Origin of the sequence: Jeotgalibacillus proteolyticus (assembly GCF_002926065.1) — a bacterium.
GTDB classification, from domain to species: Bacteria; Bacillota; Bacilli; order Bacillales; family Jeotgalibacillaceae; genus Jeotgalibacillus; species Jeotgalibacillus proteolyticus.
In genome coordinates, this window is sequence record NZ_PREZ01000003.1 from 60,172 (window position 1) to 117,842 (window position 57,671).

At 42.5% G+C, this 57,671-nt stretch carries 60 protein-coding genes and 1 riboswitch (2 of these 61 only partly in view); of the genes, 19 read left to right on the forward strand and 41 right to left on the reverse strand.

The genetic code is table 11. From position 1 onward, the window contains the following. Nucleotides 1–1,075: the 3' portion of an MFS transporter gene (locus C4B60_RS07235; RefSeq protein WP_104057338.1), read on the forward strand. 65 nt of this gene lie to the left of the window's left edge; only the last 1,075 of its 1,140 coding nucleotides appear in the window; its start codon lies beyond the left edge, outside the window; its stop codon occupies nt 1,073–1,075. A gap of 142 nt (nt 1,076–1,217) precedes the next feature. On the opposite strand, the gene C4B60_RS07240 is transcribed toward C4B60_RS07235, so the two are convergent. The 3 genes from C4B60_RS07240 to C4B60_RS07250 all read right to left on the reverse strand — a co-directional run bounded on the left by C4B60_RS07240 (nt 1,218) and on the right by C4B60_RS07250 (nt 3,410). After that, the gene (locus C4B60_RS07240) at nt 1,218–1,820 is read right to left on the reverse strand and encodes a pyroglutamyl-peptidase I (RefSeq protein ID WP_104057339.1); all 603 of its coding nucleotides are present in this window, start codon (nt 1,818–1,820) and stop codon (nt 1,218–1,220) included. Nucleotides 1,821–1,937: 117 nt separating this feature from the next. After that, entirely contained in the window at nt 1,938–2,234 is a 297-nt protein-coding gene (locus tag C4B60_RS07245) for a hypothetical protein (RefSeq protein WP_167578597.1), read from the reverse strand. Between the two features lie 420 nt (nt 2,235–2,654). After that, nucleotides 2,655–3,410 (reverse strand): SDR family NAD(P)-dependent oxidoreductase, encoded by a 756-nt coding sequence (locus C4B60_RS07250; RefSeq protein ID WP_104057341.1) that lies wholly within the window; start codon nt 3,408–3,410, stop codon nt 2,655–2,657. Nucleotides 3,411–3,979: 569 nt separating this feature from the next. On the opposite strand from C4B60_RS07250, the gene C4B60_RS07255 reads away from it, so the two are divergent. Further along, nucleotides 3,980–4,543 carry a sugar O-acetyltransferase gene (locus C4B60_RS07255; RefSeq protein ID WP_104057342.1) on the forward strand — a complete coding sequence of 188 codons (564 nt, stop codon included), beginning with the start codon at nt 3,980–3,982 and terminating at the stop codon, nt 4,541–4,543. A gap of 33 nt (nt 4,544–4,576) precedes the next feature. On the opposite strand, the gene yidC is transcribed toward C4B60_RS07255, so the two are convergent. The 3 genes from yidC to C4B60_RS07270 all read right to left on the reverse strand — a co-directional run bounded on the left by yidC (nt 4,577) and on the right by C4B60_RS07270 (nt 6,696). Beyond that, nucleotides 4,577–5,347: a membrane protein insertase YidC gene (gene yidC, locus C4B60_RS07260; RefSeq protein ID WP_245153904.1), complete on the reverse strand. Its 771-nt coding sequence runs from the start codon at nt 5,345–5,347 to the stop codon at nt 4,577–4,579. Nucleotides 5,348–5,372: 25 nt separating this feature from the next. Continuing rightward, complete coding sequence (locus C4B60_RS07265) at nt 5,373–5,672, reverse strand: hypothetical protein (RefSeq protein WP_104057344.1); 300 nt, start codon at nt 5,670–5,672, stop codon at nt 5,373–5,375. Between the two features lie 106 nt (nt 5,673–5,778). Further along, the gene (locus C4B60_RS07270; protein WP_104057345.1) at nt 5,779–6,696 is read right to left on the reverse strand and encodes a diacylglycerol/lipid kinase family protein; all 918 of its coding nucleotides are present in this window, start codon (nt 6,694–6,696) and stop codon (nt 5,779–5,781) included. 245 nt (nt 6,697–6,941) lie between these two features. On the opposite strand from C4B60_RS07270, the gene C4B60_RS07275 reads away from it, so the two are divergent. After that, a complete protein-coding gene (locus tag C4B60_RS07275) occupies nt 6,942–7,754 on the forward strand; it encodes a DUF368 domain-containing protein (protein ID WP_104057346.1) in 813 nt (270 codons plus the stop codon). Between the two features lie 87 nt (nt 7,755–7,841). Then, nucleotides 7,842–8,177, forward strand: coding sequence for a DUF4870 domain-containing protein (locus C4B60_RS07280; protein ID WP_104057347.1), 336 nt, complete (start codon nt 7,842–7,844; stop codon nt 8,175–8,177). Here C4B60_RS07280 and C4B60_RS07285 read toward each other — a convergent pair whose 3' ends face one another. The 4 genes from C4B60_RS07285 to C4B60_RS07300 all read right to left on the reverse strand — a co-directional run bounded on the left by C4B60_RS07285 (nt 8,178) and on the right by C4B60_RS07300 (nt 11,849). Next, a complete protein-coding gene (locus tag C4B60_RS07285; protein WP_104057348.1) occupies nt 8,178–8,804 on the reverse strand; it encodes a flavodoxin family protein in 627 nt (208 codons plus the stop codon). It lies immediately after the preceding gene. 146 nt (nt 8,805–8,950) lie between these two features. After that, nucleotides 8,951–10,477, reverse strand: a complete 1,527-nt coding sequence (locus C4B60_RS07290; protein ID WP_104057349.1) for a flotillin lipid rafts scaffold protein FloT — start codon at nt 10,475–10,477, stop codon at nt 8,951–8,953. Between the two features lie 18 nt (nt 10,478–10,495). Then, nucleotides 10,496–11,050: an NfeD family membrane protein gene (locus C4B60_RS07295; protein WP_104057350.1), complete on the reverse strand. Its 555-nt coding sequence runs from the start codon at nt 11,048–11,050 to the stop codon at nt 10,496–10,498. Nucleotides 11,051–11,225: 175 nt separating this feature from the next. Further along, nucleotides 11,226–11,849 carry an FMN-dependent NADH-azoreductase gene (locus tag C4B60_RS07300; RefSeq protein WP_167578598.1) on the reverse strand — a complete coding sequence of 208 codons (624 nt, stop codon included), beginning with the start codon at nt 11,847–11,849 and terminating at the stop codon, nt 11,226–11,228. Between the two features lie 285 nt (nt 11,850–12,134). Between C4B60_RS07300 and pulA the strand changes: the two genes are divergently transcribed. The 4 genes from pulA (at nt 12,135) to C4B60_RS07320 (ending at nt 15,567) form a co-directional block, all read left to right on the forward strand. Beyond that, complete coding sequence (gene pulA / locus C4B60_RS07305; protein ID WP_167578599.1) at nt 12,135–14,678, forward strand: type I pullulanase; 2,544 nt, start codon at nt 12,135–12,137, stop codon at nt 14,676–14,678. A gap of 52 nt (nt 14,679–14,730) precedes the next feature. Continuing rightward, the gene (locus C4B60_RS07310) at nt 14,731–14,919 is read left to right on the forward strand and encodes a YqaE/Pmp3 family membrane protein (RefSeq protein WP_104057883.1); all 189 of its coding nucleotides are present in this window, start codon (nt 14,731–14,733) and stop codon (nt 14,917–14,919) included. Nucleotides 14,920–15,085: 166 nt separating this feature from the next. After that, on the forward strand, nt 15,086–15,277 hold the full coding sequence (locus C4B60_RS07315; protein WP_104057353.1) for a hypothetical protein: 192 nt from the start codon (nt 15,086–15,088) through the stop codon (nt 15,275–15,277). 53 nt (nt 15,278–15,330) lie between these two features. After that, a complete protein-coding gene (locus C4B60_RS07320) occupies nt 15,331–15,567 on the forward strand; it encodes a DUF2164 domain-containing protein (RefSeq protein ID WP_104057354.1) in 237 nt (78 codons plus the stop codon). Between the two features lie 454 nt (nt 15,568–16,021). Here the strand turns inward: C4B60_RS07320 and C4B60_RS07330 are convergent, their stop codons facing one another. After that, nucleotides 16,022–16,774: a hypothetical protein gene (locus C4B60_RS07330; RefSeq protein WP_104057356.1), complete on the reverse strand. Its 753-nt coding sequence runs from the start codon at nt 16,772–16,774 to the stop codon at nt 16,022–16,024. A gap of 111 nt (nt 16,775–16,885) precedes the next feature. Further along, entirely contained in the window at nt 16,886–17,344 is a 459-nt protein-coding gene (locus tag C4B60_RS07335; protein ID WP_104057357.1) for a hypothetical protein, read from the reverse strand. A gap of 349 nt (nt 17,345–17,693) precedes the next feature. Here C4B60_RS07335 and C4B60_RS07340 point away from each other — a divergent pair, with 349 nt between their 5' ends. Continuing rightward, on the forward strand, nt 17,694–17,885 hold the full coding sequence (locus tag C4B60_RS07340) for a DUF2187 family protein (RefSeq protein ID WP_104057358.1): 192 nt from the start codon (nt 17,694–17,696) through the stop codon (nt 17,883–17,885). Between the two features lie 735 nt (nt 17,886–18,620). Here C4B60_RS07340 and C4B60_RS21380 read toward each other — a convergent pair. Together C4B60_RS21380 and C4B60_RS07345 are read right to left on the reverse strand one after the other, a co-directional pair. Beyond that, nucleotides 18,621–18,779, reverse strand: a complete 159-nt coding sequence (locus C4B60_RS21380) for a hypothetical protein (protein WP_167578600.1) — start codon at nt 18,777–18,779, stop codon at nt 18,621–18,623. A 1-nt stretch (nt 18,780) separates the two neighbouring features. Continuing rightward, nucleotides 18,781–19,251 (reverse strand): GNAT family N-acetyltransferase, encoded by a 471-nt coding sequence (locus C4B60_RS07345; protein WP_104057359.1) that lies wholly within the window; start codon nt 19,249–19,251, stop codon nt 18,781–18,783. A gap of 93 nt (nt 19,252–19,344) precedes the next feature. Here C4B60_RS07345 and C4B60_RS21385 point away from each other — a divergent pair, with 93 nt between their 5' ends. Then, on the forward strand, nt 19,345–19,494 hold the full coding sequence (locus tag C4B60_RS21385) for a hypothetical protein (RefSeq protein WP_167578601.1): 150 nt from the start codon (nt 19,345–19,347) through the stop codon (nt 19,492–19,494). A gap of 21 nt (nt 19,495–19,515) precedes the next feature. Here the strand turns inward: C4B60_RS21385 and C4B60_RS07350 are convergent, their stop codons facing one another. Continuing rightward, entirely contained in the window at nt 19,516–19,941 is a 426-nt protein-coding gene (locus C4B60_RS07350) for a pyridoxamine 5'-phosphate oxidase family protein (protein ID WP_104057360.1), read from the reverse strand. A 116-nt stretch (nt 19,942–20,057) separates the two neighbouring features. Further along, nucleotides 20,058–21,023, reverse strand: coding sequence for an ABC transporter substrate-binding protein (locus C4B60_RS07355; protein WP_104057361.1), 966 nt, complete (start codon nt 21,021–21,023; stop codon nt 20,058–20,060). 157 nt (nt 21,024–21,180) lie between these two features. Here C4B60_RS07355 and C4B60_RS07360 point away from each other — a divergent pair, with 157 nt between their 5' ends. The 3 genes from C4B60_RS07360 to C4B60_RS07370 are packed head-to-tail and all read left to right on the forward strand — an operon-like array spanning nt 21,181 to nt 23,956. Further along, entirely contained in the window at nt 21,181–22,182 is a 1,002-nt protein-coding gene (locus C4B60_RS07360) for a FecCD family ABC transporter permease (RefSeq protein ID WP_104057362.1), read from the forward strand. Continuing rightward, nucleotides 22,179–23,240 (forward strand): FecCD family ABC transporter permease, encoded by a 1,062-nt coding sequence (locus tag C4B60_RS07365; RefSeq protein WP_104057363.1) that lies wholly within the window; start codon nt 22,179–22,181, stop codon nt 23,238–23,240. Before C4B60_RS07360 ends, C4B60_RS07365 begins: the two co-directional genes overlap by 4 nt. After that, nucleotides 23,237–23,956 (forward strand): hypothetical protein, encoded by a 720-nt coding sequence (locus C4B60_RS07370; RefSeq protein ID WP_104057364.1) that lies wholly within the window; start codon nt 23,237–23,239, stop codon nt 23,954–23,956. The genes C4B60_RS07365 and C4B60_RS07370 overlap by 4 nt, the downstream gene beginning before the upstream one ends. A gap of 46 nt (nt 23,957–24,002) precedes the next feature. Here the strand turns inward: C4B60_RS07370 and C4B60_RS07375 are convergent, their stop codons facing one another. The 13 genes from C4B60_RS07375 to rsgA all read right to left on the reverse strand — a co-directional run bounded on the left by C4B60_RS07375 (nt 24,003) and on the right by rsgA (nt 37,670). Then, nucleotides 24,003–24,458: a DUF4064 domain-containing protein gene (locus C4B60_RS07375; protein ID WP_167578602.1), complete on the reverse strand. Its 456-nt coding sequence runs from the start codon at nt 24,456–24,458 to the stop codon at nt 24,003–24,005. Nucleotides 24,459–24,551: 93 nt separating this feature from the next. After that, nucleotides 24,552–25,346: an HAD family hydrolase gene (locus tag C4B60_RS07380; protein ID WP_104057366.1), complete on the reverse strand. Its 795-nt coding sequence runs from the start codon at nt 25,344–25,346 to the stop codon at nt 24,552–24,554. Nucleotides 25,347–25,454: 108 nt separating this feature from the next. Continuing rightward, complete coding sequence (locus tag C4B60_RS07385; protein ID WP_104057367.1) at nt 25,455–26,204, reverse strand: amino acid ABC transporter ATP-binding protein; 750 nt, start codon at nt 26,202–26,204, stop codon at nt 25,455–25,457. Between the two features lie 12 nt (nt 26,205–26,216). Further along, nucleotides 26,217–26,918: an amino acid ABC transporter permease gene (locus tag C4B60_RS07390; RefSeq protein ID WP_104057368.1), complete on the reverse strand. Its 702-nt coding sequence runs from the start codon at nt 26,916–26,918 to the stop codon at nt 26,217–26,219. Further along, nucleotides 26,905–27,720 (reverse strand): amino acid ABC transporter substrate-binding protein, encoded by an 816-nt coding sequence (locus C4B60_RS07395; RefSeq protein ID WP_104057369.1) that lies wholly within the window; start codon nt 27,718–27,720, stop codon nt 26,905–26,907. The genes C4B60_RS07390 and C4B60_RS07395 overlap by 14 nt, the downstream gene beginning before the upstream one ends. Nucleotides 27,721–28,100: 380 nt before the next feature. Next, on the reverse strand, nt 28,101–28,964 hold the full coding sequence (locus tag C4B60_RS07400; RefSeq protein WP_245153905.1) for a PPK2 family polyphosphate kinase: 864 nt from the start codon (nt 28,962–28,964) through the stop codon (nt 28,101–28,103). Between the two features lie 250 nt (nt 28,965–29,214). Next, nucleotides 29,215–30,042, reverse strand: a complete 828-nt coding sequence (locus C4B60_RS07405) for a carbohydrate ABC transporter permease (protein WP_104057370.1) — start codon at nt 30,040–30,042, stop codon at nt 29,215–29,217. A gap of 15 nt (nt 30,043–30,057) precedes the next feature. Further along, nucleotides 30,058–30,957 (reverse strand): carbohydrate ABC transporter permease, encoded by a 900-nt coding sequence (locus tag C4B60_RS07410; RefSeq protein WP_104057371.1) that lies wholly within the window; start codon nt 30,955–30,957, stop codon nt 30,058–30,060. Between the two features lie 161 nt (nt 30,958–31,118). Further along, nucleotides 31,119–32,366, reverse strand: a complete 1,248-nt coding sequence (locus C4B60_RS07415) for an ABC transporter substrate-binding protein (protein WP_425331154.1) — start codon at nt 32,364–32,366, stop codon at nt 31,119–31,121. 24 nt (nt 32,367–32,390) lie between these two features. Continuing rightward, nucleotides 32,391–34,499, reverse strand: coding sequence for an amylo-alpha-1,6-glucosidase (locus C4B60_RS07420; protein ID WP_104057373.1), 2,109 nt, complete (start codon nt 34,497–34,499; stop codon nt 32,391–32,393). Nucleotides 34,500–34,586: 87 nt separating this feature from the next. Next, nucleotides 34,587–35,597 carry a LacI family DNA-binding transcriptional regulator gene (locus C4B60_RS07425; protein ID WP_104057374.1) on the reverse strand — a complete coding sequence of 337 codons (1,011 nt, stop codon included), beginning with the start codon at nt 35,595–35,597 and terminating at the stop codon, nt 34,587–34,589. Between the two features lie 367 nt (nt 35,598–35,964). Then, the gene (locus tag C4B60_RS07430; RefSeq protein WP_104057375.1) at nt 35,965–36,375 is read right to left on the reverse strand and encodes a hypothetical protein; all 411 of its coding nucleotides are present in this window, start codon (nt 36,373–36,375) and stop codon (nt 35,965–35,967) included. Nucleotides 36,376–36,599: 224 nt separating this feature from the next. Next, nucleotides 36,600–37,670, reverse strand: coding sequence for a ribosome small subunit-dependent GTPase A (gene rsgA, locus C4B60_RS07435; RefSeq protein WP_245153906.1), 1,071 nt, complete (start codon nt 37,668–37,670; stop codon nt 36,600–36,602). Nucleotides 37,671–37,957: 287 nt separating this feature from the next. Here rsgA and C4B60_RS07440 point away from each other — a divergent pair, with 287 nt between their 5' ends. Both C4B60_RS07440 and C4B60_RS07445 read left to right on the forward strand, forming a co-directional pair. Beyond that, entirely contained in the window at nt 37,958–38,482 is a 525-nt protein-coding gene (locus C4B60_RS07440) for a DNA topology modulation protein (protein WP_104057376.1), read from the forward strand. Nucleotides 38,483–38,575: 93 nt separating this feature from the next. Beyond that, a complete protein-coding gene (locus C4B60_RS07445) occupies nt 38,576–40,093 on the forward strand; it encodes a BCCT family transporter (RefSeq protein WP_104057377.1) in 1,518 nt (505 codons plus the stop codon). Nucleotides 40,094–40,156: 63 nt separating this feature from the next. Here C4B60_RS07445 and C4B60_RS07450 read toward each other — a convergent pair whose 3' ends face one another. The 5 genes from C4B60_RS07450 to C4B60_RS07470 form a co-directional block, all read right to left on the reverse strand. Continuing rightward, nucleotides 40,157–41,659, reverse strand: coding sequence for a phytoene desaturase family protein (locus tag C4B60_RS07450; protein WP_104057378.1), 1,503 nt, complete (start codon nt 41,657–41,659; stop codon nt 40,157–40,159). An 18-nt stretch (nt 41,660–41,677) separates the two neighbouring features. Then, complete coding sequence (locus tag C4B60_RS07455) at nt 41,678–42,235, reverse strand: methyltransferase family protein (RefSeq protein WP_104057379.1); 558 nt, start codon at nt 42,233–42,235, stop codon at nt 41,678–41,680. 188 nt (nt 42,236–42,423) lie between these two features. Further along, a complete protein-coding gene (locus tag C4B60_RS07460; RefSeq protein WP_104057380.1) occupies nt 42,424–43,869 on the reverse strand; it encodes a carbon starvation CstA family protein in 1,446 nt (481 codons plus the stop codon). Nucleotides 43,870–44,215: 346 nt separating this feature from the next. Further along, the gene (locus C4B60_RS07465) at nt 44,216–44,938 is read right to left on the reverse strand and encodes a LytR/AlgR family response regulator transcription factor (protein WP_104057381.1); all 723 of its coding nucleotides are present in this window, start codon (nt 44,936–44,938) and stop codon (nt 44,216–44,218) included. 2 nt (nt 44,939–44,940) lie between these two features. Next, on the reverse strand, nt 44,941–46,701 hold the full coding sequence (locus C4B60_RS07470; protein WP_104057382.1) for a sensor histidine kinase: 1,761 nt from the start codon (nt 46,699–46,701) through the stop codon (nt 44,941–44,943). Nucleotides 46,702–46,862: 161 nt separating this feature from the next. Between C4B60_RS07470 and C4B60_RS07475 the strand changes: the two genes are divergently transcribed. The 3 genes from C4B60_RS07475 (at nt 46,863) to mscL (ending at nt 48,547) form a co-directional block, all read left to right on the forward strand. Then, nucleotides 46,863–47,195, forward strand: a complete 333-nt coding sequence (locus C4B60_RS07475; RefSeq protein WP_104057383.1) for a CHY zinc finger protein — start codon at nt 46,863–46,865, stop codon at nt 47,193–47,195. Nucleotides 47,196–47,316: 121 nt separating this feature from the next. Next, nucleotides 47,317–48,117 (forward strand): alpha/beta fold hydrolase, encoded by an 801-nt coding sequence (locus tag C4B60_RS07480; RefSeq protein ID WP_104057384.1) that lies wholly within the window; start codon nt 47,317–47,319, stop codon nt 48,115–48,117. Nucleotides 48,118–48,160: 43 nt separating this feature from the next. After that, nucleotides 48,161–48,547 (forward strand): large conductance mechanosensitive channel protein MscL, encoded by a 387-nt coding sequence (gene mscL, locus C4B60_RS07485; RefSeq protein ID WP_104057385.1) that lies wholly within the window; start codon nt 48,161–48,163, stop codon nt 48,545–48,547. Nucleotides 48,548–48,579: 32 nt separating this feature from the next. Here mscL and C4B60_RS07490 read toward each other — a convergent pair whose 3' ends face one another. The 7 genes from C4B60_RS07490 to C4B60_RS07520 form a co-directional block, all read right to left on the reverse strand. Further along, nucleotides 48,580–49,422: an ABC transporter permease gene (locus tag C4B60_RS07490; RefSeq protein WP_425331160.1), complete on the reverse strand. Its 843-nt coding sequence runs from the start codon at nt 49,420–49,422 to the stop codon at nt 48,580–48,582. Between the two features lie 81 nt (nt 49,423–49,503). Beyond that, nucleotides 49,504–50,508, reverse strand: coding sequence for an ABC transporter permease (locus tag C4B60_RS07495; RefSeq protein WP_104057387.1), 1,005 nt, complete (start codon nt 50,506–50,508; stop codon nt 49,504–49,506). A 145-nt stretch (nt 50,509–50,653) separates the two neighbouring features. Beyond that, on the reverse strand, nt 50,654–52,282 hold the full coding sequence (locus C4B60_RS07500) for an ABC transporter substrate-binding protein (protein ID WP_104057388.1): 1,629 nt from the start codon (nt 52,280–52,282) through the stop codon (nt 50,654–50,656). Continuing rightward, complete coding sequence (locus tag C4B60_RS07505; protein ID WP_104057389.1) at nt 52,279–53,307, reverse strand: ABC transporter ATP-binding protein; 1,029 nt, start codon at nt 53,305–53,307, stop codon at nt 52,279–52,281. The genes C4B60_RS07500 and C4B60_RS07505 overlap by 4 nt, the downstream gene beginning before the upstream one ends. After that, complete coding sequence (locus C4B60_RS07510; RefSeq protein WP_104057390.1) at nt 53,276–54,301, reverse strand: ABC transporter ATP-binding protein; 1,026 nt, start codon at nt 54,299–54,301, stop codon at nt 53,276–53,278. Before C4B60_RS07510 ends, C4B60_RS07505 begins: the two co-directional genes overlap by 32 nt. Before the next feature lie 289 nt (nt 54,302–54,590). Continuing rightward, nucleotides 54,591–56,669 carry a heavy metal translocating P-type ATPase gene (locus tag C4B60_RS07515; RefSeq protein WP_104057391.1) on the reverse strand — a complete coding sequence of 693 codons (2,079 nt, stop codon included), beginning with the start codon at nt 56,667–56,669 and terminating at the stop codon, nt 54,591–54,593. A 4-nt stretch (nt 56,670–56,673) separates the two neighbouring features. Continuing rightward, nucleotides 56,674–57,042, reverse strand: a complete 369-nt coding sequence (locus C4B60_RS07520; RefSeq protein WP_104057392.1) for an ArsR/SmtB family transcription factor — start codon at nt 57,040–57,042, stop codon at nt 56,674–56,676. 235 nt (nt 57,043–57,277) lie between these two features. Beyond that, nucleotides 57,278–57,452, forward strand: a riboswitch (cobalamin riboswitch). 131 nt (nt 57,453–57,583) lie between these two features. Between C4B60_RS07520 and C4B60_RS07525 the strand changes: the two genes are divergently transcribed. Then, nucleotides 57,584–57,671: the beginning of a ribonucleoside-diphosphate reductase subunit alpha gene (locus tag C4B60_RS07525; protein WP_104057393.1), read on the forward strand. Its footprint extends 2,180 nt past the window's final position; only the first 88 of its 2,268 coding nucleotides appear in the window; its start codon is at nt 57,584–57,586; its stop codon lies beyond the right edge, outside the window.

Consider the following 57,671-nt stretch of genomic DNA (forward strand, 5'->3'; position numbering starts at 1 on the left):
GCCTTATTGGACCGGCTGGCTTGTCTTTGAAAAAGGCTTAACCGTTGGTGCAGCAAGCACGATTATCGCAGCAGGATTATTTACCCGTTCATTCTCAACACTCTTTTTATTTCCTGAGCTGACTAAGCGATTCAGCCTTGCTCTGCTTATGAAAATATTGCCTATTGTCTCGGCATGCCTGCTCCTTCTATTTATTCCGGCACAATCATTTTCAGCTCTTATGATTGTCATGATTCTTTTCAGTTTATTTTATCCAAATGTTTTGCCGCTCATGGAAAGCAGCGCTACCGTATTAATGAAAACTAACGGCATTAATTACGGACGAAGCCGGTCGTTTGGTTCAGCAGGCTATACAGTCAGCTTAATATTCATCGGCGTCACTACAGCTATTTGGACAGAATCTTCTATTATGGCGATGATGATCATTGGAACCGGTCTTTTAATAATGACCTCCTTCCTACAGGCTCCGGATGCATTGGCGACGAAATCAGCTCCTCAATTAGGCGGATACCGGGCCATTTTTAAAACGCCGGGGTTTGCAGCTGTTCTTTCAATCTGCGTTTTGATCCAGGGTTCTCATGCAGCCTATTACAGCTATGGCTTTATTTATCTGCAGGAGCTGCAGGTCTCAAGCATCTACATAGGATTTATTTTAAATATTGCCGTATTGTCTGAGATTGTTTTCTTTGCTGTGGCAGACCGTTTCTTTGGCAGGACGACCGTTTCAGCCATGTTTATATTTGCTGCTGCAGCCACTGCCATTCGGTGGATTCTGGTTGGATTGTTTCCGTCACTGTGGATGTTTGTATTGACTCAAATGCTGCATTCTCTGACATTCGGCTTAGCGCATTATGCATTTATAAAATATATCTACCGCGCAGTGGATAAACAGCTGATCCCGACTGCACAGGGTTTATATGCATCACTTGGAATGGGTCTGAGCACCGCTCTTTTGACTCAAATTGGAGGATCTTTATATGAGGTTTCTTCCGGACTTTCCTTTATAGGGATGGGCTTAGCTGTAATACCTGCTTTCTTTATCGGTTTTTGGCTAAGCGCCCGGAAACTGGCTTAAGCTGCCTTAAATAATCGTTTTTAATTACCGAGGATGAGACAGATGTGTCTCATCCTCTTTTGCCGGGTTCACTGCGTTACTAAAACATCGATATGTCCCAAACTTTTTTAATTTTCTCGACTTACATTTTCTGCTCGGCTGATCAACTTAATTCTTCTATACATAATCGAATGGCATTTGTCAGGTCCTGTTGAGACCAGCTGGGTATTTTCCCGGAGTCTATCGCAAGCTCATGTGAGGCGGGAATATGAATAAACCCTGATGGAATTGTACGCCCTTCTTCTTTAAGTCTAAATAGCATTTTATACATGACATGATTGCATAGGTACGTACCTGCTGTATTCGATATCCCCGCAGGATAACCCTCTTTTTTAAGTCTTTCTGTCATTTGTTTAATAGGAAGAGTTGAAAACAGCCCATCTGGACCTTCCTCAAGAATTTTTTCACCTGAAGGAATATTTCCACTGTTATCAGCTTCGCCGTCATTGCAATTAATCGCTATCCGTTCCGGGGTCACAGCGGTGCGACCGCCAGCGAGCCCAAGTGAAATAACAGCATCAGGCTGCACCTCTTCGTAAAACTGAATAATCTGCTTGCCAGATTTAGTAAAATCAACTTTCATGATTCTTCCGATGATCGAATAGCCGTTTATTTCTTTTCCACCTAATTCTTCCACAATCTTCATCGTTGGGTTTGATGAAAACGTTAAAAACGGCTCAAACCCGGTTAATAGTAGCTTCTTCATTTGACTTCTCCTCCATCTTAAAACAAGTGTATGTAGTTAAACGATAGCATAATATTTCGGAATACGTAAGATAAAAAAGACCAGCACGGGGGCTGGTCTAAAGTTTATTGATCATCATTATTCATTTGAGTCTTCATCTTCATTATCCAGCATAGAATCATCGTCTGAATTATTCACATCAGTGTCTGTATCGGTGTCACTGTCTTCATCGTCGCCAGAGTCCATGCCGCCTTCACCGTCATCTGTGGTGCCGCCGTCCGTGTCTTCTCCATCCTCGGTTCCGTCAGTACCACCATCACCGTCATCTGTATCTAGTCCGTCATTTTCCTCCATTGGAGCATCCGGAGTATCTGGATCTAGCGGATCCTCGTTATCATTATCGTCACCACATGCAGCCAATATTCCCATGCTCAATATACCCGCTGCACCCAGTTGCGTCCATTTTTTAAGATTCATCAAAAAATTCTCCTTTCATGCAATAGTATTTTTTGTCTTAATAATGAAACACGTTACTTCTTTATTTTGTTGTACATTACGTATTTACCCAGTGTTTTCAAGGGCAAACCATCCTTTCGAGCATTACAGCGCTATGTAATCTCTCTGTAATATTAAAATAATTTCTCTTCATATATATAAGACCGTCCTTTTTTACAAGAGAATTAATATTATCTTTATAATCCAGTTTGTTCTTTTTACAATTTAGGATTAGTTTTTCTATCAAAAAAATAATTATAAAAAAGGTTGAGACAAATGAATGTCTCAACCTTTTTTGTTCGGTTCACTCTGCTTCAGATGGACGCTTTACGCGGAACGGGGCTTGAGCCTATTTTGTGCTTAAAGGAGCTCATTAATATGATAGAGTCTTCCGTTTTCGAGGTTCTTTTCCATAAGAAGGTCTACAAGTGCCTTTCCTACGGTTTCAGGCTTTCTTAATTTCCCTTGCTCCTTGTATGCCTGAAATGCGCTCACTGCTGCAAAAGCGTCGGAGGTTGAAGACCGGATTGTATTTTGCATATCTGTATCCATAATACTTGGACTGAATGAAATGATCTTATTTTTTGTTTTCAGTTTATCCTGCTCAAGGGCTGCGGTTTCAGTGAAAAGATTGAGCGCAGCCTTTGTACTTCCATAGATGCTCCAGCCATGATTGGGCTTATCTGCTGCTCCTGAGGTGATGTTGACCACTGTTGCGGGAATTCCTTTTTCTTCTGCATGCTTAAATGCGGCGTTTGTGATAAGGACCGGGGCTATGTAATTGGTTTGCGCGGCCTTTTGTATGGTGTGAGGATCAAGGTTTCCCACGGTTTGAATCGGATCTACGATTCCTGCGTTTTGAATGATTAACAGTTCTTCAATGGGCTGGTCTTTTGTTTCTTCAAACCAGGATGGGATAAATGCTTGTGTTTCTTCGAGCTGGCTTAGGTCTATTTTTTTGTGGGAATAAGTGAGACCTTTTTGTGCCGCTTTGTTTTTTAAGAGGGTGCTGCCTGTGCGGGAGACGTCGACGAGGCTGTATTCATGATCAAGCAGGTGCTCTCCGATTGCTGCACCAAGGCCTTTGGATGCTCCAGTGATGATTGCGTATTTCATGATGGGTTCCTCCTTAGGGTTTTTTTAAAGTATAGCGTGGATGATAGGTGATCGCTAAGTATTCGCATCTTGGAGTTTTGTTGATACAGTATAGTATAACTAGTGTTAGGGGTGAATGCCTTAAAATGGGGCGTGTTGATTTCCGCTGCAGAGGCATGCTTTCCGCGGGGCGGGGCTTGAGCTAACTTGCTGCGCAAGTGGATCTCAAGCTCCCGCTGCATCCCGCAGGAGTCAGCCCCTTACGCTGCAATCAACTTGGTTGAAAGGGATAAAGTAATCTTAACTTTGTGTGCCAGGGGTGAATGCCTCATAATAGAGCGTGTTGATTTCCGCTGCAGGGGCATGCTTTCCGCGGGGCGGGGCTTGAGCTAACTTGCTGCGCAAGTGGATCTCAAGCTCCCGCTGCATCCCGCAGGAGTCAGCCCCTTACGCTTCAATCAACTCCTGGGTAAGTCATTCGGTTCTTAAAAAATATCGTGTTAGGGTATACACCTCTTGAATTAGAACTTACATCACTCAACTATTGGATAATTAAAATTACTAAATAAAAAAGCATAAGGAGAGATTATATGAGGACGGAGAAGGATAAGATGGTGGCTGGGGAGCTTTATGCAGCTTGGGATGCTGAGTTGGTTAAAGATCGTCAGAGGGTAAAAGTTTTAACGAAGGAATTAAATGATTTATCTCCTTTGGAGGAACAAAAAAGGGAGAGGCTAGTTAAGGAGATTTTTGGTTCTGTCGGGAAATCGGTGTACATTGAGCCTCCTTTTCGCTGTGATTATGGCTACAATATTCATGTAGGAGATAATTTCTATGCAAACTTTGATTGTGTTATTTTAGATGTTTGCGAGGTGAGGTTTGGAAGCAACTGTATGCTTGCGCCTGGTGTTCATATCTATACAGCCACTCACCCGCTCGATCCTGATGAGAGAAACAGCGGACTTGAATACGGAAAGCCGGTTACATTTGGCGATAATGTGTGGATTGGCGGACGGGCTGTAATTAATCCAGGGGTTACTGTTGGGAATAATGCTGTCATTGCATCCGGAGCAATTGTGACAAAGGACGTTCCTGATAATGTAGTTGTGGCAGGGAATCCGGCAAGAATGATTAAAGAAATCGAAAAAAAGTAAGCTGCGTACATGCAGCTTACTTTTTTTAATCTATTATTGCTGAACAGCTTCCATTGCTTTCTCCGGGTGCTTCCGATAAAATCGTTGCCCGATCAGCGTTTGCACAATCAGGAACGCTCCTCCAACAGTCCAGTAAAGAGGCAGTGCTGCTGGTGCTGAGAATGAAATAAACATAATCATAATTGGTGAGATAAACGTGATCACTTTCATTTGTTTTTTCTGTTCATCCGGTAAGTTGTTTAAGGTAACAAACCCCTGGATAAAATAAACCGCTCCTGCGATCAGCATCATGGAAAGATCCGGAGAACCTAAGTTAAACCATAGAAATGAGTGGGTAGCAATTTCCTGTGAGTGGGAAATGGCAAAATACAGTCCCATCAGGATTGGCATTTGAATGATAAGGGGAAGGCATCCCATATTGAGTGGGTTCACACCATGCTTCCGGTACAGCCCCATCATCTCCTGCTGCAGCTGCGTTTGCTCTTCTTTGTTTTTGGCTTTCTTCATCTTTACCTGGATTTCGTCCATTTCAGGCTTTAATTCACTCATTTTTTCCTTCATTACCTGCTGATTGCGATAGTTTTTAAGCATAGAAGGCATAAGAACCAGTCTGATCAAAAGGGTGATAATAATGATGGACAAACCGAAATTACCATCAAAGAACGTACCAATTTCAAAAATCCCAAATTCAAACGGCATCACAAACAGATGATAGAAGAAGCCTGTTTGGTTTTCTACTCCCGAGCAGCCTGTCAATAATAAAACTGCCATTATACTGAATGCAAAAAGTGTTGCTTTTTTCAAAACCTTCACCATTCCTTTTTTTTTTTTAGATCGAATTAGCTTCTAAAAAAAGGAAGGAAGGGAGTTCGTCATTATCGTCAGGACAGCTTTTTCGTCTGACGGTTTTACCAAATTTCATTCTCGAACAGATGGCTTCAGCTGCCTGAAGATTATGATGTGAAAGCCTTGTAATAACTGGAGGCGATTGAGCTCCGCTTGTCCATTTGCTGCTGAGATGGGTTACCTGAAATGGGCGGTCCCAGCTCCAAATGATCATAATTAATAAAGCGAGCGGGACAGTACCTTCATTTAGGGATTCCATAATAGCCTGTACAAATAATTCCATTTATAAGACTCCTAAAATACTATTTGTGTTAAGTATAATCCAATTTCAAATTAAATAGCAAAAAGGAGTCTTTTGTTTTCAGAATGTACACATCTTGCAAAAAATGTCATGTAATAGATTCTTGTGTTTCCGGCAGGCTCCCCTTTGGAACAAATACCGGGATATGGCTTTTCAGGATTGAAATCGTTAGGGGAACGTGGTCTCCTTCGTCACCATCTACGTTGGCAATTAAGTCAGTATAGGATACAGCTTCTATTTGAGTGGAAGTCACATACTCTACATTTTCATCTTCCTTCATCGTTCCTTTTAGTAGAGAGGTTGCAATGGTAACGAGATTTACAAGGGAGACATCCCTGATGATAAAGCAGTGAAGCTTCCCGTCGTTCACCTCAGCGTGAGGAGCCAGCTTTTCAAACCCTCCTACTGAATTGGTCAGGGCGATTAAAATGAGCAGCGCCTTGCCATTCCATTCCCCATTATCATGACGGATCGCGATGTCAAAAGGCTCTTTATCTTTAATGGTTTTAAAGCCTTCAAGAATGTAGGCAAGAGGGCCGAGTTTCGTCTTTTGCTCTACAGATACACCAAATGTCGCTTCTGCAATCCCGCCTAACGCGATGATGTTCATAAAGTATTTGCCGTTAATTTTACCAATGTCCACCTTTCTTGAATCGGCATCCAGCAAAACATTAATGGCTTCTTCAGGATCCATAGGCAGCGATAGAGCACGCGCAAAATCATTGACTGTGCCTAACGGAACAATCCCAAGTGTCGGCTGATAGGGTTTTTCTGCAAGACCGGTAATCGTCTCATTTAACGTCCCGTCTCCCCCCATGGATACCACTGCGTCGTACCTTTCTTCACAGGCCTCTTCTGCATAAAGGGTCGCATCTGCTTCCTTTTGAGTTTCTTTTATAACGGTTTCGTACCCTTTTGCATCGAGCACCTCTAAAATCCGGTCAATATGTTTTTTTGCCTCCTCTTTTCCCGAGGATGGATTGGCAATAATCATCGCTTTTTTCATATTTAAGCCTCCCTGGTCATATGATTTTTATCATCTTCTATTATCTTAAGCATTTGCTTCCCTGTATTTATAAGGTCATTGGAAGCGTAAATTCTTATCCTATGCAATTCTGCTCTTATAGTGTATTTCCCTTTTTTTGATCAGTTTAACAATGACGCCAGCAATAACTTCACGTATAATGGTTTCTGTTGGTAAAATTTATTTCTGCTATTATTTGTGATTATAACGATAAAGGAGATTTACATATGTTTGATTGGAGAAATATTTTCCGCGGCATGGCCATGGGAACAAGTGACATTATCCCCGGGGTCAGCGGAGGAACGATTGCTGTTTTATTAGGTATATACGATCAATTTATTAACGCAATCAGCGGGATTGTATCAAAGGAATGGAAAAAGCATCTTCCCTTCCTTATAATGCTTGGATCTGGAATGCTAATTGCTATTTTAACGCTCAGCCATCTGGTTGAATGGCTGCTGGAGGCTTATTTTCAGCCGACTAATTTCTTTTTTATTGGGTTAATCGCTGGTATTCTGCCCTATCTATTAAAGGAAGCAGGCAAAATGGGCAAATTTTCAGGCAAGGACATCGCTCTCTTTTTAGCAGGTGCAATTATTGTTGGAAGCATGGTGTTCTTCAAGCCTGTGGAAGATGGCGCACCGCTTGAAACCTTTTCGGCTGCCGCTTTAATTATTTTATTTTTTTCAGGTGCGTTAGCGAGTATGGCCATGCTTTTGCCTGGAATCAGCGGTTCATTTATTTTACTGATCATCGGCGTTTATCCGACCGTTTTGAATGCCGTAACGACGCTTAATATCCCTGTCATTTTAGTGGTTGGGGCCGGAGTTGCGACTGGCTTTATTCTAAGCAGTAAAGGGATCCGCTTTTTACTTCATCGTTTCCCTTTAAGCATGTATGCATTCATTATCGGGCTTGTATTCGGCTCGCTTTTTGTAATTTTCCCTGGTCTTACTCTTTCACTCGGGAATGTAATGTTAAGCATTTTTGCCCTTATTCTCGGACTAGTTATTGCTATCTCACTTGGTAAAAAAGGTTAATAAACATGTTAAAACCGGACTGTTTCTTTTGAAATAGTCCGGTTTTTTTGTAAAAATGTAACTACAGAAGGAAAAGGAGGAAGCCAAATGACTACTGTTGCACCTTCTTCAACTGAAAGACTTACTGCAAGCCTGCTTTATTTTTTGAATTTCTTTACACCAATTATTGGACCAGCCATCGTTTGGTATTTAAACAGGAAGTCAGATTACATGCGCGAGCATGGAGTCATCTATCTTAACTTCCTGATCAGCTATTTTTTGTATCAGGCTTTTGCCGGTTTTCTTTATATTATTGCAATTGGCGTCCTCATAAACATCGTGTTAGGTGTTATGATGTTTGTCTTTATGATTATAGCCGGGATCTATGCTTACCAGGGCAGGTTCTATAAAATCCCGCTCGTGATCAGGTTTTTTAGTCTTTAATCAGGCTTTATTGCCAATTGCCGGGATCGGGCTGTTTTTGAGCATCTTCGCAAAATGGGCAGTGTTGTAAGCAAGCCACTGAACATGCTGATTCGTAAACTCGCTTTCCCCTTCCTGCATAGCTTCCATGTAAGACGGACCTGGTCCCGCTTCTCCTACCCAGTAGGTGTCTACATTAGGCGGGATCGTAAAGCCAAGATGGGAGAGCGCATATAGAACGGAAGAAGCTGCGTGCTTGCCGCCATCTTCGTTTCCTGTTACAACCACTCCGCCTATTTTATTGTAATAGATGGATTGACCTTCTTCGTTTGTCTCACCGCTGCCTCCGTTAATTCTTTCAATAATGCGGGATGTGATGCTGCTCTTTTCCCCGACCCAAATAGGTGTTCCAATAATTAATATATCCGCTTTTTTTATTTTTTCAAAAATAACAGGCCATTCGTCTCCATCACCCATATCCACTTCAACGCCGGGTTTAATGTTATAGTCGGCAATTCGGATGACCTCTGATGTTACACCTATATCCTCATAATGATTTATCACCTTCCGTATAAGTGCATCCGTGTTTGAATCCTCACTGCTCGGCTTAAGTGATCCGTTTAAAAATAGTGCGTGCATACTATTCATCCTTTCTTCTATTTTCTCCTCCTTCTATTCCCTCTTTTTATTTGTTCAATCAGGAATAGGGGTTTTCGGATTTTTCGATAGAGAAAAAGGGATTGAGACACCTGTGTGTCTCAACCCCTGGTCCGGTTCTTAAATTATTGCTAAAATTAGTTCCCCGATTTATCCTGCTGATTATTCTTTTTAATTTCTTCCGTCAGTCCATCAATGCTTGGACGGATGTTGTTTTTGCCTGACAGATTTTCAAGCATTTCTTTGACATCCACTCCAGATGTGGCCTTTAAAGATTCCTGCATGGTTGCCATAAGGTTCGTTGCGTAGCCGGAAACTTTATTAGCTCCGCCGTTTGCACTGTCGCTTCCTGTATCAACAACCGTAATTTTATCGATGTTGCTAAGAGGTGCTGCCACTTCCTTCGCGTATTGTGGAAGCATGCTAAGAACCATATCCAAAATAGCTGCTTGTCCATATTGCTCATATGCTTCAGCAATTTTGCGTTTTGCTTCAGCCTCTGCAAGACCTTTAAGACGGATGATTTCAGCTTCTGTTTCCCCTTGTGCCCGCTCGGAGTCAGCTTTTGCCTGACCATCGAGGCGGACTTTTTCAGCTTCTGCTGTTGCCATTGCTTCGATGCGGTACTTGTTGGCGTCAGCTTCTGCCATTTCGCGGGACTTGCTGGCTGCAGCAGCCTGCTCAACAGAGTAGCGGTCTGCATCTGCTTTCTTTTTAACCTCAGAGTCGTATTGTCTTTCACGACGCAAAATCTCTTTTTCTTCAAGCTCAATCTGTTTTTCACGCTCGATGATTTGAATTTGCATTTCCTGCTTCGTTACTTCCTGTTTGGAGCGGGCTGTTTCCAGATCATAAGATTGGTCGGCACGTGCTCTTGCCACGTCCTGCTCACGGCGGTAATCAGCTGTTTTTAGTTGATTGTCCTTTTCAGATTCAGCGATCTCTGTTGCACGTTCAAGCTCTGCACGCTTAGCGTCCTTGTCTGCCTCTGCACGCTTAATTCTTGTTTCTTTGTCTGCCTCAGCTGTAGCAATGTCAGCGTCACGGCGAACCTGGGCAATTCTTGGCTTACCTAGTGATTCAAGGTATCCATTTTTGTCACGGACATCCTTGATTGTGAAAGAGACAATCAGAAGTCCCATTTTCGCTAAATCCTGAGAAGCAACACGTTGAACTTCCTGAGAAAACTTATCGCGGTTTTTATAGATTTCCTCAACTGTCATCGATCCGAGAATCGAACGTAAGTGACCTTCTAAAACTTCTTTTGCTTCATTTTCTCTGTCTTCTTTTTTCTTCCCTAAAAACTGCTCTGCGGCTGTCGCAATTTCACCGATTGAACCGCCAATTTTAATAATCGCTGTTCCATCTGCCATAACTGGTACACCCTGCTCGGTATAAACCTCCGGTGTTGTTACATCAAGCTTGCTTGATAAAAGACTTAGCGGCTCCGCCTGTTGGAATACAGGAAATACGAAGGTCCCTCCGCCGCGAATAATTTTAATCCGGTTTCCAGACTCGTCTGTATGTACATTTTTACTTCCCAAATAGCTTCCTGTTACAATTAATGCTTCATCCGGTCCTGCTGTACGGTACTTGGTTACGTAAACCCCAATTAAAGCAAGTAAAATAACTGCGATAACCCCAATGACAATTAACATTTCCATTCTGTTTCCCCCTATTAATTAAAATGTAGATTTCTCACTGGATAAATCCAGTGCTTTTTCATAATCCTTTACCTGTAAAACCCCGTTCGTTACATCAATAACGAGTACCCGGTTCCCTTCTGGAATAGGTGTATTATCGTAGCTTGCTGCAGGCTTTGAGATCATTCCGCTAAAGCTTTCAATCACCACTTCACCAAAGCCGTCTGCGGGAACCGTAATAATCACTTTTCCGATTCTTCCGTTAAGCGACTGCTCTGTGTATGCCAGGGATTCCTCCGCTGACTTTAAAGGAACGAGTATAAAAAAATGTAACAACAGGCTTGCAAGTAAAGCAATAGCTGCACCGATCAGGATAATGATTCCCGAAGAAATGGATGATAAGGATTCAAATAAATAGCTGCTGCCCGAAAAGATTGTGATAAAGGCAAGTACCGTTGTAGGGTTTAGAAAATCTGCTGCTTCTAAAGCACCTTCAATTGCCTCACCAAAAAATAAATAAAAGAGCGTAATGAGACCTGAAACAATCAGCACTCCCAAATAAATGCTTTCCAAGCTGTACCCAAAAAGCTCCATTTTCCTCCTCCTCTCATTCATGGTACATCCTGTTTATTCTTTTACGTACTTAACTCGGTAAATGTTTCAAAATCTTTTCAAAAATATTTCACGTTTTTAAAAAAGTAATTATGCAAAAAAATAAAAGCATGGCTGCTTTCACCATGCTTCTCAAAAAACAGATGAGTAAACCGTTTTATTCCAAACGGGCTAATTTATGTGCAAGCTGGGACGCTTCTTCCTTTGATTCCTGAAGGATCTTATCTGCCATGTCAGGGTACTGGCTCATGCCTTCGCATATAACTGAATCATATTCTTTTATCCCCAAAAAGCGCATAATCTCTCTTAGATAATCCTCAGAAAAATTTAGGCCGGTTCCTTTATACACGCCGCCTACCGCTTGAATATGAACAGCCCGTTTCCCCTCAACCAGCCCCTCCTGACCGCCGGCAGTGTAGCGGAAGGTTCTTCCCGGAATACAAAGAGAGTCGATATACGTTTTAAGTCTTGGAGGAAATAATAAGTTCCAAAAAGGAGTGACAAACACATAAACATCAGCAGCTAAAAATTGTTCAAGTACATCATCCATTACTTTTACTTTATGCGTTTCAGATTCTGTTAAAGGCTCCCCGGATCTTTTTTTGCCCCAGGACGCAAGCACCTCTTCATCAATTTCCTGAAGCTCTGTTTCGTATAAATGCACATATTCAAGCTGAGCATTGCTTTCAAGATCCTTCAGTTGTGTGACAAATACATCTGCAAGCTCTTCACTCACAGATTTTTTATTTCTTGGATTAGCATTAATATATAAGATTTTCACCTGTTGTTCCTCCCTTTTCCTGTCTATTCTCTTTCTTCTATGATAACGCTTTGGCGAAATTTTTAAAGCATTCAAATTATTTTTATTTTTTACTTATGATTTCGCTTCTTAACCGATAAAATAAGTAACATACAACAAACGAATAAATCCCTTCCTTAAGGGTAAGAAATGAAGAAGAGCTTTTATCAGAGTATTTACATTACACCCTTGGCATGGCGTCGACGTAAAATAAGACATAGAAGATAACCGCAAATTATATGGGAAAAGGTGAGGATGTATATGGTCATGATTCACGGGAAACAGCACGAGAAATCATCAAACAACCCCCCTGTTACAGGTCATAAAAAGGTTTCGATAACGCTTCATTATCATCGGTACGACGGGGATTACAGGGGATGGAACCTGTGGGTATGGCTAGAGGGCCAAAATGGACGAATGGTTCAATTTAAAGACGGTTCTCCATTTGGGCAGACAGCTACTTTTGAAATGGAGGACGCCCGGGGAATCAGCCGGGTAGGATTTATCATTCGAAAGAGCACCCAGGAAAACGACTGGGCGAGCAAGCGTTTTGATGATCGCTTTATTACTGAATTTGATGAAAATGGCCATTCTGAGGTCTGGCTAATGCAGGGGCTTGAAAAAATCTACCATGATGTAAATGAAGTAAATGCAGCCCCGAGAATTTTAAGCGCCAAGCTAAACTGCCGGCGTGAAATTGCCGTGACAACAAACCTTTCCTTTGATTGGGAGCATGATTCCATCTCATTGGATTTAGAAGGAGCCTCAATTGAAGAGATTATTGTTTCAAAAGATCACAGCTCCTCTGATCTGGCGCACCAGTTAACTATTATCACAAATGAGGACTTATCTCTGACTAAAGCCTACAAGGTGACCATCTCCCATTTTGGCAGCTGTCCTGTCTCTCTTGGAGATATTGTGCGAACAAAAGAATTTGACCATGCGTTTGGCTATGACGGGGAGCTTGGTGCCCTCTATTCAAAGGAAAAGACCTTATTCCGCTTATGGTCTCCTGTGGCTCACGAGGCTGATTTACTGATCTATTCAATCAATAGTGATTCTCCTGCCCGTTATCGTATGGAACGAGGAGAGAAAGGCACATGGCAGGTTGAAATTAATCAGGATTTAAATGGGGTTTCATATATGTTCCGGGTCAGAGTCGGCAATGATTGGATAGAAGCAGCAGACCCTTACGCAAAGGCTGTAACGATTAACGGGGAAAAAAGTGTTGTTGTTGACCTTTCCCAAACGAATCTGCCGAATTGGGATAAACCTTCTCCTTCCTTTAACCATCCCGAGGATGCAATTATTTACGAGCTGCACATCCGGGATGCTACTATTCATGAAAGCAGCGGAGCAATGCATAAAGGAAAGTATCTTGGTCTTGCTGAATCCGGGACTAAAAATGCGGACGGTGTAAAAACCGGGCTGGATCACTTTGCTGATTTAGGCGTCACCCATATTCAGCTATTACCCATTTTTGATTTTTGGACTGTGGATGAAACAAAGCCGGAAACTCAGTATAACTGGGGGTATGATCCAAAGCATTTTAATGCGCCGGAAGGCTCCTATTCACTTGATCCTTTTTCGCCGCAATTAAGAATCAGTGAGCTTAAGACATTGATTCAAGCTATTCACAGCCGCGGCATGCGAGTGATTATGGATGTGGTTTTCAACCATGTATATGATGTTCCCCGTTCAAGCTTTCAGCAGCTTGTGCCGGGGTATTACTACCGCTACGCTGACAATGGCGTCTTGTCAAACGGCACCGGAGTAGGAAATGATACTGCTTCAGAGCGCTATATGATGAGAAAATTCATAATTGATTCCTTACTCTATTGGGCAAAGGAATATAAAATAGACGGATTCCGTTTCGACCTGATGGGCATTCATGATGTTGAAACGATGAACGCCGTCAGGAAAGCATTAGATGAAGTCGATCCTTCCATCATTATTCTCGGAGAAGGCTGGGAGCTTGATACCGCATTGCCTGAAAGTCAAAAAGCAAGCCAGGTAAATGCACATAAGATGCCAAGGATTGCCCACTTTAATGACTCAGTCCGTGACCATTTAAAGGGGAACAACTTCTCTGACCAGGATGCCGGTTTTGTTAACGGAAGAAGCGGCTGCAGCTATCCCGTAAAACAGGGAATTACAGCAGGAATGTCCCTCGCCTATGATCGTCTTAGCTACCAGGATCCCTGCCAGGTTATCAACTATGTTGAGGCCCATGACAATCATACTCTATGGGATAAGCTTGTACTGACAAACCCGGATGCTCCAGAGCAGGACCTGAAAAGCATGCATAAGCTCGCAACATCCGTGATTTTACTATCTCAGGGCATTCCTTTTCTTCATGCCGGCCAGGAATTTATGCGTACAAAGGGCGGAGACCATAACAGCTACCGATCACCGGACTCCACTAATAAACTGGACTGGGACAGAAAAGCAGAATTTGAACAGGAAGTCAGTTATGTAAAAGGGCTTATCGCCCTTAGAAAATCCTCCAAAGCCTTCAGAATGCAGACGAAGGAAGAAATTAAAAAAAGACTGCACTTTTATCCGTCAGATGAGCATCTGATCGCCTACAGAATTGAAGCGGGTGAAGAGGAAAATAAATATGGCTCCTATATTGTTGTTCATAATGCCCACCATCATCCGGTAACGTTTGACCTGAATTCTAATGGCCCCTGGCATGTATTAGTTAATGGGTACGATTCAGGGTATGAACCACTCAGCATTGTAAAACGGAATCAAATTGAAGTTTCACGCCTTTCCACGTTCGTTCTGGCAAAGCCTCGCACCGTTTAAGACAAGGATTGAACGGGAAGACAGATAAAAAAGGTGAAAGGCGTTGAAGCAGATGTTATATATTTTAGCAATCTTTCTCCCTCCGGTTGCTGTGTTATTTACAGGAAGATTTGGCTCCTTCCTACTAAATATCCTTCTGACCATTTTGGGATATATACCCGGTTTAATACATGCGATCATTGTGGTCCGCGATCAAAAACATAAAAAAGATATGGAAAACCTATTAAGTAAAAGAAGCTGATGATGATCAGCTTCTTTTTTATGATCAAGATATCTGCAAATTTTATGCTCAGGTGAATCAAAAAGCATATCCGGCACATAGTATAATAAACTAAGTTGTAAAAAACGAAACATTCTGATAAATAAAACGTACTACTTATAAACACCTTTACGGAAGGAGAAAAGAAATGGACCAGCTGCTGCGGTACATATCCATTCTGGCCATCATTATCTTTGGAGCATTCGAATTATTCTTCGGATTAAACTATGGTGAATGGTCATTAAAGGGACTAGTTGGAATTGGGGCAGCGCTTGGTTTGTTCCTCCTCACTTTCCAGTCCTCGAACGAAGACCATAATCACCGCCACTTAAGACATTAACCCTCCCCTTTCTCTATGGTAAACTTAAGAAAAACCAAAAGGGAGACGATCCATTGAAAGATCAATACAAGCTTTCTGAACAAACAAAACACGAGTTAATACGCGAGATCCAGTCCTATTTTCAAGAAGAACGCGGTGAGGAAATAGGAGCGCTGAGCAGTGCTTTACTGCTCGATTTCTTCCTTCGACGTATTGGACCCGCTGTTTACAACCAGGGTGTTACAGATGCTCATTCTTATCTTTCTGAAAAGCTTGAAGATATATTTGAAATTCAAAAAACCCGCTCGTAAAAAAGCTGAGACACTTCTATTTTATAGGTATACCCCAAAAATTAATCCCTGCCCGGAAAGCCGAATAGGCTGGAATATTCAAGCACTACCGGCACTCCCAAGCAGGGATTTTAAAATTTTACTCTATCCGCTCCATAGCGTTTCAGTGTTTTTTCCAGACTTAAAACAAGCTTTTTTTCCCGCCTGTTTTCGATGAAAGTGATGCATAACGATTGCAGATAAAGAAGAATGATAAAAGGGATAATGCATATGTAAATTAAAAAAGTATTTCCATAAAAAATCTGTTGAAAAATGACCCACCAGTAACCAATGTAAATGAGTGTAAATAACACATTAATACATGCTTCCCACGATGAACCTTTACTTCTTTTGCGCATTCACCCACCAGCCTTTCAATCTTCTCACAGCTAAGTTTATCACATTAATAACTGAAAATTCATAACTTTTTAAGCTGTTAATTTGTAAAAGCTGGCTGTTGTAACACAAGCTTTTGATCCTCAAGTGTATCCTCCGTATCCGTACTCTTTGCTTTCCACGTTAATACCCAATGATTGTCTTCCAGATAAGGAAGCTCCTCTGAAACAATATATTTTTCCGTATCTCCATAAAGGGAGAACCAGGACTGGGCTTCATTTGTTAACAGCGCTTCCTGCTTGGCTTCAGCCGGATCTGTAAGCTGTTGATTTTGCTGATTAATTGAGATTGGGATATCTGTAATAAATGCTTGTTGTGCAGTAGGATAAAAGGAAATCTTAATGGAATATTGTCCCTCGGGGGCTAAAACCGTTTCTTCGTCATTTACCGGTATTTCAAGTGGAAATTGAACTGATTTTGAAAGCTGCTCATTTGATATCATGCGGCCTTTTTCTGATTCATCCGGTCCGTCACAGCCAGGCTCACCATTGGTATTAACTAAGGTATTATTTAATTCTGCTGCCTCGATTTCAATCTGCAACGGTTCTCCGCACTGCATATCATAGGTGACTGGCGCACCAAGTTCGTTTGTAAGCGTTACTTCCACGATGATGTCCTCGCCTTCTTTAAACTCTGTGCCATTTGTAACAACGTTTAATTCAAGACCGTTTATATTATAATCGTACAGCTTCCTTTCCCCTGAATGGGAGCCATCGTCCCAAAAGTAGACAAAAGCAAAAAAACCGATACCCAGAGCAAAAACCGCAAGACCCGCCCATGAGCTTTTTCTCATTTGGTTTCGCTCCTTTCTTATTCGAAGAATTTCCTTATATAATACCCATATCCTAAATTTCGCTCATAAAAACTTGTCTCACTACTATTTTATGATGATGATCAGCATCCATTACGGAGCGCTATTAAAGACCTGCGACAAATACTGCAAATGATTACTTAATGAAATTAACAGCATAACAATCGTTGTTAAGGATGCCGCCAGTAATAATGCAGCGATAATATCTTTTACGGCAATACCTTGTTCTTTGCGGTTTCTATAAGCAGGAATGACCCGCTGAAGAAGATAAACAGAAAAGATTGAAAGCATCAGCACAAAAATCCATGTCTGTATCGCAGATTCCACCTGCACCTCGTACAGCGAATAACGCAGCCCCTCGTCTTCAGGCACTTCTATCGTTTTATATTCTTTGAAAATCATTCCCCGTTCCAGCGTCATTTCATTAGTTTCTTCACTGTATACATAGCCATAGCCTCCAGGATAAAAATTAATCATCATGGCAGCCAGGATTAATAGGAAAATAACAGCGTATCCAGATGCAGTGTACCAAAACTCTTTTTTCTTTTTCATTCCTTACCTCCAAAGCATATCGATTCAATACGGTTAATTGTAACAAACCCCTCCTATACGGGAACAGTAAAGTATACTTTTTTACAAAATTTTAAATCATGTAATTGAAAGTAAAGGTTTTTTTTAGTATAGTTCATGAAAACACTGAAATTTCATGCTATTTCCGGAAAGATATAGTAAAATACTAAAGAAACACAAAGTGAAAAGGGTTACATACAGATTAAACCTGCATTCTGCTCCCCGAATAGCAGCACCTATGCGGGAGAAAGTTTCTTTCTTTGGAAATTTACTGTAGAATGGGTGAAACAAACAAAAAAAGCTCTATTTTTACTAAGGGATATGGGGTGTTATGATGGCAATCGCAAACGTAGGACAATTTGTACGATTCACACGGCATGGATTTGAAATTACAGGTGAAGTGACCAAAATACTCGAACGTTCTGTTATTGTTAATATTTCTGAAGATGATGCTTTATTGCTTGATTATGGAACCAACTTCACCGTTGTTTCACATGAAAATTACGAATTAGTACAAAAATAAACCATTTTAAAAAGTGCGGATTCCTCAGGGAACCCGCACTTTTTTATGCCAATAAACATTCACTCCTAACACGCTATATCAGAAGAAGAAAACAAATTACCCAGAGGTTGATTGCAGCGGAAGAGGCTGACTCCTGCGGGATGAAACGGGAGCTTGAGATCCACTTGCGTTAGCAAGTTAGCTCAAGCCCCGTCCCGCGGAAATCAACACGCCCCATCACAAGGCATTCACCCCCTTCCTACTATAAAAAATAAGTAGGTTGGTGTGACAAAGGAATTCACTCCTTCTCCTAACACGCTATATTAGAAGCAGAAAACAATTTCCCCAGAGGTTGATTGCAGTGGAAGGGGCTGACTCCTGCGGGATGAAGCGGGAGCTTGAGATCCACTTGCGTTAGCAAGTTAGCTCAAGCCCCGCCCCGCGGAAAGCATGCCCCTGCAGCGGAAATCAACACGCCCCATCACAAGGCATTCACCCCCTTCCTACTATAAAAAATAAGTAGGTTGGTGTGACAAAGGAATTCACTCCTTCTCCTAACACGCTATATTAGAAGCAGAAAACAATTTCCCCAGAGGTTGATTGCAGTGGAAGGGGCTGACTCCTGCGGGATGAAGCGGGAGCTTGAGATCCACTTGCGTTAGCAAGTTAGCTCAAGCCCCGCCCCGCGGAAAGCATGCCCCTGCAGCGGAAATCAACACGCCCCATTAAAAGGCATTCACCCTTAACTCACATACTTCAAATAAACTCAGAGTTAATTACATTTGAAATAAACCCAACACCTTGAGCTTCAGTATCCATCCCGCTAGGTGTAAAATTAGAAACCAAAATAAAAATCAAAATAATCGTCACAACCAAAAGCCCAATCAAACCTGCAACTAACTTCTTCCCATCCACTTTACTCACTTCCTCTTAGCACTTCATTCTTAACCCTCATCAGCATATCCACATGCGGAATCCCATCATCCAAATATTCTTCTGACGTCGGCTCAAACCCAAACGACTCATAAAAATGACGCAAATAAACCTGGGCCTGCAGCTTAATCTGTTCTACTCCCCAGTCCTTAACCATAATATTTACTGACCTCGCAACCAGCCTCCGCCCCGCTCCAGATCCTCTATACTCAGGCGCCACAATAATCCGCCCAATCGACGGCAGATCATACTTAACTCCTCCCGGGAGAAGACGGGCATACGCAACCAGCTTATCCCCTTCCCGAAGCGTTAAATGAAAGCTCTTCGGGTCATAGCCATCTATTTCCTGATACGCACACTGCTGCTCTACCACAAAAATTGAATTTCGTGCCATTAAAATCTCGTAAAGCTCAGTTGCCGATAATTCCTCAAACGTTTGTAATGTCCATTCCATTTCCTGCTTCCTCCTGTTCACGAACCAATACTTTTATTATAATGAGTTTCAGCCAGGAATTCACCCATCAGGGTAAGAAAGGAGCAGTTGTGAATGGGAGATGCAGCTTCCTTTATTGTTAACATGCTTTATTGGATTGGAATAGCGGTTATCTTATTTATCATATTTTCTTTATCTTTTTTACTAAAAACAAAATCCTCTTCTAAAGAGAAAAAGCATCCTGCCGATAAACGAAAACGGTAGGATGCTTCTTTTCATACAACATTAGCTATTAACTTCGAGTGTTTGAGGCTCTTCGCCTGCATTCATCAAACGAACCGCTGTCGGCTCGATTTCCAAAACAATATATTCAGGATCGTCCGGACCTTCAAACCACTCTGAGAAGCGGTCACTCCAAAGTTTATGCTTTAAATCCTCGGAGTCGCGAATGACCGCAGTTCCTTCAATTTCAACATATCTGTCTCCGTAGCCTTCCCCATCATAGCCAAGCAGGATATGGACGAAAGGATTTTTATCAATTTCTTCTGCTTTATGTGTTTCACGGTTTGTAGGTGTGTGGAGCACTAAGCCATCATTAAAAAAGGTCATATACCTTGAATGAGGCTTATCATTTCTAACGGTTGAAAGTGTTCCTACTTTATTTTGTTCAAATACTGACATGATGGTTTCTTTTAATTCAGTTTGGTTCATTATTTGTCATCTCCTTTACTATCTATATTCCCTTATTTTCCACTAACTTATGTATTTAAACCATTTATAGCATGTAAAAAACCAGGAGGCCTGGGCCTCCTGGTTTTTGATTTGTATTAGTTTAAAAAATATTCTTCAATATCATCAAGCATCAAATTAGCAGCGCGTACTCCGCCTGCTGTGTTCCAGATCGTATCGCTCACTTCATGAATATTTCCTTCTTTAACGACTTCGAGGTTTTGGAATAGAGGGTCATTCAGCCAGCTGTCGGCTGCTTTACTGCCTTCCCCATCACCCTCTTCGTAAGTGAAGTAGAAAAGCACATCTCCTTCCATTGCCTCCACGCGCTCTTTTGTTACACCATTTTCAGAAAAATCATCGATATCCTGTTCTTCAGGACGCGCAAATCCTAATTGATCAAGGATAAGACCGGAGAATGAATCCTTATGGTAAATACGTGTATCTCCTGCCATAAAGCGCACCATCGAAATTTCATTTTCCACTTGTTCCCCAAGCTCGCCGCTAAGCTCTTCAACGCGATGCTTGTAGTCGTCCATTACCTGCTGGCCCTCTTCTTCTTTATTAATGGCCTTTGAATACAGCTCAAAGTTTTCCTGCCAGTCGCCTTTTAGTGTTTCAGACATGACTGTTGGTGCAATTTGTTCAAGCTGCTCATAAACAGCTTCCTGACGCAGCTTAGTCCCGATGATTAAATCCGGCTGCAGAGCAGCGATTGCTTCTACGTTTACTTCACTTTCCGTTCCAACAACCTCAACATCTGTCATATCTTCTGCTATATGCTCATACCAAGGGTCGCCTGTCCAGGATTGTACCGCTCCTACCGGTGTAACACCCATTGATAATAAGGCTTCTGTTCCTTCATTCGTAAGAATAACGACTCGTTCAGGCGTTCCTTCAATCGTTGCTTCACCCATTGCGTGCTCAATGGTATAGCTTTCTTCTGTATCCCCGGAACTATTATCTGATTCTTCATTGCCGGCGCCATTGTCGTTGGAGCTGCATGCTGCCATCACGATTGCTAATATACCGATCAGTAAAAATAAAAACAAATTCTTTTTCATAATTAATTCTCCTCAGAATTTATTGATAATCATTCTCAAACAACACCCCTATCATAATCGACTGATTTGAACCTGTCAACAACTAAATGAAAACCGTTTTCATTTAGAAGGATTTTCGTTATAATGAGAACCATTGAGATATAGAAAGGGAAAAAAGATGAAACAGTCAAAGGGTTTTTCGATTCTTCTTATAACTGGATCGTTTATTTTAATGCTTGGTCTTATTTTAGCCAGTGTTAGGTTTGGATACCAGCAAACCTCTTTTATACAGATTGTACGTTCTTTTACGGCCTTTGATGGCTCTAATGCGCATTTAGTCATCCAGTCTGTGAGGATTCCCCGTGCATTGATTGCAGCTGCTGTGGGAGCCTCTCTCGCTGTAGCAGGCGTATTGATGCAGACGCTCACTAAAAATCCGCTCGCTTCTCCAAGTATCTTTGGGGTAAATGCCGGTGCAGGCCTGGCAGTCGTTATTGGTGTGACACTTTTTAATGTGACCTCCCTTCATTCGTTTGCATTACTGGCATTTTTAGGAGCTGGAATTGCCATAGTGGCAGTTTTCGGTTTAGGTTCATTAGACCGCAATGGGTTGTCCCCTCTGCAGCTGACGTTAGCGGGTGCCGCGATGACCGCTTTATTCGGATCGGTCACTCAGGGGCTGCTCGTATTAAATGAATCAGCGCTGGAGCAGGTGCTATTCTGGCTTGCCGGCTCTGTGCAGGGCAGGGATATTGCTTTATTGTGGACCGCACTCCCATATATAGCAGCCGGCTTTGCTATCGCTTTATTTTTTGCCCCTTCTTTTAATGTCCTCGCAATGGGTGAGGATGTTGCAAGCGGACTTGGTGTGAAAACAGGAATGCTTAAAATATGGATCGGGATCATCGTGGTGCTATTAGCAGGTGGCTCTGTAGCGGTTGCGGGACCGATCGGCTTTATCGGGATTATGATTCCTCATCTTGCGCGTAAGTTGATTGGAATCGATCACCGCTGGCTGATTCCGCTGTCAGCTTTCCTAGGGGCTAATCTTCTTCTCCTGGCCGATCTGGTGGCAAGGTATGTGATTATGCCTCAGGAGGTTCCCGTTGGCGTTATGACAGCTTTAATTGGGACACCGATCTTTATTTATATTGCCAGAAGGGTGGGGACGTCATCATGAAGCGTTTTGTTCCTGTCAGAATTGGGCAAAAAGCTGTTTCCTTTTTGTTTGACAAGCTTACATTTTTACGTGTTACGCTTGCCCTTCTTGTTGCTGCCGGTATTTTTTTCATCAGCCTCGGCTTGGGGGAAGTTTGGGTTTCTCCTCTGGATATTGCAAAGGTTCTATTTGGAGGGGGTGAGCCTTTTCATCAATTAATTATCCGCGATTTCAGATTGCCGAGGATTCTTATTGCTCTCCTTGTCGGAGTTGCTCTCGCTGTTGCCGGTGCTTTATTGCAGGGAATGGTGCGAAACCCTCTGGCATCACCGGATATCATAGGAATCTCTGGAGGCGCAAGTGTTTTTGTCGTTGGATTTTTGGTCCTGTTCAGCGATTCCAATGGAGCTTTAACGATTTCAATTCAATGGCTGCCTGTTGCGGCTTTTCTTGGCGCTTTGCTTGCTGCCATTTTGGTTTATTCATTCTCCTGGAAAAACGGTCTTTCTCCTGTCCGCCTTGTATTAATTGGAATTGGGCTTTCTATGTTTATGAACGCGTGTACGACGCTGTTGATGCTAGTCGGACCGATTTACCGGGCAAGCCAGGCGAATATCTGGATAACCGGTTCTGTAAACGGCTCTACATGGGGACAGGTATGGATCCTTTTTCCCTGGGTTCTGGTTTTGTTTATCATAAGCCTTATGATGGCAAGACATGTGAATCTGCTTGAGCTTGGGGACGATGTGACAAAAGCGATGGGCTCCCCTATATCAAAACAACGGATCGTCATTCTTCTTTTAAGCACCGGTCTTGTGGGGGGCTCAGTAGCATTTGCAGGAGGCATTGGCTTTGTCGGACTTATGGCGCCTCACTTAGCCAGAAAGCTGATTGGTTCCTCTTATGGGGCACTCATTCCTATGTCAGCAATTATCGGAGCCGCATTAGTCATGCTTGCTGATTTAATCGGCCGCTTAATTGCTGCACCGCTTGAAGTTCCTGCAGGTGTATTTACCGCAGCAATTGGCGCCCCTTACTTTATTTATTTGTTATTTAAAGAAAGGAGCAAAAAATCTTGAGACACGATGAGCTTTTACCTTATATTAGCAATCATCTGCCTGTTTTCTTTGGGCCTGCTGCCGGCAGTCTTGTCTGGGATGTGACAGCGTGGAAGAAACCCTCTTCAGCTCTTCAGGATTTAACACTGATTCAGCAGCTGCAGGGTGCTCCAAAGCTGAATGTCACAGGATCACTTGCGGTCAAGCGGCTTTCGTTTATTTACCTGGGAGCCCTTTTAGCTTATTACCGCAGCGGTGAGCACTGGGATCTTGCAGCTTCTTCTGTGCAAATTGCCCATGACAAGGAAAGTGTTTTTCAGCTGAAGCTTTATACTGCCGAGGTTTCCTTATCCAGGACTTCTCCTCAAAATTGGATGGAGCCTGTAAAGGATAATTTCATTAATTGGCTTAAGCCTCTAGTGGAAGCTGTAGAGCGTGTAACCAAGGTTAATCAGATTATTCTTTGGGAGAATGTTTTCATTTATTTGAAGTGGTTTTATGAGGTCCTTGCTCCTTCTCTTTCTGAGCTTGAGGAAAATGAATGGAAGAATCAGTGGGAAGAGATTGTCAGTGAATCTTTTTTTGGGGAAGATACTCCAAACCCTTTTGCTTATTTGAATAAGACTAAAGCGAAAAGAACGATGGAAGATGGCAAGCGTGTAAGACATACCTGCTGCTATAAATACAGATTGCCAGGGGGTAAGAACTGCAAGACGTGCTGCCAGATTAAAGCGTAATAATATAAAAATCCGCCGCTTTAATTTAAAGCGGCGGATTTCTATTTTATAGTGGACGATATTCATCCTCCGGGCTGACTGGTTCAGTTACCTTTGGCTTTCTTGCAAAGCACATAATTCCTGCGATAAGGAATAGAAGCGCCGGCAGCCATCCAAGAAGAAGTGTTCCAAGTCCAACTAACAGGGCACTACCGATCAGCAGGCCTCCTGCAAGCTTAGGCTTACGGTTTCCTCTTACAACGACAATAGCAACAATGCTTAAGATCGTACTAATTAGAACAACGATAATAAAATAAGTGCCTAATCCGCTGAATAGATCGATAATATCAGACACATTCATACCTGATGCTGCAAGATCAGGATCATTCTCAAGCTCTTGTTCAAACTCTCTTCTAACTTGCTCATCAGAGAAAAAGGCATTTAAAAGAAAAACACCAACAAGCATAAGAATATTAATAATAACACCAATCACACTTAAAACGATTTCACCTGTTCTTTTCAAAATTCCAACCTCCTAATTATGTATAATTACTAATCACATCCCCTATTCTACGGTTAATTACACCTAAAGTTCCAAATTTTTAATGATCTATGTTTATTTTATTAACGTCAGGAGCTCTTTGAGTCGTCTTATCGTATAGTTTGGAACTCCATCCTCTTCGCTTCTGGCTTCATCTAAATTATGATGGTTGATCCATACACTTTTTATCTCCGTACGGTTGGCTCCAAGAATATCTGTTTTTTTATTATCCCCAACCATCCAGACATCCTCTGCAGGAAGATCCATCAGACGTAGAGTATGTTCAAAAAGCGATGCATCAGGCTTGCCAAATCCATAATTCCCTGAAATAACGATATGATCAAAATAAGGAACGAGCTCAGGCGTAATCGCCAGCTTTTCAAGCTGAAGCGACGGTGCTCCATTTGTTAACAGAAGCAGACGCAACCCTTTTTTCTGCAGCACATCAAGCACGTCAAATGTTTCTTCATACAGGACAGGATTGTTTCTGCGGTATTCAATAAATTGCCGGCTCAGCCTAAGACCTGCGTCCTCATCTCCAGCTCCCTGTTCTTTCAGCGCCTCTGTCCAAACCTGTTTTCTGTAGTCAGGCATCACCCTGCCCATCTCACGGAATTGATAATGAATAGAATCTCCAAACTCTCCCCATAGTCCTTCAAAGGGATTAATTCCAATTAACTGCGTAAATGCATGTGTAGAAAGAGTGGAATAAATTTCGGGGGCTATACGGCGGACATCCTTTACTAACTGGTCCGCATCCACCTGATACGTCCTTTGCGCCTCTTCTGCTGTAAGAGTGAGTGCAAGCTCAATACTTTTTTTATCCCATAGAAGTGTGTCATCTAAATCAAAGAAAATGGCTTCTGGCATGCTGATCCCTCTTTCCTAATGGTTGATTGTTTTATTGTCACAAAACTCAAGTAAAATTGCACGAAAAAAAAGCACTTTCTCCTGTGACAGAGAGAGTACTTTTCGCTTTTAAGATGGATTTAAAATACGATCCAGAAATTGTTTTGTCCGTGCTTCCTTTGGATTTTTCAAAATTTCCTCAGGTGTTCCCTGCTCTACAATGTGGCCGCCATCAATAAAGATCACATGGTCTGCCACTTCCTCTGCAAATTTCAACTCATGGGTTACAATCGCCATCGTCCAGCCTTCCTTAGCCAAATCCCGGATTACACGCAGCACCTCACCCACAATCTCAGGGTCAAGCGCTGATGTCGGCTCATCAAACAACATAAGCTCAGGCTCGATCGCAAGCGCACGCGCAATCCCTACACGCTGCTGCTGTCCCCCTGAAAGCTGATGCGGATAGAGATCCATTTTTTCTGCAAGCCCCACTTTTTTAAGAAGTGATTCAGCCAGCGCCTTTGTTTTCTCTTTTGCCTTCCTCTGAACAATGACCGGTCCTTCCATGACATTCTCAAGAGCTGTTTTATGCGGAAACAGATTATAGGATTGAAAAACCATTCCTGATTTTCTCCGGAGAGTTAAAATGTCTCTCTTTGAAGGAGCCGCATCAAAATTTATATTGAACTCGTCCTGAAATTGTATGGTGCCCTTATTCGGCATTTCAAGTGCGTTTAAGCATCGAAGCATCGTAGTTTTCCCTGAGCCTGATGGACCAATAATCGCAACGACGCTTCCTTTTTCAATTGAAAGATCAATTCCTTTTAATACATCAAGGTCTCCAAAGGACTTGTGCAACCCTTTAACAGATACTAACATTGTCTTCCCTCCTTACTTGGCAACATAACGGTCTAATCGTTTCTCTATCCGACCTTGGATTAAAGATAAAATAAAGCAAACGATCCAATATAAAAGCGCCGCCGTAATATAAAGCTGTAAAAATTCATAGGTTCTTGCTGCAATCTCCTGAGATTTCCTGAATAGCTCTGTTACAAGGATTAACGAAGCAAGCGATGTATCCTTCACCAGGCTGATAAAGGTATTGGACAGCGGCGGAATGGATACACGGGTTGCCTGCGGCAGAATGATTCGAAGCAGGGCCTGTCTGTGTGTCATTCCAATTGCGTAGCCTGCTTCCCATTGTCCCTTTGGCACAGATAGAATGGAGGCACGGATAATTTCTGATGCGTAGGCACCTACATTTAAAGAAAAAGCGATACAGGCACTTGGAAATGGATCAATGACAACGCCTATATTCGGGAGCCCGTAAAAAATAATAAATAACTGCACAAGCAAGGGCGTACCGCGAATGGCAGATACATACACACGCGCAAGACCAGCCAGAATTTTGCTGTTTGATAAACGGGCAAGCGCTGTAAGAAGAGCGATTAACAAGCCAAAGGTGAAGGAAATTAAAGTAAGCGGAATCGTTCCCTGGATTCCGCCCTGAATCATCGGCCAAAGAGAGGATTGGAATAAATCCCAATCCACTACCGGATCCGACGCTGCTAAAATAAAATTATTGAGAAACATCTTCGCCAAACCACTCTTCAGAGATTTCTGCTAGTGTTCCGTCTTCCTTCATTTCTTCAAGATGCTTGTTAAACTCTTCTACCAGCTCTTCATTGTCCTGACGGAACATAAACCCGCTTTCAGATGCGTTGCTTTCTTCGGCTGCAATTTTGATACCTGCATTTGGCTGCTGCTGCTGGAAATCTAAAATGGCCAGCTTGTCATTAACCGTTACCTCTGCACGCCCTGCTTTAATTAACTCAATTGCCTGAGCAAGTCCTTCTACCTGAATCAATTCTGCTCCGTATTCTGTTGCAATATCAGCATAGTTACTAGTGAGAGATTGAGCCGACTGCATTCCTTCAAGATCTTCAAAGGAAGTAACAGCTGTATTATCCTCAGGAACCACTACGACTGCTCCGGAGTAAGTGTAAGGAACGGAGAAATCATATGTTTCCAGGCGGTCTTCTCTGATTCCTACCTGATTTGCAATCACATCAAAACGGGAAGAATTTAATCCCTCAAACATTGAATCCCACTGTGTTTCCCTATATTCAACATCTACACCCATACGCTCCGCTACTTCATTCATTACTTCAATGTCATAGCCTGTCAGTGTATCGCTTTCATCATGGAAAGTGAAAGGAGCGTATGTTCCTTCTGTTCCAACTGTAATTGTCCCGCTTTCCTGGATCTGCTCTAAAAGCGTTTGAGAAGAATCAGTATTTTCCGTGTTTCCATTATCTGAAGCTTCATCAGATCCGCCGCAGGCTCCAAGAAGTCCTACTACAGCAATTGTTGTTAAGCCAAACCATTTTTTCATTTTAACCCACCCATTCTTATCGGAATTGTAAATAACTTATGTGATTGTATTATGGAATCCTGCAATTGTAAACATTATTGGCTCGAAATCAAGTTTATTTTCATTATTTCTGTCTGAGGGTCTTCGGATACCTTAAAACAACAATAAAAAAGGAAAAGCTTCACTCTGCAGTTCATTTTTTGCTGCGAATAATATAATCTTTTCAGCAACTTATACACCCCAAACTACTAACAAACATAAAATTAGTGTTATTTTGTAAAGAAAACAGAAAAAGACAGAGCAGCTGCCCTGTCTTTAAGCGCTATTTGAATGAAAAATTGAGTGACATTTTTATTTTATAAGACTATTAAATGTAAACTCATATCTACCTTTTTTCCTCGTTAATTCTTTTCATTCTCCAGCTCTTCAATCGCTTCTTTCATTTTCTCTTTATCCTCATCTGAAAGCTCCGGGAATTGCGGATCAATTTCTTTCAGACAATTCACCATTACCTCTGTAATAATATAACGGGAATACCATTCATCATCCGCTGGAAGTACATACCACGGTGCAAAGTCGGTAGACGTATGTGAAAGCATAGCTTCAAAAGCCTCCTGATATTCATCCCAATGGCGGCGCTCTTTTATATCATTATAAGAAAATTCCCAGTTCTTTTCGGGGTTTTTAAGACGTTCGAGCAGTCGCTGCCTCTGCTCTTCCTTGGACATATTGAAAAAGAATTTGATCACCTTGTATCCATTTTCTGTCAGGTGCTGTTCAAAATCATTAATTTGCCGATAACGCATTTTCCACACTTCGTCCTTTTCCATATCATCAGGATACATTTCATCTTTTAATTTATCTTCATGAACTTTTGGTGCAATGACTTCTTCATAATGAGAACGGTTCAGGATGCCGACCTGCCCTCTTGCCGGAAGCCCTTCACGAATCCTCCAGAGGTAATCATGCTTGAGTTCAGTTTCAGAAGGTTTTTGGAATGAAGCTGTTTTCAGACCCTGTGCTGTCAGGTTTGAAAAAATATAGCTGATCGCTTCATCCTTACCAGCAGCATCCATGGCCTGCAGCACAACCACAATGCCTCTTTTTTCTTCAGCATGCAAACGCCAGTGTAACTCCTTCAGTTTATCAATGCTTTTTGGCAGGATGTCATCAAGAAGCTCTTCCTCTTTTAGATTGAAATCTTCTTTCGTACTATAATCCTCCAGACTTACCTTCTGATTGCTCTTCACCAGATATCTTTTCATATCCACTTGTTCTTCACATGCCTTCCTCTTCATAATAGACATCTGATATTCAGCTGCAAATATCCTCTTTCATTACCCCTGTTATTAAAAAGATAAACGATTTGAAATAACCCCCTTTCTTATGGAATAAAATCCTATCCATTTACCTTTTGTTTTACTGACAATTGGAAGTGCAGAGATGACAGCAGGAACAGGCTAAATAAAAACCCCGCTTTCCGAATCTTTCATCGGTAAGCGGGGTTTTAAATCATTACTTTCCACCGGTCAGTGACAGCCCTTTAATAAAATACTTATTGAAGAACGCGTAAATCACTAGAACCGGCAGCGTGAAGACCATTGATGCAGCCATTATATAATTCCAGTAGCTGACAAACTGGCCTTTAAAGGTGTTTAAGCCAAGCGGCAGTGTGTACATGCTCGAATCTGTCATGATAATGAGCGGGCGCATAAAATCATTCCAGAAGCCCATAAATACGAAGATTGCCTGAGCAGCAAGCGCTGGTTTAGCAAGTGGCAGAACCACCTTGAAAAAGGTCCCGATCCGGCTCAGCCCATCGATGGCAGCTGCTTCCTCCAATTCCTTCGGGAAATTGACAAAGAATTGTCTCATCATAAAGATGAAGGTAGCATTAATCATCGAAGGTACAATCATGCCCTGATAGCTGTTTAACCAGCCGAATTCCCGTAGAATCAGGTAGTTCGGGATCATGGTTACCTGTGCAGGAATCATTAATACTGCCAGAATGACAATGAACAGGGATTTTTTCCCCGGAAAAGTCAGCCTTGCAAGAGCATATCCTGCCATGGAGTTAAACAGGATATTTAATGCTGTTCCGACGGTTGCGATCAAGACGCTGTTAAACATCCATCTTGGAAATAGCGCCTGTTCAATAAAGATCTGCCGGTAATTATCGAATGTGAAATTCTTCGGAATAAAATTAATCGATCCACTCACGATTTCTGACAGCGGCTTGAATGACGAAGAGAGTGCCCATAAAAATGGGATGAGTGTTACGAGCGCGTAAGTGCACAAAATAACATATAAAAATATTCTGCCGAAACTTGTTTTCTTCTTCACATCAATCCCACCTGACTAATATAAATTTTCTTCCTTTGAGAGCTTTCGCTGAATCAATGTTGATACTAAAATCACAATGGCCAGAACAAATGCGATGGCAGCTGCATAACCCATCGTGTCCATTGATTTGAAGGCATATTGATAAATTAATAGCACCACTGTCAGCGTGGAGTTATCCGGACCACCTGAGCCGCCTGAGAAAATGTACGATTGATCAAACAGCTGAAACGTTCCGATCACTCCCATAATCACAACAAAGGAGGTGATGGGTCTTAAATGAGGTACTGTTATTGATAAAAACTTCCGGACAGGTCCTGCCCCATCTAGCTCTGCTGCTTCGTAGAGGGAATCCGGTATATCCTGAAGGGCTGCCAAATAAATAACCATAAAGAATGGCGCTGTTGCCCAAATATTCATCACCATAATCGCTGTAAGCGCCACATTCGGATCACCGATAAAATCGTAGGTAGGCAATCCAAGCTTGTCTAATCCAAAGTTTACTAATCCTTCACGGTTGTACATCCACATAAAAATAAGCGTCAATACAGCGGAAGAAGTCAATGTCGGAAGAAAATAAACGATACGGAAAAACTTTTCTCCCTTCATGCCTGCGTTTAACGTTGCTGCTAAAATAATGGCCAGTACTGTCTGGCACGGAACGACGATCATTACATATTTAAAAGTATTCCAAAGAGCAATTCCTGCCCGCCGATCCTCAAAAACCCGTTCATAGTTTGCCAAGCCTACAAAATTAAATGCTGTCTCCCCAAGAAGCCTTACATTATGAAAAGAGAGAAAAATCGCATAGAATATCGGGCCCAAAATAAACAGCAGCAGTACAAAAATGGTCGGGGACATAAAGAAATAACCTTGCCCTGCCTCTTTTAGTGCTCGTGTACTATATTTCCGGTTCATTTTATGTCACTCCCAGGTTTAAGAATAAAGCTGACGGATCATTCGCCAGCTTTATTGCTTAAATTTTGCTCCGTTATATAAGGCTATTGCTTAAAGAAGCTTCTTTAAAAACGTATAGCTGACATTTAATCTGCAGTACGCTAAAAAAGAATGACTTCCCTTTACTCTCCAATTTCACTATTTGCCTGCTCTTCAGCTTCTTTGAGTGCTTCATCTAAAGGACGGTCTCCTAAAAATGCACTGATGAATTGGTTATTAAAGTTGTTTGTAATGACTGGAAGGTTTGTTCCGTTAGCCCAAACCGTTGCATATTCTGCACCTGCAACAAGAGGACCGCGCAGCTCGTCTTCTGCGTAGCCCAGGGATTCAGCGACAGATTTACGTGTTGGAAGAGCAAATCCTTTGCTTGTCCACGTTTCCATGCCTTCTTTTCCAGTAAGGTATTCAATCAGCTTCCATGACGCTTCTTTTTTCTCAGAGGCTGCGTTCATTACATATGCAACGGTATAGGCCATTGTTCCTTTTTCGCCATTTATCGTTGGAACCTCAGCTGTGCCATACTCAAGGTCAGGGAAGGTTTCATCCAGGTACGGGATATTCCAGTTTCCTTCAAGCACCATTGCTGCTCTTTGCTGGCCAAACATATCTCCACCTGAGGATGCACCGACTTCAGAAGGCTGTGCAGAGGTTTTATCTACATTATGCTGATCGATGACCGGCTGAAGTGCTTCGATTACTTCATCGGCACCAAAGTTAGCACGGTTATCAACAACTACCTCTCCTCCAAGGGCTTCGGCGACAAAGTACTGGCGTGCCAGTTCCGGTGCTACACCAAAACCGTAAACACCGTCTTTCGTCAGCTCTTTTGAGACTTCAGTCAATTCCTCCCATGTTGTCGGAACCTCAACACCCGCTTCTTCAAACATTGTTTTGTTATAGAAAAGGGCGAGTGTTGAATAGTCCTTCGGGAAACCATACGTTACTCCGTCCTGCTTAAATGCATCAAGGAGCGGCTCTTCAAAATCCTCAAGATCAAAATCCTCTGACACATATTCATCAAGGGGCTCAATGACCCCAGTTTCAATCATGGCAGGCGCTTCAAATGCATCAAGATAAAACACATCCGGCCCCTCTCCGCCGATTAAACGCGTTTTCATTACATCCATGTACTGATCGGCAATGACTTCAAGCTTTACATCAATATCAGGATTCTTTTCTTCAAAGTCACTTAAGGTTTGTTCAAGCAATGCCTGCTCAGTTGGGTTGCCTCCCCAGCCTGCCAGTGTAACGGTCGTTTTTCCGCCGCTGTCGCCTGTTCCCTCAGCTCCCCCGTTATCTGAGCTGCACCCGGCCAAAATGCTTCCTGCAAGAAGTAAAGAGATACCTGTACCGATCCATTTCTTTTCCATTATTCTTTCTCCCCCTTTTTGTTGTTATAAAGCAGCTGTTCCCAATCCTTGTTCAATACTCAATCCAGTGGTGTTTTTTTCTACTGTCACTTCAACCTTGTCAGAGATCCGCTTAAGTGAAACAGACAGCCGTCCATTTCCGATTTGCAGATCCTTAACCTGTAATTCATCCATTGACGAAAGCAGCGACGGGTTTAAATGAATTTTATTATTTAAGCTGTCCGGGAAAATTCCCAGCAGCGATTGCACAAATGTAAGTGGAGTTCCTGCAGCCCATGCCTGAGGAGAACAGGCAACAGGGTAAGGGACTACTTTATTGAATGACTGGTCATATCCGCAGAACAGTTCCGGCAGACGGTCGTATTCAAAATGATGGGAAGCTTCGATTAAGCCCTGCACCACTATTTTCATTTCGTCCGTTAAATTGCTTTTAGCCAATCCAAGCAAAATCATGCTGTTGTCATGCGGCCAGACACTGCCATCGTGATAGCTCATCGGATTGTAGCCGGCTTCTCCCTCTGCCATCGTCCGAATGCCATATCCGGAAAACATTTCATGGCTGACGAGGACGTTTGCTACCTTCTTTGCATGCTCCTCTGACAAAATACCAGACTGCAATAAATGACCCGGGTTTGATGTAATCGTCCCCACCTGCTTTTTATGTTCATCCAGCGCAATTGCGTAGAATCCAACATCCTCCATCCAAAATTCCTTATTAAACTTTTCTTTTAATCTTTGAGCAGAATCATCTAGCCCCTGGGCTTCTTCATTGTCCCCAAGTGCACGAAGGATAGCAGCAATCCCTTTTTTCGCCTGGTACACATAGCCCTGAACCTCGCTTAATGCGATAGGGGATTTGGCATAATCACCATTTCTATGGACAACTGAGTCTCCTGAGTCTTTCCAGCCCTGGTTGGCAATTCCTTTTGAAGCTTCCTGATGGTATTCAATGAAAAGATCGCCGTCGCGGTCGCCGTACTTGTCAATCCACTCAATCGCCTGGTCAATGTTTGGGCGGAGCTTTTTCGCAAGAGTCAGATCTCCCGTCCAATTAACATAGTCAACCAGCAGCATTAAAAATAATGGGGTTGAATCTACACTGCCGTAATAAGGAGCGAAGGGAATCTGATTTGTATTAGCGAGTTCGCCGTAGCGAATCTCGTGCATGATTTTCCCTGGCTGCTCATCACGCCATGAATCTACCTTGCTTCCCTGATAATGCGCCATGGTTAGAAGTGTTCCTTTTGCTATATCAGCATTAAAGGGCAGAAGCTGAAGAGCAGCAATTAAGCTGTCACGTCCAAACGGAACGCCGAACCATGGAAGACCCGCAACTGGAAAATGGCCAAAGCCTACGTCAGTCAGCAGCACCCGCAGATCGTCAGTCCCTCTTTTCACGAGCTTCTCAAGCTGCTTCATATCTGTCTTCACTATTGGAAGCGCTTTATCCCAATCGCTGTAGGATTCCTGAAGCGCATGAAGGGCCTCCTGTTCATCCTTTACTCTGCTTTTTTCATTTCCCGATAAAGCCTCAATTGTGAGTGTTACTTCCTTGGATTCCCCGTGCTCAAGCGTCCAGTCAAAGGCGACATATCCCTCTTTAACCTCCTGCTCCTGCTGATTCCACTTCACTTCAGTCCTGCGGGCAATCAAATCGCTGCCATTATACGTAAAGGTCATTTCCTTCTCTGAAAGAATCGTGTCTCCTTTTGTCCCTACTTTGCCATTTTGAAAGCCGCGCACAATAAACATGTCAGTAAAGTCAGCATTCATTAAAAGAGAGATCCGGAATGAAACCTTCTTTGGAAAAAAGCTTTTCGCTTTAATCGTTTCATATAAGACGCCTTCATGAATAAAGCGGAATCGTTCAAGCTGGATGGATTCTCTCCATAACACCAGCTCATTTTCATCTTCCTGGTGCGGGTTGGTTAAGAGAATATTGGATCGATAGTTTTCCCCTCCATCTGAATGAAGAGCTATAGGAGATTCTTCATTAATCAAAAGCTTAAATGAACTTAAAAAACGTGTGTCCTTCGTATAAAGGCCTAATTCATAAGGGTGATTTCCAACGATGTCGCCCTTTTCATCTGTTAATAAAAATAAGTCGTTTTCTTTAATAACCCGGTAATTCATATCCAACAGCTCCAATCATCCGAAACGTTTCGGATAAAGTCAAAAAACTAACTCAAGCAAAATACACGAGACCTTTTTAAGATAACGTTATCTTTTTTTACTTGAGTTTCTTACAATTAATTCATGCTTCACAATCGTATTTCCTGGGGGTTTTTGCTGGTCCAGCATCGCGATCAGCATCTTTGCAGCTTCGTATCCTAAGGCGTTTGTATCCTGGGCAATGGTTGTGAGACTTGGCTGAACATATCTTGATAATAAAATATTATCGTAGCCTATAATCGATATATCCTCCGGTACGCGGAGTCCCTTTGATTTTATAGCGTTCATTGCTCCAATAGCCATTAAATCGCTGGAACAAAATATAGCAGTAAGATCGCTATTTTTTTCAAGCAGCCTTAAGGCTGCCTCCTCCCCGCCTTCCTCACTGAATTCCCCATTTTCAATGGATTGAGCCGGCAGTTCAATCCCTTCTTCCAAAAGTGCTCTTGTGAATCCTTCCAATCTTTCCTTACTTACAAATGCATAATCATGCCCATTAATCATGGCTATTTCTTTATGGCCAGCTTCAGTTAAATATTTTCCTGCCTCATAGGCACCCGCAATATTATCAGTTGAAACATACCCGGCATGCTTTCCAATTCTCGGAATATCCACAAGCACGCAGGGAATTTCTCCTTCTACTACTTCCTCTAAATACGGATCGTCTGTGCGAATCCCCTGAATGATTACACCATCTACCTGTCTCTCCCTGCAAAGCTGGGTATACGTTTTTTCCCGCTGCTTCGAAGAGTTTGTTGTAAAGAGCACAATGTCATAATCCGTTTGTGAGGCAAAATCATTAATCCCTGTCATCACTTCAATCATGAAATTGTCCTTAGCATTTTCACGAATAAAGCCTGAAACCAATAAGCCAATCGTTTTTGATTTTTTCATTACCAGGCTTCTCGCAATAGAATTTGGGGAGTAATTTAGTATTTTTGCTGTTTCTACTATTTTTTTTCGCGTATCCTCATTGACATCCGAGTAACCGTTCAGAGCGCGGGAAACCGTTGTAATGGAGACTCCCGCCTTTTTTGCAATATCCTTGATTGTTGCCATTTACAGCCCTCCAAAACGTTTCGGATGTGTTGATTTGTATTATAAAATAGTTTGTAAGCGATTGCAATATGAAATTTACTAAACTTTTATTCTTTTCATTTATGAGTAGTGTCAGAAAATAATTTCAAAAGTTAAGCCGCTTGAAATGATAAAGAAAGCCTGTCATTTAATTTAAATGTAGGAAAGAGCCTGAGATATAAAAATAAATTTGGCAACGTGAGGTGAACGGAGCGGAAGGTGGCGACTCCTGCGGGATGAAGCGGGAGCTTGAGATCCACTTGCTGAAAGCAACTTAGCTCAAGCCCCGCCCCGCGGAAAGCGTCCTCCTGAAGCGCAGTGAACCGGATCATGTTTTACAGCAAATAATCTACCTGAAATTCAATTCTTTATATGATTTCTTTTTAGCTAAACCAATCAATCCAAAAGCAATTTGTATAAAGCTCACGATAAACAGGAATGTTAGCGGCAAATATCCTTCCCCAAGCAGGAACATAGGCATGCTCGCACATGCGAAACACAGCACCCCAAATGCTATGGTGACGATAAATAGCTTTCTATCCTTCTTAATAAATCCATAAGCTCCAGCAAGGGCATTTCCAATCCCGAATACAATCATGCCAAATATAGCTAAGCCTGCCCAGCTGCTAAATGGCATTACACCGACCCACTCTGATGGAAATGTGTCAAACACACCTCTTCCTAAAAGCATGGTTCCTCCTACATAGAATGCACCTATAGCCAAAACTAAATGATAGGCACTTAAAATATTTTTCAGCACTCTCTTCCCTCCTCTTCCTTTTATGAGTTTTTACATCCTGATTCCTCTTATAGCTATAGTATGTGGCGCAATAGTTGTTATTATTTTCTATTTACTTTTAAATTTTATCAAATATTCAAAAAAATACATACAAAATTTTCAAAAAAATAGAGACTGAGACATTATTTGTCTCAGTCTCTTTCGCCGGTCTACAGTGCTTCAAGTGGAATTTTTTTAAAAGAGTATTATTTTTTAAAACTCTTTTGTGTCTGACTCAACTTTTTCCATTTTTTCTTTTCTTCCAGCTGCTCACGCTTGTTTGCTTTTCGTTCAATATAGGCAAGCTCACGCTGAAGCTTTTGATAGCTTGTCAGACGTTCAATAGGAAGCCGGTCTTCTTCAATGGCAAGCTGTACGGCACAGTTGGGTTCATTTTTATGTGTACAATCTCTGAACTGGCACTCCTCAGCAAGAGCCTCAATGTCTGAAAAACCCTGCTCAAGTCCTTCTTCTGATTCCCACAGCTGCAGCTCGCGCATGCCCGGGGTATCAATAATAACGCCTCCTTGAGGAAGGGCAAGAAGCTCCCGGTGGGTAGTTGTATGCTTGCCCTTATCATCGTCCTCCCGAATGCCCCGGGTATCCATTCTTTCCTCGCCTAAAAGAGCATTAATGATGGAAGACTTACCGACACCTGATGAACCAAGCACAGCAGTCGTTGAGCCTTCATGGATAAAAGGCAGCAGTCCATTAACCCTATCACCAGCTATCATGCTGCAGGTAACGATTGGAACCCCCATTGCCACAGATTCAGCCTGTTCAAGTTTTTCCTCTATATTCGGACAAAGATCAGATTTCGATAAAACGACCACCGGATTTGCTCCGCTTTCCCACGCTGTTAACAAATAACGCTCAAGACGGCGAAGATTAAAATCCTGGTTAAGTGCCATCACCAGAAAAACGATATCTACGTTGACGGCAACAATTTGCTCTCCGGAAGTATAGCCTGCCATTTTGCGTGAGAATTTTGAGGCACGGGGTAAATAGGCATGAATGATGGCCTTTTGTTCATTTTCTAGCGGCTGGACCATTACCCAGTCTCCTACTGCCGGGTAATCCTCCCGCTGTGATGCTTCATGGCGGTACTTTCCTGAAATCTCACCAAGCAGTACTCCCTGCTCCGTTTGTATACGATAGAGTCTTTTATGCTCTACGATAATTCTTCCAGGGGTTAGATTTGGGTAGGCAGAGGCTTTTTCCTGCCAGCTTTCATTCCAGCCTGTTTGGATTAGCTTTTTATAATCAAATGTTTTCAATTTTTTTCCTCCTATTTTTGCGCACTAAAAAACCACGGATATTGTGTAATGATGTGTACACAACGCCGTGGATCTGTCTGCAAAAATAACAGGGTTTTGATCCTTACATGGACAGCCTTAAAGGCCAAACGGGTTGTGTACACGGACATGCAATCGCAAATTCAGCTGCTTTTCTCATATACAACACTCCCTTTCCATTTACTTACTTGTTTATTATACTTATTTTCTGAGTCTTTTGTAAATAACTTTTTTACATTAGATGACTATTTCCCTGGAGGTGTGCTGAAGTGAGGAAAATTATTATTATCGGTTCCGGCGGTGCAGGTAAATCCACTCTGTCAAAAAAACTTGGTAAGAAGCTTGGTCTTCCAGTCTTTCATTTGGATGCCTTTTTTTGGAACCCCGGCTGGGAGCAGACTCCTAAGGATACGTTTATTGAGATGGCAGATGAAATGATAAATAATCCCGAATGGATCATCGACGGAAACTACGGATCAACTCTAGAACCCCGCATGGAGGCTGCTGATACGATTATTCTACTAAACTACTCACGCTATATTTGTGTAGGGAGAGCTTTGAAAAGGAGAATCATGTATCACAATAAAACGAGGCCTGATATGGCAGAGGGCTGCGAGGAAAAAATTGATCTGGAATTTTTAAAATGGATCTGGAAATTCCCAAAAGAAAAAACACCGTTGATTTTCGAGAAATTAGAGCGCTTTTCTTCTGATAAGAATATTATTATTCACTCCTCCCCAAAACAAACGGAAAAGTGGTTATCAAGTCTTACAACAAAAGAAAATAACATTTAGGATTTTTTTCCTGTTTACTAGTTCTTTTCATAGGGAAGGGTAAACAGAGTCGTCCTATCACTAATCTACTTAAAATTTTTGAAGGGAGTACATATGAATAAAAACACAGACAAATTTTCTTTTAATCCGGTTTTCATTATCTCCGCAATTGTCATTGCTGTCTTTGTACTATTTGGGGCCATTTCTCCCTCACTTTTTGCAGCAGGTGCAAATGCAGCATTCGCTTTTACTACGGAATCCTTCGGCTGGCTTTATTTACTGGCTGTCTTCTTCTTTGTTATATTCCTATTATTTTTAGCGCTTAGCCGCTATGGAAGAGTAAGGCTTGGCGGTGACGACGAACGTCCGGAGTATCCATTTTTCACCTGGATTGGAATGCTGTTCTCCGCAGGATTTGGTGTTGGTCTTGTCTTCTGGGGAGTAGCTGAACCAATGAGCCACTTTTTCACATCTCCATATGCTTCTACTGAACCTTTAACAGAAGAGGGAGCCCGCCTTGCGATGGGCTATTCATTTTTTCACTGGGGCGTCAGCCAATGGTCGGTATTTGCAATTGTAGGGCTTATCATTGCTTATTTTCAATTCCGCAAAAAATCAAACGGATTGATTTCAACCAGCTTATCACCAATGATTAAGGAAGGACCTATTAAAAAACCGTTAAATCAAACGATTGATATTCTTGCCGTTATTGCAACGGTTATGGGTGTAGCCACCTCTGTAGGACTTGGTGTTCTGCAAATTAATGGTGGATTAAACAATGTATTTGGAATTCCGAATACACCATTTTACCAGGTAATAATCATTGTCGTACTTACGGTTTTATTCTTAACTTCTACGACTACCGGCATAAACAAAGGAATCAAGTGGTTGAGCAATATTAATTTAGGGACTGCGCTAGTTTTGATGCTTTTTGTTTTTATTGCAGGTCCGACTATTTTTATTCTTGAAACGTTTACGCTTGGACTTGGAGATTACATAACTAACTTTGTACGCTACAGCCTTCGTCTTCAGCCTTATCAGGGAGGCGAATGGGTCAAGGATTGGACGATCTTCTATTGGGCCTGGGCCATCGCCTGGTCACCATTTGTCGGTGCTTTCGTGGCTCGCGTCTCCCGGGGCAGAACCATCCGGGAATTTATCGTAGGGGTATTGATTATACCTCCAGTGATCGCTTTATTATGGATTGCCGTTTTCGGCGGCACTGCGCTTCACATGGATCTTTTCAGCGGTACATCAATTGCTCAGGCTGTAAATGAGGATTTGACAAGCGCACTGTTTGTTACCTTTGAACAGCTTCCGCTCAGCTTTATTCTATCGGTGCTTGCAATTTTGCTAATTCTTACTTTCCTTGTTACATCTGCTGACTCTGCAACGTATATTATCAGCAGTATGACCACCAATGGCAGCTTGAATCCTCCATTGGCAGTAAGGATCGTTTGGGGAGTACTATTGGGAGGAATTGCAGCTGTGCTCTTAATTGCAAGTGGACTCGAAGGCCTTCAAACCGCCTCTCTCGTATCCGCTCTGCCATTTACCATTATTTTAATCCTGATGGTATATACACTCTTTAAGCTATTGCGAAAAGAATTTCCAAGAGAAAAAAGAAAATAAACAATAAGAAACGCCCGTTCACAACCAGTGAACGGGCGTTCTTTTTTGAAAGAGTTAATTTTTTTATGCTTTAACCTCGGCTGCCTCGTTTTGCTTGATTAAATCAGCAGTCAGTTGTCCGGACAGGGTGACCATTGGCACTCCTCCGCCCGGGTGGGTAGACCCGCCAACAAAATAAAGATTTTCATAAAGCTCGCTTTTTGCAGGTATTTTAAAACCGCTGTTTTTCTTTTTATCGGAGGCTACGCCATATATTGATCCTCCATTTGGTCCGTAAAGCTCTTCCAGATCTTCAGGTGTAAACCGGTATTCATATTCAATCGAATCCCGGATTCCTTCCATGCCCATACGCTCAAGCTTATTCAGTATGAGCTCTCTATAGCTTTCCCAGTCCCATCTCCCCTGCTCGCCTTCCTTTAAAGCAGGTACATGAGTCAAAACAAATAAATTGTCTTTCCCCTCAGGAGCCTGTGTATCATCCGACCTCGCTGAAATACCGATATAAACAGTTGGATCATCAGAAGGAATTCCTTTTTCAAATATATCCTCAAATTCTCTTTTTGGATCTTTTGAAAAGAAGAAATTATGATGCTTCAAATTTTCATACTTACGATTGGTTCCAAGCAATAAAACGAGTCCAGATACACTTGGTATAAACGTTTTGTTAAGCTTCTTCGCTTCTTTTTTCGCCTGGTTTGAAGAAACGAGTGTACGGTATGCCGGAATGGCTTCAAGATTTGACACCACCACATCAGCTTCATATAAAGTGCCGTCAACTGTTCTGATGCCTGTTACATTAGTACCGTCCAGTACCAGATGATCCACTGGAGAATTCAGTTGAATATCCACTCTCAGTTCATCAAGCAGCCGCTTCATTCCAACAGCAATATTGTACATTCCGCCTTTTACATAATGAATGCCCAGTCCGAGCTGGACATAGATCAGCTGATTTAAAATAGCAGGTGCCTGGTAAGGATTTGATCCCACATACATCACAAAAAAGTTAAACAGCTGCTCCAGATGATGATTATTCAGCCGCTTTTTTGTGCTGTCAGCCACAGTGCTTAGCGGATCCATCGCCATTAATTCCTTCAGTGTATGATATTTCTTTAAATCCTTTAAATCTGCCAGACTGTATTTATAAAAACTCTTCATGCATAGCTCATACATCTTCTCAGAGTAATTAATCAGATCAGTCATGCTTTTTGAAGAGCCTGTATCGACTTTTTTCATTTCGGAAATTAGTGTTGGCAAATCACTCGTTACGTCAAGCTGAACGCCATCCTCGAAAAAGGTCCGCCATTGGGGCTCTATACGCTTAATTGGTATGTAATCCTCCACTCTTCGGTGAACACTGCTAAAGAGCTGCTCCAAAACCCATGGCATCGTTAAAATGGAAGGACCTGTATCAAAGGTGAAGCCCTTTCCTTTTCGCTGATTTAACTTCCCTCCGACATTACCGTTTTTCTCAATGATCTGCACATCATATCCATCTGCTTTAAGCCTGATTGCTGCAGACATTCCTGCCAACCCTGCACCAATGACCAACGCTTTTTTCTTAACCATTTGTCCACCCCTGTCTACTCAATATATATATGGAACAAGCCGCCAGCGGCGATTCATCCATTCTTCATAATCACTGCCAAATTTACTGATCAAGAGTTTTTCCTCGTAGCGAATCCGTTTTAATAACACTGAGGCTAAAATAAAACCGCCAACGATCGCCGAGAAAATGCTTGTAAAAAATAAAGCCATGCCAATACCAATAAAAAGCAAGCCGGTATAAAGCGGATGACGCAGGATGCGATAGGGACCGCTGCTGACAATCTCATCACCATCCCTAACGGTGACATGTCGGGTAAATTGATTTTTAAGATGAATAATTCCCCAGTAACGCAGCAGGACACCTGTTGCAAATAATAAAAAACCTGCAGCCTGAAGAGGAAGAATCATAGAATCAAACCTCCGCATTTCCTGCAGCACCATCGCAACTGAAATAGTAAGAAGAAGCGCAGCGAAAATGGTCACAAACGTTCTTGTTTCGGTGGCATCTCCTTTTCCGTCTCCTCTATTGCGAAAGAAAATAAATTCACCGACCCACCAGATGCTTACTCCTATAAAAAGCCAATCCAGTACACTCATTAAGGAAAGGTTCACCTGCCTTTTTCTTCCCTTTAAATATAAAGAACATTCTGATACAAAACAATTTAAAGTATGCTTTGCTTCTTATGTACAAATACTCCTCCTTCTCATGTATTTCCTTCTTTAACCAGAAAAAAACCTTCTTTCACGGTGAAAGAAGGTTTTAATGTGTTAAAGAACCAGTTAACTTATGCTGTTTTATCTAATTCCTCATCCACGACAATGAACTCGCCTGAAGCCAGTCTTTTTCGTGAGCTATAGAAGAATGCTGCTGTAACTGCAAGTGTAAAGAGCCCAGCACCAGCATAGGCAACCTCTATCGGAAGTCTTAATCCGATTTCAGCATTTAAAATATACGTAGTAGTCGCCATCGTTATAAACATCGCCGGTACCACTGCAATCCAGTAATTTTTCCGCTGCAATGCCAGATACATAGCTCCTACCCATAGTGCAATCATCGCGGTTGATTGATTGGCCCAGGAGAAATAGCGCCATAGAAGATTAAAGTCAATCTGTGTAAGAACAATTGAAATCACAAACAACGGAAGTGCGATCCATAAACGATTCGTGATCTTCTTTTGCCCAACCTTAATATAGTCAGCAATAATCATACGGGCACTTCTGAAGGCTGTATCACCGGATGTAATTGGAAGAACAATAACGCCAATAATCGCAAGCGTTCCCCCAATTGCTCCAAGCGTTGTAATTGATACTTCTCTTACAATGGCAGCCGGTCCGCCTGCTGCAAGGATTTCATTCAAGTTATCCCCACTGAACAGCGCCATGCCCGCTGCTGCCCAGATCATTGCGATAATTCCTTCTAAAATCATCATGCCATAAAATATCTTTCTTCCCTGGCTTTCCTTTTGAGTCGTTCTTGAAATAATAGGAGACTGAGTAGCATGGAAGCCGGAAAGCGCTCCGCAGGAGATAGTCAAAAACAATAGCGGGAATATAGCCAAGCCGCCCGGGTGCATATTTTGAAGTGTAATTTCAGGAATCGGATGCCCCTGGACAACCAGTGCTCCGCCTACTCCGATTGCACTAACAACAAGCAAAGCGCCAAAAATCGGATACAATCGACCGATAATTTTATCTACAGGAAGCAAGGTTGCCGCGATATAGTAAATAAAAATAGCGGCGATGATAACGCCCATCGTAATCCACGCAGGTGAAAGATCTGCAATAAGGGCAGCAGGAGCTGTCACAAATACTGTACCTACCAATAAAAGCAATAAAATCGAGAATGCATTTACAACATGCTTAAACGCCTTCCCTAAAAACTTGCCGGCAAGCTCAGGCAAATGCGCCCCGCGATTTCGTAAGGAGATCATCCCTGTCAGGTAATCGTGAACAGCTCCGGCAAAAATACAGCCGACAACGATCCAGATAAAAGCCACAGGTCCATAAAGCGCCCCCATAATAGGACCAAAAATCGGACCTACTCCAGCAATATTTAAGAGCTGAATCATTGAGTTTCTTTTTGTATCCATAGGTACATAATCGACACCATCGCCATTTGAGTAAGCTGGTGTTAAACGTTCATTCTTTATCCCAAAAACTTTTTCTACGAATTTACCATAAGTAAAATAACCGATTATTAAAATAGCAATTGCAATAAGAAAGGTAATCACACGCTCTCCCCCTCGTTCTTTTGTATACGCTTACATCATAACGTCAAAAGTGACTATTTTGCGCTTTTATGGTGTAACGTGACGAAAAAGCAGACTGAGATGTGATAATTACCGTGTGAAATGAAAAAAAGCTGTGTCCTATGTGTCTCAACTTAGTTAACCCGGTTCACTGCGCTTCAGGCGGACGCTTTCCGCGGGGCGGGGCTTGAGCTAACTTGCTTTCAGCAAGTGGATCTCAAGCTCCCGCTTCATCCCGCAGGAGTCGCCACCTTCCGCTCCGTTCACCTCACGTTTGTGAATTTAGCGTTATGACCCAGGATCTTTGATGAGTTTTCTCTCTTTCTAATTACAGCTCCAAAGCTTCTCTCAGCTCTTTCACATAGTTCCGGCTGACAGGGATTTGATCCTTGCTATTGGTTAGTTTAAGCTGAAAAACACTCGGGCTCCATGACACAAGCTCCTCCACCTTCTCCATATTGACTAAATAGCCTTTATGAACCCTGAAGAAGGAGTAACCCTTTAATTTCCCTTCCAGTTCTTTTAATGCTATTTTTGAAGGGTATTTTTCCTTTTCGGTCACGATAAAGGTATCTCTCCCCTCCTTGTAAATATACAATATACTTCCAGGCTCGAGATACAGAATTCGATCACCGCTTTGAACCGCCAATCTGCCAGTGACGGCACCAGCGTTTTTCTCAGGCAGAGAAAAACGCTGAATAAGCCGATTTACGGTCTGAGCAACCTGGACTTCGTCAAATGGCTTCAGGAGGTAATCCACCGCTTCTAGACGAAAGGCTTTGACTGCATAATCCGGGTAGGCGGTTGCAAAAATAATAGAAGGCGGCTTTTTTAATTTTTGCAGGGTTTCTGCAAGCTCCACTCCGCTCATCCCTGTCATTTCTATATCAAGAAAAACAGCATCCGGTTCTTCCCGCAAGATTAATTCAAGTGCTTTTTCTGCGGAATTGGCCTCTGCTGCCACGTTTATATTTTCATGTTCCTTGAGTAAATGGACGAGCTCCTGCCGGCTAAAGGGCTCGTCGTCTACGACGATTGTTCGTAACTCCATTTTTACACTGCCCCTTTACTTTTCATTTCTGCAGACACCGGGATCGTAATTGAAATGACCGTTCCCCCGCCTTCTTTTGAATCAATGGCTATTCCGGCATTTTCATCGATCATTTTTTTCAGCCGTGCATTTACATTATAAAGTCCGATTCCTGTTCCGTTTTCGGATTCAACTGTATCTGTCAGCAGGGTTTCAAGTCTATCTTTCGTAATACCAAGACCGTTGTCTTTAATTTCAACTGTTACTGACTGATCGATGCGGCCTATGCGGATATCAAGCTGCCCTTCTGAGGGTTTTGATTTAAGACCGTGTTTGATCGCATTTTCGACCAGAGGCTGAAGCGTCATCGCAGGAACCTTCATACCGAGGGCCTCCTCATCAAGTTCAAAGCTCACATGGAGCCGGTCATAGAAGCGCGCTTCTTCTATTTCAAGGTAAGCTTTCACATGCTCAATCTCCTGCTTCAGTGTTGCATAGCTTTTTGTTGTACCAGCAAGATTCTGTCTGAAAAACGAGGATAGAGCGATAAGCAGCTTTCTTGCCCGGTCAGGATTTGTGCGGATAAGCGAAACAATTGTATTAAGTGCATTAAATAGAAAATGCGGGCTTACCTGTGCCTGAAGTGCTTTAATTTCTGATTCCCTCGCCAATGCCCGATGTTTTTCCACCTCTGCAATTTCAAGCTGATGGCTTAAAAGCGTAGACAGCCCCTGAATCAGTTCAAGCATAATTGGAGAAATCATACGCTCGGAGGAAAAATACACCTTTAACGTGCCGATTGTTTTGTCCCGCCTGTTTAAAGGGGCAATGACAGCGGCTTGCAGCGGACATCCCGGGTCATTGCACTGAATTGATTCCCTGTTGACCGTTAAACCCTTGCCGGTTTCGATTACGTATCTGGTTGCTTCTGTTTTTATTTCAAGACCGCTGCGATGATGTTCATGCCCATTGCCGATATGGGAAAGAATTCTCTCCCTGTCTGTCATAGCAACAGCAAGGGAAGGGATTTCTTTATACAAAATAGCGCTTACCTCCGCTGCCGACACCGGCGTCAGCCCTTTTCTCATATGAGTTAGCGTAAGGTTGGCAATACGTAATGCCTTCTGGGATTGGACAGCTCCCATTCTTTCTTCTTCCTGTATGACACTTCTAATAATTACGACAAAAATAGCTGTACCGATCGCATTGGCAACAATCATCGGGATGCCGATATCCTGAACAAGTGCGAGTGCCCGGTCAAACGGCCTTGCAAGCCCCAATATGATCGCCATCTGCACAGCCTCTGCCAGTCCCCCGACAATAAGGGCTGTCTGAGGAGTAACGATCCTGCTTCTTTTTTGTCTGCTTGAGAAAGCACCAGCAATAACCCCGGCAACAATCGTAGCAATCCCGCAGGCAAGTCCAGTGAACCCTCCAAGAAAAAAGCGGTGTACTCCTGCAATAACACCAGCCCCTACACCGATTCTCCAGCCGCCTAAAAGACCGGCAACAACAACACCAAGCACTCTTGAGTTCGCGATTGCTTCATCCTCATTCAGCACCCTGGTCCACCTGTCCATTGAATCCTCAATAGGGTTCACAATCATTCCCGTATAGGTGCCAATAATTCCAAAACAGCCAAATAGTAAAACAAGCAGCAGCCTCTGCTTCGTATTGATCGAAGACTGCTGATCAAATAATCTGCGGAAAAAGGGAAGGCGAGTCAGTACAAAGGCTACTGTGACAATAATCCCTAAACGCTCCACCATTGCAAGGACAAGCATAAACCCACCTCTTTACTATTTTTTCTCTTATCATAGCATCCTGTATCCTGATTTTTAGCAGGAAATATTTTTCCCTGTATAAATCATCTAAATACTTGCCTCTTTCCCTTCAATAACGTATTAATGAGTTTAAACCCAACTAGAGAAGGAAGGCAACGTTTATGAATATTCATGGACATAAAGTAGCTGGCGAACTAGTCGATCGTGAAACAAGGTGTAAGCATTATTATTCAAAAAAAGATATCATTGCAATAAAATTTTTTTGCTGCCAGACGTACTTTCCCTGCTTCAGCTGCCACAGAAGCTCAGGCTGTCAAAATCACGCTGTGTGGCCAAAGGATCGATTTGATGAGAAAGCAGTTCTTTGCGGTTCTTGCGGTACAGAGCTTAGTATTCGGGACTACCTAGCCTGCCATTCACAATGCCCTGAATGCGCTGCATACTTTAACCCAGGCTGCAGTCTCCATGCCCATTATTATTTTGAGATGACCTGAAAATTATTCTTCTGCTATAATACCCTTTCTATTTTCGACACTTTTCTGCCTGCTTATCCTTGTAATCTAGCTGTTTACATGGTTAGATTAAAAAGGAATTCTAGTAAAGGGGATAAGAGAATTGTTACACTACCGAGCATATTCATCAGATGAATCAATGCCTTGGGTGACGTTTATTCATGGGGCCGGAGGCAGTTCTAGTATTTGGTTTAAACAGGTTAAAGAGTTTCGAAAGCATTTTAATGTATTAGTCATTGACTTAAGAGGCCATGGACAATCTGAAAGAGGCCGTTGGAAAAAAGGAGACTCCTTTAAGGAAGTTTCGCATGAAGTAATTGATGTCATGCATCATTTATCAATAAAAAAGACGCATTTTGTAGGCGTTTCATTAGGAACCATTGTGGTTCAGACCATTTCAAAGCATTATCCGGAGTATGTCAGCTCCCTGGTTCTTACAGGAGCGATTATCAAGCTTGATATCCGCACAAAGCTGCTGCTTTGGATCGGAAGAACAACAAAGCGCTTTATTCCATATATGCTTTTATACAAGCTTTTCGCCTGGATTATTATGCCAAACCGTTCCCACGAGGAATCAAGGCTTGCCTTTGTTAATTCAGCTAAAAAAATGTGTCAGAAAGAGTTCATTAAATGGTTCTCTCTTACACGAATGATTAATCCATATTTAGATCGGCTTCAGATTGAAACAAATGGCTCGCCTACAATGTTTATTATGGGAGAAGAAGATTATCTTTTCCGTGCACCTGTAGAGGAGCTTGTACGAAGAGATAAGGCGCTTGGTCTTGTTACGATTAAAAATGCAGGCCATGTGTGCAATATCGATCAGCCGGAAGCCTATAACCAGCAAACAATTGACTTTATCAATAAAATTGAAGCATCCATCGGTTTATCGAAAACCGTCTGATAAACTTTCAGACGGTTTTTTCACTTAAAGGAGGTGTGAAGCAATGCTGAAGGAATTTAGAGAGTTTGCAATGAGAGGAAATGTATTGGATCTAGCTGTTGCTGTCATTATCGGGGCTGCTTTTGGCCAGATTGTAACCGCACTAGTCGATAATATTATTATGCCGGTCCTTGGGATCCTGATTGGCGGTGTCAGCTTTGAATCTCTGGCCTTTTCTGTGAATGATGCTGTCATTACCTATGGTGTATTTATTCAGGCAATTATCGATTTTATTATTATCGCTTTTTCCATCTTTTTATTTATTAAACTGCTTAACCGCTTTAAGCGTAAAAAAGAAGAAGAGGAGCCTTCACTTATACCGGATCCTCAAATTGAGCTTCTCACTGAAATCAGAGACCTGTTAAAAAATGACCAGCAGGCGCCAAAATAAGAAAATCACCGGGATCTCCGGTGATTTTCTTATTATGTCTTCATTTTTGGATCCAGCGCATCGCGAAGTCCGTCTCCAAGTAAATTAAATCCAAGCACGACTAGCATGATGGCAAGACCCGGGAAAAACAATGTCCATGGCGCCTGAACGAGATAATCTCGTGAGGCAGACAGCATTGCGCCCCATTCAGGCGTAGGCTTTTGTGCGCCTAGTCCTAAAAAGCCGAGTGCTGCTGCTTCGATAATTGCCGTAGCAATTGCTAAAGAGCCCTGTACAATAATCGGTGTTATGGAGTTGGGAAGAACATGCGAAAACAAAATTCTTCCGTCACTCATGCCGATTGCCCTGGCGGCCATAATATATTCTTCTTCCTTTACACTTAATACCCTTGAGCGAATCAGCCGTCCAAAGATCGGGATATTAATGATCGCAATGGCAATCAATGCATTCTGAAGTGATGGTCCTAAGATGGATACAACTGCAATCGCTAAAAGAATGCTTGGAAATGCCAGCATAATATCAAACAGCCTTGAAATGACTGCATCAATCCATCTTCCATAGTACCCCGCAATTATGCCTAATGCACTGCCTGCAATTGAAGACCCTACCACTGCCAAAAAACCAACCCATAAGGAAATCCTGGCTCCGTGAATCACCCGGGAAAAAACATCACGTCCAAAGTCGTCAGTTCCAAACCAGTATTCTGATGATGGTGCCTGCAGTCGCTCGGGCAGCTTTTGCTCATTAATTCCTTCCGGAGCAATCCATGGTGCAAAAATTGCCAGCAGAATAAAGAATGTAACGATGCTAAGACCTACAACGGCAATTTTATTTTTCTTAAATTTTCTCCATGCATCTTTCCATGGAGAGGTCATAGTATCAGTTTGAGTTTCTACAATTGGCTCAGGTATTTTAATTGGCTGTACCATCCTTCTGCTCCTCTCTCAATGCAATCTCTAGCTGTAACGGATTCTCGGATCAATAATGGAATACAGAATATCCACAATCAGGTTGATCATGACAAATATAAAGGCAACAACCAGTATCCCTGACTGAATAACCGGATAATCACGTGAGGATATCGCTTCATAGATATAGCGTCCGATTCCCGGCAATCCAAAGATCGTTTCTGTCAATATGGCTCCGCCAAGCAGCAGGCCTGTTTGAAGTCCAATAACCGTTAATACTGGAATAACCGCATTTTTTAAGGAGTGTCTGTACACTACCCAAAACATCTTTTCACCCTTTGCACGGGCTGTCCGGATATAATCTGATTTCATAACCTCAAGCATGCTTGAACGGGTCATGCGGGCAATAATCGCCATTGGGATCGTGGCAAGCGCGATGCCAGGCATGGCGAGATGCCGCAATACATCAAGCGTTTGATCAAAACGCCCCTGAATAATGGTGTCAAAAATATAGAGATTTGTGATGGCATTGACAGGGTTTCTGACATCCTCTCTCCCTGTCGTCGGGAACCAGTCCCATTGAAGTGAAAACTGATACTGCATCATCAGACCAAGCCAAAATATCGGAATGGAAACACCGACAAGCGCTAAAATCATAGCGGTATAGTCAAACCATGAGTTTTGGAACCAGGCAGAAATAATTCCTGCATTTACACCTATAAAAACAGCAATAATAATCGCAAACATCGACAATTCAAAGGTTGCTGCCAGGTATGGCCAGATCTCTTCATTAACCGGCGTTCTCGTACGAATTGACTGTCCCAGATCACCTGTAAATAAGTTCTTCAAATACTCAAAATACTGTACATACCAGGGATTATTTAATCCGAGTGTTTCTCTTAAAGCTGCAACTGCTTCCTCTGTTGCCTGCTGTCCTAAAATGACGACTGCGGGATCACCTGGGATCGCCCGGATGATTAAAAAGACAACAAATGTCATTCCAAGTAAAACCGGAATTAGCTGCAGCAGTCTTCTCATAATGTATTGGAGCATCTTTTTCAACCCCTCGTGTGGTTTCTATTAGACTCTTTTTCCGGAGCCTTTCTATTTGTTGGGAGCTATAAAAATATAAAGGATTAATGATTTCAGAAAAAAGAGGAAGGCGAATGAACACCTTCCCCCCTAAAAAAACCTTTAATTACTCAAAGTAAGCGTCCATCAAATTATCTGAACCAGTCGGATGAGCGACAAAATCTTTAAGATTCGCACTTCCGGCCATTAGAGGCGTAGAATGTGCAAGCGGAACCCATGGTGCATCCTCATGAATAATTTCCTGCGCTTCCATGTAGAGCTGATTACGCTTATCTTCATCTACCTCTGATCGTGCTTCAATTAACAGATCATGAAGATCCTGATTTTCGTAATACGTATAGTTGTTGCTTCCAATATTGTCTTGATCAAGCAAGACATAAAGGAAGTTATCCGCATCTCCATTATCGCCTGTCCAGCCAAGAAGGAATGCATCTGCTTCACCTAAACGGGCTTTATCAAGATAAGTTGCCCACTCATTCGTCACGATATTAGCTGTGATGCCAACTGCTGCAAGATCGTTTTGAATCGCTTCTGCTACCTTTTGTCCATCCGGCATATATGGACGTGGAACCGGCATAGCCCAAAGATCCATTTCAAACCCGTCTCCAAGCCCTGCTTCTTCAAGTAATTCTTTTGCTCTGTCAACATCATACTCATAGCCTTCAATATCATCGTTGTAGCCAGCAATAACCGGAGGGATAGGGTTTTTCGCTACCTCAGCACGGCCCTCAAAGAATGCGTCTACAATTGCCTGACGATTAATTGCATGGTTCATCGCCTGGCGGACTTTTGGATCATCAAATGGTTCACGTGTAGTCGTTAATCCTAAGTATCCTACGTTCATAGAAGGACGCTCAAATAGCTGAAGATTGTCATTGCCCTCAACCTGAGCTGAGTCACTTGGATTCACACCGTCAGCAAGATCAATTTCACCGCTTGTCAGTGCATTTAGACGAGCTGAATTTTCAGGAATCGAACGGAAAATAACCTGATTCAGCTTAGGCAGACCTTCCTGCCAGTAATCTTCAAACTTTTCAAGTACGATTCTTTCATTACGTCTCCACTCAACAAATTTGAATGGGCCTGTCCCAACTGGATTTTCGTTAAATTCATCGTCACCCATTTCATCCAGTGCTTTAGGGCTTGCAATTCCAAATGGGCTCATCGCAAGGTTTTTCAGGAAAGGTGCCTGAGGCCGCTTAAGCTTAATTTCCACTGTCATGTCATCTGTAGCTGTTACAGACTCAATTACATGTCCTTCATCATCACCGAAGCCGCCAAACATTGATTTGTAGTAGTAGAATTTATCTTCTGTACCAGAAGCCCAGCGCTCAAAGTTATACACAACAGCATCAGCATTAAATGCTTCTCCGTCATGGAATGTAACGCCTTCCTGCAGCGTGAACGTGTAAGTTAAACCATCCTCTGACACGTCCCATTCAGCAGCAAGTCCAGGGTTTACCTCTGTATCTTCTTTACCGAATTCGATCAGTGTTTCAAATACATTTTTTGTAACCTTAAAAGATTCACCATCTGTTACTGTAATCGGGTCAAGCCCAACAGAATCTCCTCCGCGTCCAAAGACCAGAGTATCCTCTGCATCGCTTCCGCCTTCTTCTGAAGTTCCTCCGTCTCCCCCATCCTCACTTGCTCCATCATCGCTGGAACAACCGAATAACGCTGTTGAAACTGTTAGTAATAGTACAAAAAATAGTAACCAGGCTTTCTTATTCATACTGCCCCTCCTCCAACCATTTCTTTATTTTGACTCGCTCCCTGCTTTTCTTCTGTATATAGATGGCAGGCAGCGTAATGTCCTTCTTCATGCTCAAGCATTTGTGGAACCTTCTTTTCGCACACATCCATTTTAAATGGACATCTCGTGTGGAATGTACACCCAGGCGGCGGGTTTGAAGGGCTTGGAATATCTCCCTGCAGCACGATTGAATCCTTTTTAAATAAAGGATCAGGCACCGGCACCGCTGATAATAGCGCCTGTGTATATGGATGAAGCGGCTTATCATATAACTTCTCACTTGTTGTAAGCTCCACCATTTTCCCTAAATACATAACGCCAACTCTGTCGCTGATATGGCGGACTACGCCAAGATCATGCGCAATCACAATATAGGTTAAACCGAATTCTTTTTGTAAATCCTGCATCAGGTTAAGCACCTGGGATTGAATAGATACATCGAGTGCAGATACAGGCTCATCTGCAATAATCAGCTTTGGACGGGTCATAAGAGCACGGGCGATCCCGATCCGCTGGCGCTGTCCACCGCTGAACTGGTGAGGGTAACGCTTTGCGTGATAGCTGCTGAGTCCAACTGTTTCTAAAAGCTCCTTCACACGCTTTTTACGTTCTGCAGAAGAGCCGATGCCATGAACCTTTAACGGCTCCTCTAAAATTTTCCCTACGGTATGACGGGGGTTGAGTGATGCAAAAGGGTCCTGAAACACCATCTGCATATCCCGTCTCAATTTACGCAGTTCATTTTGAGAAAGAGCCGTCACTTCTTTCCCATCAAAAACAACTTTTCCTTCAGTGGATTCAATCAGCCTAAGCAGCATGCGTCCAGTTGTTGATTTACCGCAGCCGGACTCCCCAACGATTCCAAGCGTTTCCCCTTTATTTACTGTAAAAGAAACGCCGTCAACAGCTTTTACGTTTCCAACCTGTTTTCCGAGAACGCCTCCCCGGACAGGAAAATGTTTTTTAAGATTTTCAACTTGTAGCAATGGTTGTGTCTTTGTCATGCAGGGTGTCCTCCTTGGTGTCATCAAATAGGAAACAGCGGGTTGAATGACCCTCTGCTGTTTTGTATAACGGAGGGTCCTCCTGCAGGCAGCGCTCAAATGCAAATTCACACCGGGCTGCAAAGCGGCATCCCTTTTTAATGGAGCCTGGTCTTGGGACATTTCCAGGTATGGAATAAAGGCGCTGCTTTTTATACCGCATATCCGGCACAGATTGAATTAAACCACGCGTATAGGGGTGCTGCGGGTCTTTAAAAATATCAACTGCAAGCCCGTTCTCAACGACCTTCCCGGCATACATAACCACTACCCGTTCACAGGTTTCAGCCACGACGCCCAGGTCGTGGGTTATAAGCATGATTGCCGTGTTAAGCTCCTCGTTCAGGCGCTTCATCAGCTTTAAAATCTGGGCCTGAATCGTAACATCGAGTGCGGTGGTCGGCTCATCGGCGATCAATAGCTTTGGATCGCACACCATGGCCATCGCAATCATCACCCTTTGCCTCATTCCTCCTGAAAGCTGGTGGGGATATTCGTTCATTAGTTCCTCTGCCCGTCCTAGACCTACAAGCTTGAGCATTTCAATCGCTCTTTTTTTTGCCTGCTTTTTATCTCCCTTTTTATGTATGAGGGTAGCATCCATCAGCTGGCTCCCTATTGTAAATAATGGATTAAGCGAGGTCATCGGCTCCTGAAAAATCATTGCAACGTCGTTGCCGCGAATTTTTCTCATTCTCTTTTCAGAAGCGGTTGTCAGCTCTTCCCCATTCAGCTTAATTTCACCGCCTGTTATTTTTCCTGGCGGACTTGGGATCAGCCCCATAACCGAAAGGGATGTCACGCTTTTCCCGCAGCCTGATTCACCTACAATCCCGAGTACTTCCCCTTCTTTAACGTAAAAGTCTATGTCATCTACAGCCGGCACTTCGCCGTCGTCTGTAAAAAAAGAAACTTTAAGTCCTTTAACCTGAAGAACTGGATCCTTGGTTGTCATAACTTTCCTCCAGAAAACGTAATTGTTTTTTTAAAATACTTTATTTTCAGAAATTTGTTAATCTTTATTATACGATGTTACAAAATTATTTCAATAGCATACTTACATTTTTTGTTTCAAGGCTTTAAATATTCGTATTTATACAAAAAAGGGAAGCAATATGATCGGATTTAACGGATATAGAGCAATTTGGTCGCACGTTAAACTAGTAAAGTAATAGAACTATTCTTTTTTCCAAAAACAAAAAACAGCTCCCGGGGAACTGTTTTTTGTTTTCTGCTATATGAATCTACTTCCATTTCATGAGTCTTAATGAATTAAGTACAACAAGGAGCGTTGCACCCATGTCTGCAAAGATTGCAAGCCATAGGGTGAGCCAGCCTGGTATGATTAACAGCAGGGCCAGCACCTTAAGGCCGAGTGCAAATACGACGTTCTGCTTGATAATCTTTAGCGTTTTGCGGCTGAGCCTGATCGTCGAAGGCAGCTGGTGAAGATCATCTGCCATAAAGGCAATATCAGCCGTTTCAAGAGCCGTATCTGTTCCTGCTCCGCCCATTGCAATTCCGACGTCCGCTATGGCGAGTGCAGGTGCATCATTTATACCGTCTCCTACCATTGCGATTTTTCCTTTACCGTTTTGAAGCTCTTTAATTTTTTGAAGCTTATCCTCAGGTAAAAGTTCTGCCTCTACTTGCGTAATGCCAAGTTTTTGAGCTATCCCTGCAGCCGACATTCTGTGGTCGCCTGTCAGCATGACGGTGTTTTTTACTCCTGCTTCGTACAGTCTTTGGACAATTGACTTGCTTTCTTCCCTGATGGTATCAGCAGCAGCAATAGATCCAAGTATTTCATCTCCGCGGCCAAAGAGCATAATGGTTTGACCCTGGCTGCGCAGTGAATCCATTTTTTGTTCCACTTCATCAGCTAATTCCTGTGCGGCCTCGACTCTTCCCACCCAGTAAAGCTCGCCATCGATAACAGCCTGAACTCCTCTTCCGGTTTTTGATTGGAAATTTTCAGCATAGACAGCTGGAAGATCCTTAGCCTTTTGGACAATTGCTTTTGCTAATGGATGCTGGGAGTAGCGTTCAATGGCAGCAGCATACGCTAAAATTTCATTTTCATCCATTTCAGAAAATGAATCAACTGCCGTTACAGCAGGCTTTCCTTCTGTTAACGTGCCTGTTTTATCAAATGCGACAGTTCTGATGTTCCCTGCATTCTCGAGGTGAACGCCGCCTTTAATCAGCACTCCTTTTTTCGCTGCATGGCCAATTGCTGTAACAATTGCCACCGGGGTAGAAATAACGAGTGCACAAGGACAGCCCACTACGAGAACGGCAAGCCCGCTATAGATCCATTCTGTCCAGACCGCTCCAAATAGCAATGGGGGGATGACAGCTACAAGTAAGGCAATCACCATAATGGCTGGCGTATAGTATTTTGCGAATCGATCTATAAACGCCTGTGACGGTGCTTTTTCTGCCTGAGCTTCTTCTACAAGATGAATAATTTTGGCAAGGGTGGTGTCTTCTGCCCATTTTGTAATTTCAACTTCCATGGCCCCTTCTTCATTGAGGGTTCCGGCAAACACTTCATCTCCTGCAGATTTCAAAACGGATACGGATTCCCCCGTAATTGCCGCCTGATTAACAAAAGAAGAACCGGATTTGACCTTTCCATCAAGAGGGATTTTCTGACCGGGACGAATCAGCATAACTTCTCCAATTTTCGTATCCTCAACTGCTGTAACTTCCTCTAGTCCATTTCTGATAATCGTTGCCTGCTGGGGTGCGATTTCCATTAATGAGCGGATTGAATTTCTGGCCCGGTCCATAGAATACCGCTCCAATACTTCACTGATCGCAAAAAGGAATACAACAACTGCCCCCTCACCCCATTCTCCAATAATGGCAGCACCAATAATGGCGATGGTCATGAGCGTTTTCATATCAAATTCCCATTTGAACAGATTAACAAGTCCTGTTCTAAGTAGCCTGTGTCCCCCTATCACAATTGATAATGCAAATAGGCCAATTGCAGCGGGGAACTCCTCACCATATTGCAAAAGCAGGAGCCAGCCTCCTATTAAAAATGGAAGAGAGGCAAACATTGATTTAGCTTCACCCGTTTTCCAAAATGGGATTCTTGTGGGTGCTTTTTCATTTTCCTGACGTACTTTGATGCCGTCAAAAGCCCCAGCTCTTTCAAGATCCTCTACACTGGCAGCTCCATCAACCATGAGCTTCGATGCTCCGAAATTAAGCTGAACCTCCTTAACCTCGGGAAGCTCGCGAATATTTTTTTCAAACTTTGCTGCACAATTTGCACAAGAAAGTCCTTCCAGGCGATAATGCTGTCGCATGGCTTTACTCCTCCTTCGAGTGAATCAAGGCAATCGAAACCAGCTGATGAACGTGCTCATCTGCGAGGGAATAAAAGACCATTTTCCCTTTTTTTCGATACTTTGCTAATCCCATATTACGCAGAAGACGGAGGTGGTGTGATGCTGTCGCTGTTGTGGAACCAATAATATTGGCAACATCACATACACAAAGCTCATCCTCTAAGGTCAAGGCGTAGCATATTTTTAAACGGGTTGCATCTGACAGAGCTTTAAAAAGCAATTCAACCCCTTCTACTTCTCCAACTCTCGGCTTAATTTCATTAACCTTATTCTGATCAAACACATATACATCACAGGAATCCAATTCATTTTTCAACGATTTTTTCGTCATCAATTTCTCCTCATTCAAATATTCATTTGATTGTTTGTTTATAGTGTATGCTTCACTTTTCATTTGGTCAACCGATTTTTTTTTATCTTATTTCCCTTAGAAAATACTGATTTATTGTCGAACCCTCGACTATTTCCTCACATTCTGCTAATGTTATTGATTGTCAGAACCGAAAGAATGTTTTATACTAAACACCATATTTAGTAATGAGAAACTAAATTGAACACTACATATAGTACATTCCACACGAATAGATGCCTAAAAGGCTTAATAGGGAATCTGGTGAAAATCCGGAGCTGTCCCCGCAACTGTAAGTGCTAAGCGTATAACAAACCACTGTGTAATCACGGGAAGGGTTATAGGCTGCTTAATGCACAAGTCAGGAGACCTGTCTATTCTGTAACGTGCTATCTTCTTCGGGAGTTGAGAAGGTAGGATGAGGAACTTTAATGGACTTTTAACCTTCCATTACCTTTCACATCCTGCCTCCGCTCCCATGAGTGGATTTTTTTATGCTTAAAAATGGACGGAGGATGCATTTATGACAACCCTGATATCAACCCCTTACAGCCAATTACATGATTGGAACACTGACCAGCTGATTCGCTACTTTAAAGAGAAGATCTGCC

Coding starts and splice junctions, on each gene's coding strand:
- C4B60_RS07240 (WP_104057339.1), bottom strand. CDS start 1,820: ATGAAGAAGCTACTATTAACCGGGTTTGAGCCGTTTTTAACGTTTTCA.
- C4B60_RS07250 (WP_104057341.1), bottom strand. CDS start 3,410: ATGAAATACGCAATCATCACTGGAGCATCCAAAGGCCTTGGTGCAGCA.
- C4B60_RS07255 (WP_104057342.1), top strand. CDS start 3,980: ATGAGGACGGAGAAGGATAAGATGGTGGCTGGGGAGCTTTATGCAGCT.
- C4B60_RS07265 (WP_104057344.1), bottom strand. CDS start 5,672: ATGGAATTATTTGTACAGGCTATTATGGAATCCCTAAATGAAGGTACT.
- C4B60_RS07270 (WP_104057345.1), bottom strand. CDS start 6,696: ATGAAAAAAGCGATGATTATTGCCAATCCATCCTCGGGAAAAGAGGAG.
- C4B60_RS07275 (WP_104057346.1), top strand. CDS start 6,942: ATGTTTGATTGGAGAAATATTTTCCGCGGCATGGCCATGGGAACAAGT.
- C4B60_RS07280 (WP_104057347.1), top strand. CDS start 7,842: ATGACTACTGTTGCACCTTCTTCAACTGAAAGACTTACTGCAAGCCTG.
- C4B60_RS07285 (WP_104057348.1), bottom strand. CDS start 8,804: ATGAATAGTATGCACGCACTATTTTTAAACGGATCACTTAAGCCGAGC.
- C4B60_RS07290 (WP_104057349.1), bottom strand. CDS start 10,477: ATGGAAATGTTAATTGTCATTGGGGTTATCGCAGTTATTTTACTTGCT.
- C4B60_RS07295 (WP_104057350.1), bottom strand. CDS start 11,050: ATGGAGCTTTTTGGGTACAGCTTGGAAAGCATTTATTTGGGAGTGCTG.
- pulA (WP_167578599.1), top strand. CDS start 12,135: ATGATTCACGGGAAACAGCACGAGAAATCATCAAACAACCCCCCTGTT.
- C4B60_RS07310 (WP_104057883.1), top strand. CDS start 14,731: ATGTTATATATTTTAGCAATCTTTCTCCCTCCGGTTGCTGTGTTATTT.
- C4B60_RS07315 (WP_104057353.1), top strand. CDS start 15,086: ATGGACCAGCTGCTGCGGTACATATCCATTCTGGCCATCATTATCTTT.
- C4B60_RS07330 (WP_104057356.1), bottom strand. CDS start 16,774: ATGAGAAAAAGCTCATGGGCGGGTCTTGCGGTTTTTGCTCTGGGTATC.
- C4B60_RS07335 (WP_104057357.1), bottom strand. CDS start 17,344: ATGAAAAAGAAAAAAGAGTTTTGGTACACTGCATCTGGATACGCTGTT.
- C4B60_RS07340 (WP_104057358.1), top strand. CDS start 17,694: ATGATGGCAATCGCAAACGTAGGACAATTTGTACGATTCACACGGCAT.
- C4B60_RS07345 (WP_104057359.1), bottom strand. CDS start 19,251: ATGGAATGGACATTACAAACGTTTGAGGAATTATCGGCAACTGAGCTT.
- C4B60_RS21385 (WP_167578601.1), top strand. CDS start 19,345: ATGGGAGATGCAGCTTCCTTTATTGTTAACATGCTTTATTGGATTGGA.
- C4B60_RS07350 (WP_104057360.1), bottom strand. CDS start 19,941: ATGAACCAAACTGAATTAAAAGAAACCATCATGTCAGTATTTGAACAA.
- C4B60_RS07355 (WP_104057361.1), bottom strand. CDS start 21,023: ATGAAAAAGAATTTGTTTTTATTTTTACTGATCGGTATATTAGCAATC.
- C4B60_RS07360 (WP_104057362.1), top strand. CDS start 21,181: ATGAAACAGTCAAAGGGTTTTTCGATTCTTCTTATAACTGGATCGTTT.
- C4B60_RS07365 (WP_104057363.1), top strand. CDS start 22,179: ATGAAGCGTTTTGTTCCTGTCAGAATTGGGCAAAAAGCTGTTTCCTTT.
- C4B60_RS07380 (WP_104057366.1), bottom strand. CDS start 25,346: ATGCCAGAAGCCATTTTCTTTGATTTAGATGACACACTTCTATGGGAT.
- C4B60_RS07385 (WP_104057367.1), bottom strand. CDS start 26,204: ATGTTAGTATCTGTTAAAGGGTTGCACAAGTCCTTTGGAGACCTTGAT.
- C4B60_RS07390 (WP_104057368.1), bottom strand. CDS start 26,918: ATGTTTCTCAATAATTTTATTTTAGCAGCGTCGGATCCGGTAGTGGAT.
- C4B60_RS07395 (WP_104057369.1), bottom strand. CDS start 27,720: ATGAAAAAATGGTTTGGCTTAACAACAATTGCTGTAGTAGGACTTCTT.
- C4B60_RS07400 (WP_245153905.1), bottom strand. CDS start 28,964: ATGAAAAGATATCTGGTGAAGAGCAATCAGAAGGTAAGTCTGGAGGAT.
- C4B60_RS07410 (WP_104057371.1), bottom strand. CDS start 30,957: ATGAACCGGAAATATAGTACACGAGCACTAAAAGAGGCAGGGCAAGGT.
- C4B60_RS07415 (WP_425331154.1), bottom strand. CDS start 32,366: ATGGAAAAGAAATGGATCGGTACAGGTATCTCTTTACTTCTTGCAGGA.
- C4B60_RS07420 (WP_104057373.1), bottom strand. CDS start 34,499: ATGAATTACCGGGTTATTAAAGAAAACGACTTATTTTTATTAACAGAT.
- C4B60_RS07425 (WP_104057374.1), bottom strand. CDS start 35,597: ATGGCAACAATCAAGGATATTGCAAAAAAGGCGGGAGTCTCCATTACA.
- C4B60_RS07445 (WP_104057377.1), top strand. CDS start 38,576: ATGAATAAAAACACAGACAAATTTTCTTTTAATCCGGTTTTCATTATC.
- C4B60_RS07450 (WP_104057378.1), bottom strand. CDS start 41,659: ATGGTTAAGAAAAAAGCGTTGGTCATTGGTGCAGGGTTGGCAGGAATG.
- C4B60_RS07455 (WP_104057379.1), bottom strand. CDS start 42,235: ATGAGTGTACTGGATTGGCTTTTTATAGGAGTAAGCATCTGGTGGGTC.
- C4B60_RS07465 (WP_104057381.1), bottom strand. CDS start 44,938: ATGGAGTTACGAACAATCGTCGTAGACGACGAGCCCTTTAGCCGGCAG.
- C4B60_RS07470 (WP_104057382.1), bottom strand. CDS start 46,701: ATGCTTGTCCTTGCAATGGTGGAGCGTTTAGGGATTATTGTCACAGTA.
- C4B60_RS07475 (WP_104057383.1), top strand. CDS start 46,863: ATGAATATTCATGGACATAAAGTAGCTGGCGAACTAGTCGATCGTGAA.
- mscL (WP_104057385.1), top strand. CDS start 48,161: ATGCTGAAGGAATTTAGAGAGTTTGCAATGAGAGGAAATGTATTGGAT.
- C4B60_RS07490 (WP_425331160.1), bottom strand. CDS start 49,422: ATGACCTCTCCATGGAAAGATGCATGGAGAAAATTTAAGAAAAATAAA.
- C4B60_RS07495 (WP_104057387.1), bottom strand. CDS start 50,508: ATGCTCCAATACATTATGAGAAGACTGCTGCAGCTAATTCCGGTTTTA.
- C4B60_RS07500 (WP_104057388.1), bottom strand. CDS start 52,282: ATGAATAAGAAAGCCTGGTTACTATTTTTTGTACTATTACTAACAGTT.
- C4B60_RS07505 (WP_104057389.1), bottom strand. CDS start 53,307: ATGACAAAGACACAACCATTGCTACAAGTTGAAAATCTTAAAAAACAT.
- C4B60_RS07510 (WP_104057390.1), bottom strand. CDS start 54,301: ATGACAACCAAGGATCCAGTTCTTCAGGTTAAAGGACTTAAAGTTTCT.
- C4B60_RS07515 (WP_104057391.1), bottom strand. CDS start 56,669: ATGCGACAGCATTATCGCCTGGAAGGACTTTCTTGTGCAAATTGTGCA.
- C4B60_RS07520 (WP_104057392.1), bottom strand. CDS start 57,042: ATGACGAAAAAATCGTTGAAAAATGAATTGGATTCCTGTGATGTATAT.